Source organism: Arthrobacter sp. NPDC055585, assembly GCF_053619115.1.
Map to the genome: position 1 here is coordinate 522,766 of NZ_JBSHIT010000001.1, position 57,671 is coordinate 580,436.

Below are 57,671 nucleotides of genomic sequence, written 5' to 3' on the forward strand. Positions count from 1 at the left end.
ACTCTGGGGATGAGTGCAGGCGTGAAAGGCGCAAGAATTTCCGCCAACACCTCCGGGCGTGTGACGCAGACTGTTGGCCTACCAGGTACCGGCATTTATCGCACAAAGGCCCACTCGTCGAGGAGTCGATCTCGACGCGGAAGTCCGGCGAGCACCGCTACGAGTAAGGCGGCGCCCAAGATGCCTACCCCAGGGGTCTTCGCACCCAAATGGGAAAAGAAACTCTACAAAGCCGCCGTGGGGCAACCTGACTATGTGTCACTGGCCCAAATCGGTGCTGATTACCCGCCAGCCCGCCCACTGGCCGCACTGCTTGAAGCCACCTTGGTGTCTGTGCCCGCTGGCGATATGAAGCGTAGCCGCGACTTGTTGACGTGGCTCTTCAACACCGGCTATGACCCCGTCCAAGATGACTTCGTCAAAAAGTATCTGCCTGCAGCCTCGTTCACTCTGCCCATTGCGGACGGAATCAATGTCCAGTTGCCTCCAGACCGAAATTACATCGGCCTCCTGCTCGGCGAGATCTATCAAGTGACTGGCGACCTCTCGTCCGCTATCGAAGTCGTTGAACAGCTGGAGCCGAGCACTGTTACCGCTGTATCGCTGGCGGAGCTGTACGCCGCGCAGGGCCGGTGGCAGGACGTCGTCGAACTCACCGAAGCACTTACGAACGCTGACGAGGCATCAACTTTCCTGTTGACCCAGCGAGGCGTCGCCTTCCGTGAGCAAGGCTATTTCGAGGCCGCCCGTGAGTCGTTTAAAGAAGCTCTACGGATTCGGTCTCGGCCGGCGGACCTGCGACATCGCACCCTGCTCGAAAGAGGTTTGACCTACATACGCGAAGACAAGCGTTCCATGGCAAGAAAAGATTTCGAAAGAGTGCTCGCTGAGAACAGCACATATCCTGGTCTGCGCGATCTCCTCTCCAGTACCCAAGACTGATAGCTGACTCGCTGGATGCGGTTCAACAACGGCCGAGGGACTGGCCTTCGTCTGCTCTGTCTTTTAAATCCATCTCCTCAGGATATTTCCCTTATTCCCGCTCTGGATTTGCTGCCAGTTCGCGGTTTTGCCACCGGTTGGAAACGGCAGCAGACGTGCAAACGAGTCGATTTTCGGTCACAGGGCGACTCAGCGAAAGGCATCACTGGATCCCGTCCCGGATGATCGGGCAGGTCATGCAGTGCCCGCCGCCGCGGCCGCGGCCCAGCTCGGCTCCGACGATGGGGATCACCTCGACGCCTGCGTTCCGCAGCGCCGCGTTGGTCTGGGTGTTGCGGTCATAGGTGAACACCACCCCCGGCTCCACGGCAACGGCATTGTTTGCGCTGTCCCACTGCTGACGTTCGGTGGCGTGGTAGTCCCCGGCGGTCTCCACCAGACGCAGCTGCTTATAGCCCATGGCTTCGGCCACCACGTCCACGAAGCGGCGGTCCCGCTCGTCCCGGATTTCGAGGCCGGGGTCCTTGTCCGAAGGGTGGATGGTGAAAGGGTGGATGCCGTCCACGATGGCCGGATGGATAGTAGCCAGGTCCCGGTCAGCGAAGGTGAACACGGTATCCAGATGCATCGCGGCGCGCAGTTTCGGCATTCCGGCGACCACGATCCGTTCCGCCGCTCCCTCCGCGAAGAGTGCCTGCGCCAGCTGGGTGATGGCCTGCCGGGAGGTCCGCTCCCCCATGCCAAGCAGCACGCTGCCGTTGCCTACGGGCATGACGTCGCCGCCCTCCAGTGTGGCCTGGCTCCGGTCCTGTTCGGCGTCGCCCCACCATATCTTTGATCCGGTGTAGTCCGGGTGGAACCGGTAGATGGCCTGCATCAGCAGGGTTTCGTCGTGCCGGGCCGGCCAGTACAGCGGGTTCAGGGTCAGTCCGGAGCCAATCCAGCAGGTGGTGTCCCGGGTGTAGAGGGTGTTGGGCAGCGGCGGCAGCAGGTACTCGGGCCGGCCCTGGGATTCCCGGATGAGACCGACGTAACCGCTGCGGTAATCCGAGGGAAGGTCCGACGTCGTCAGGCCGCCGATGAGGTACCGCGCCAGTTCCGGTCCGGAGAGTGAGTCCAGGAACGCGCGGGTGCCGGCGACCAGGCCCAGGCCAACGCGGTTGGCGATGATTTTGCGGTCCAGCAGCCAGGCCCGCGCGTCTGGCAGGTCCATGGTCTGGCCGAGCAGGTCGTGGAGTTCGACGACGTCGACGCCGCGGCTGGTCAGCTTGGCCACGAAGTCCGCGTGGTCGCGCTGAGCGTTCTCCACCCACAGAACGTCGTCGAACAGCAGGTCTTCACGGTTGGTGGGGGTCAGGCGTTCGTGGGCCAGGCCCGGTGCGCAGACCAGGACCTTGCGCAGCTTGCCCACCTCGGAGTGGACGCCGTAGGACGCGGCCGTGCCTGCGGCGGCTGGGGAAAGCATGGGGTTCTCCTTGAGTTGTGAAGCCGGACCTACTGTCCCTGTTCCGCCTGCGCCCGGCGGCGGAGCGCTTCGTTGACGGCAGGGTCATCCAGGTTGCGCAGCCAGGTCAGCAGTTCGGGTCCGGCGGCCGGATTGGCGGCGACGGCGGGACGTGCAATGGGCTGCTCGGCGGCAAGTTTCTGCAGGCGCTGCGGAGCGGTTCCGGGATCCTCTGCTTCTGCCAAGACGGCAACCTCAGCGGGATCCACATCCCTTGGCCGGCTGGCCGAGGCTCCCCCCTTGACGATGCCTGACGCCGGGACGTTCATCAGCGGAGCTGTCCGGCGGGTGGACGGGGTGGTGTCCTCAGCGTGATGTTCCTGCATGTCTTCGTGCACGGGATGCTCCTTTGTAAGTAGCCTTATGAACATCCTTGCAGACGGAGCCGCGGTCTCCGAATCGGTTGGGGCGTTTCCAGCGACTGCGGGACCGGGGCTTGCCAGACATTGAAATGCCGGGCCGCCCCGTGATGGGACGGCCCGGCAGCACTGCGTGAGTTCTAGAGCTCCGTGGTGACCTTCCAGGACGAGTGGATGGCGCCGTGGATGTAGTTCACCGCACCGGCGTCACCAACGACGTCGCATGGGATGCCCGCGTTCCGCAGCTCATCCGCGAGGGGCGCTGCCGACGTCGTGCCGTCTGCGTAGACAACCATCGAGGCAGGTGCGGAGAAGGGCTCCTCCCCCACCGTCCATTCCACGGACTTCTCGGTGATCCGGGTGATGGTTGCGTTGCGGTGGATCTGCACGCCGTGCTTCTTGGCGTCGCTGACGGCGGTCCAGCGGCGCGGCATGGCCAGCGGCAGGCCGAGCTGCTGCTTTTCGTGCAGCAGGGTGACGCGGCGTCCGCGTTCGGCGAGGAATTCGGCCAGTTCCAGGCCCACCAGGGAGCCGCCGATCACGACGACGTCCTTGCCCATCGGCAGCCAGAACTTGGTGAACTGGCGGACGAACTCGGGGCTCTTGGTCACGCCGGAGAGCCGGCCCATCTTGCCCAGGGTGCTCAGCACGGCGCCGGCTTCCTCGGCTGTGGCGGTGCCGAGCATCATGGCGCGCAGGGTGTCGCCGGTCTGCACGATCGGCAGGTCGCCGCCCGGGAAGTCGGGCTTGGGGCGGACGGCGCCGGTGGCGACGATGACGTGGTCCGGGTTCAGCGCGCGGATGGTTTCCACGGTGGCCGGGGTGTTCAGTTTGACGGCGATGCGCTGCCGCTTGATCTCGGCCTTGAACCAGCGCAGCAGGCGTTCGTTGTCCGGCGTCGTCATGGTGGAGAACCACATGGTGCCGCCCAGGCGGTCGGACTTGTCGATCACGGTGACGCGGTGGCCGCGTTCGGTGAGCACGCGGGCGCTTTCCAGGCCGGCCGGGCCGGCGCCGACGACGAGCACGTGCTTGGCCTGCGAGGCGGGCTTGAGCGGAAGCACGGCTTCGTTGCCGAGGGCCGGGTTGACGGCGCAGAAGGGGGTGTCGTCGAAGAAGTTCTCCGCGACGCAGAGGTAGCAGTTGATGCAGGGGCGCACCTCGCTGAACCTGCCCTCGCGGAGCTTGTTGGGCAGTTCGGGGTCGGCGAGCAGCTGGCGGCCCATGGCGGCGTAGTCGATCTTGCCTTCGGCGATGGCCTTTTCGGAGATCTCGGGGAGCATACGGCCGACGGCGATCACGGGAACGTTCACGTTCTTCTTCACCGCGGCGGCGTTGTCCAGGTAGGCGCCTACCTTGTTGGGCAGCGGGCCGTCGGTGAAGTTGTCGAACGGATTCCGGCCCCAGCCGGTGACGTGGATGGCGTCCGCGCCGGCTTCCTCGAAAAGCTTGGATGCCTCGATCGCTTCGGCGCGGGTGAGGCCGCCTTCCTGGCCGTATTCTTCGCCGGCAACGCGGACCAGGATGGCCAGCTTGTTGCCGACGCGCGCCTTGACGGCGGCGATGACTTCGCAGGCCAGACGGGCGCGGTTGGCGAGGGATCCGCCGTAGGCGTCGGTGCGCTTGTTGTCCCGCTGGTTCAGGAAGACACCCAGGATGTAGCCGTGGGCGGCGTGGATCTCGATTGCGTCGGCTCCGGCCTTGGCGATGCGCTCGGCGGCATCGGCCCAGGTCTGGATGAGCCAGTCGATATCCTCCTGCGTCATCTCCTTAAACGTGGTCTGCTTGCCGGCGGTGGCGGCGCCCATCTTGCCGAGTTCTTCCCGGGTGCAGTCCGCCAGCGCGGACATGTCGTAGGTGTAGTCCTGCGGGTTCGGGGCGAGCACGGCGCGGTCGTTGGCGACGTCGACGCGGGCTACCTTGCCGTGGTGCGTGGACTGGATGCAGAGCTTGCTGCCTGCTGCGTGGATCGCATCGGCGAGGGCTTTTAGGCCGGGGATGTACTTGTCATCCGAGAGGCCGGGCTCTTTCATAGAGGCGGCGCCGTACGGGAACGCGATGGCGCAGGCTCCGGTGATGATCAGGCCTGCGCCGCCTTTGGCGCGGGCCACGTAGTGGTCAATCTCAGTCTGTTCGATTTCGCCGTGCTCGGAGACGTTCATGTCCATGGCCGGCAGGACGATGCGGTTGGGGGTTTCCATCGGACCAATACGGCCCGTGGCCATCAGGTGCGGGAAGGTTCTGGTGCTCATGTTTCGAATTTTAGTCGTCTTGTTTACACCGTATACACGGATTTGCGGGTGCGGGGATGTGTTCTGTGCGACAGGTGTCTGGGTATACGCAGGAGCGGGTGGTCAGCGGCGCAGGATGTCGACGGCCCGGAGACCGCGCCGCAGCGCGTCGGCGTCCAGCGCGGCAAGGGAAACGTTCGGCTTACGGGACGTGAATGCGGTGGCCCGCAGGTTTCTGCCCAGATCCTCAAACCCGGGGATGGCTTCAAGCTCGTCCAGAAAACGGCTACGGGAAGCAGGTGGTTGTGCACCCGCGTCGGGCATTTGGGACATTCGGATGAAGTTGAATTCGATGGCAGCGCCCAGGACAGAGTAATGGAACAGGGATACAGTCCCGAGCTGGTTGTCAGCTGAATCCCGGACAGCGGCCCCGCCGGTTGGGAGCCCTGAACGTGAGCCGACGAATTCGAGATCCATCGCCTCGAGTTCGTCGGCAAAGACGGAGAAGTTCGGAACCGTTTCAGGTTCGTTGGTTTCCAGCCAGATGCGGTAAGTCTCAAGATCCCATACGGTCCGCCGGTCCCTAGCGTCCGCAGCTTTGGCTTCGGCCAGTTCCTGTCCGTAGGTCTGGGGTACCAGGATTTCGATTTCGCCTTGCACCAGCCGTACATACTCGACCGCGATGATGGTGGTCTCCGGGCCGGACATGGCGTTCAGGTATTCGATCATCCGCTTGAGCCGGCCGTTGATAGCGTCCACCGCCAGCACTATGCGGAACCGCCCATCCTGCAGATTCCGGGCGAGGGCGTCCCTGGCCTCTTCGTCTCCGGCCGCGAACAGGTCGTCACCGGTAGCCGTGCGCCACTTTAGCTCGAATTCATCGAGGTCCAGCTTCCAGAGCCGCGCCGCATAGTCGAACATCTGGCCGACGATTTCCCTGCGAACCTGAGGGTTCGCGGCAAGTTTGCATTCGACCAGTGTCAGGTCGCCGCTGGTATCCACAACAACGACGTCGGCCGGTCCGGCGCCGGATTGGAACTCACGGCAGGCAGCGGCTCCGCCCCGAACCCCTGGAATGAGCTCCGGATGGGCTGCCAGAATTTCCTGCAGTTCGGCTTCCAATGCGTAGCCAGCTGCGGCCGGTTCGCGCCAAGAACCGTCCATCTGGCGAATGAGGATCTGTTCCATGGCTGCGCACCTGACCTGGTTCCTGCCGGTTTGAGATTCTGCGTGAGGTACCGGTTTTCGCTGCCGGTTTGAGGCGGGGGCAAGAGTGTAGATCGCTCGAGTTCCGTCAGTTTGGCTCGGGTTGGAAGGCAGTTCAAGGGTTAGCGGAAATGGATGGGGCCTGGGCTCCGCCCGCTAACCGGAACGCGCTGCCACAATCAGCTCTCGCAGGATGTCCGCGTGTCCGCAGTGCTGAGCAAGTTCGCGAAGCACGTGCTGCTGGACCCAGCGCAGCGGCAGCGGTCCCCGACGGTTGCCCGGTAGCAGAGTGTCGCCGTCGAGACCTGCGACCGCTTGCCTAGAGAGTTCGACTGCCCGGGCATAGTCAGCCAGGACCGACTCGACAGTGTCCTTTTCGTCCAGTTTGAAGGACTCATCCGGGGTGGCCGGGATACCGAGATCCGACCGGCGCGTTCCGGTCACCGCTTCACCGAACCACACGTGTTCGACGGAAGCAGCATGCTTGACCAGCCCCAGCAGCGTGGTCTTCGACGGGACCAGCCGCTTCCGCGCTTCTTCTCCGGTGAGCCCGTCAAGACTCGCTGCCAGCATGCTGCGGTGCTGGTCGATAAACATGCCGATCTGCACATCTAACGGTGCGTGGTGGATGCTGGTGCTGTCGGCGTCGTACACGTGGTCCTCCGATGGCTATGGGCGCTGCCGGCTGGGTTCCGGCCCGCCCGCAGCCTACCAACGCCTGCTCCAATTCCGGTGTTTGCCACCAGCCAATCTGTGCGGCCAAGTGAGCTTTACTAGCTCGGTGATTCCTGAGTCTTTCCTACGTCTCTCTGATCATTCGCAGCCCACGCCGTCCCCGTCGGAGTCCAGTTCTTCATGCCAGCCGGGTTCCCCGCGATGAATGGGATCGGCACCAGCGGCCCGCACTGCGTCACAGTTCTCGAAGCTGTCGGCCGGAGCTGGTTTCCGTGCCTGTTCTTCCGCCAGTCGCTGGGCTTCTGCAGCGGCTTCCTCTGCCTCTCGCTGCGCAGCTTCCGCAGCAGCTTGCTCCTCTGCCAGGCGTTGCGCTTCCTGCGCTGCAGCCTCTTCGGCTTGGCGCTGGGCTTCCTCGGCCTGGCGCTGAGCCTCCTCGGCTTGGCGCTGGGCTTCCTCGGCTGCGGCCTCTTCGGCTTGACGTTGAGCTTCCTCGGCCGCGGCCTTGTCTGCCTGGCGCTGGGCTCTTTCCTCCGCCTGCTTCCGTGCCTCGGTCACCTTTTCGGATGCCACCTTGGGCAGCCAAACAAGAGTTCCATCGTCTTTCAGAGTGCAAACGTACTCGGCGTCGCCCTGCGTCTTTCGCTCCATTTCCACATCGCACGCCTCGTTGGTCAACGATTCCTCGGTTGGAGTCTGTGAGGCAGAAGAGCTCTGTGTATGGGACTCATAGGGAGCATCCTGCTCCGAGGGCACAGCGCTGCAGGCAGCTAGGAAACCGCAGACGAGGGCAAGGACCGTGCCAGTGGACCACGGGCTCCTCTTGCCTGCAGTTGACGGTGCGGGGTTGGAGGAATCTGTTCGTTGCACCTTTGATCACCTCGTTGAAAGCGGGCGGGGCGTCCTGCAGGGAGCAGGCTGACCCCTTCATCGGCTGCCAGGTTCTTTAGATCACGACCTGTGGCTCGATAATCGGCAATCCGCGGATAAATCACGTCCGTCGCAAACGGAAGATCCACTGAGTAACGTTTCTCCACCGCTTACCCTGCCAGAGTAGGACAGATCGGTGGGTCAAAGAAGACATCTACAAAGCGGCTCACAGAGGGCCAAGCTGGCGGTTCCGGGGCAGTTCACCTGTGTTCCGCGCCGCCTGAGTTGTTGGTTGACTTTGCCACGCCGAGCGTCGATACGGATGGTGTAGACCCATAAGCGGCCACGGCAAGCTCAGCCAGCTGCTGCACCCGCTCCAACACCTCATGGGGATGCAGCGAAAGATCCAGCGGGTACTCCTCCACCGTGACGCCGGTGTTGACGATGCGCCTGGAACGCCGTTGGCCTGCTCCTGCGTAAACCAGCCAGGCTTTTGGCGCGTTCAGGACGGTGCAGTAGGCCAGCATTTGGTAGTGGTCGGCATTGGCGTACTTTCCACCAGCTGACGCGGTCTTGTACTTGGCGTCAAAAACAACCGGGGACCGGTTTGGTGCCTGAAAGACCACGTCCATGAACATGCGTATCCGGTTCGGCCCCGCATCTTCGTCGGGGTGGTCCAGGTCTGCCCGGTACTGCCGGGAGAGACGGCCGCCGGCGATTCCCAGCTTGGACACCGCTTCTGCGAGCGCGACCTCAAGAAAGTCCTCGAAGACTTTTGCCATATTCACGGCGAAGGCTGCTGTCCGCACTCTGCCGTCCGCCGTTTCGGCCGCCGAGTGCATGAGGATGATTTCTGCCAGTCTCAGGGCCGGGGCATGGCGCTCGTTCAGGCGGCTCGTACGCCATGCCGGCAGCGGTGCACCGAGCCGTAGGTCGCGGACGCCGTCGAGCCTCCGGTCCAAATGTGCCAACCGGCGCCGTACACCTGGGTCCACCCGGTTGAGGCCAAGGAGCAGCCTCAGCGCCGCCCGCAGGATTTGGTTCTCGGCGATATCCACGGTGTGGTCGTCATAGCTCACCTCCAGCGGAAGCAGCATGCCGGGCCGCCGCGAGAGCTGGTCCGTGATCCGGATGCGTCCGCGGACGGTTCGCAGGGCCTCATCTACCCTCACGTAGCCGTGCAGAACTCCGTTAGCCAGAGCCCTCTCGCCCAACCGAGCCAGCGACTCGGCCAAAGCCGACCACAGGTCGAGCGCCGAGGAGGCCGCGACGTCGTCCGGGCGGAAGCCAGGATTCCGGGCGTACCCCAACAGGAACAGCAGCTGGCTGACCCCCACCTTGTCTTTCGGACGGACCTCCAGAAGCACATCCTGGATTTCGACGGCGCCAACAAGCCCAGCGGGAATGAGCTGCCAGAAGCCGGAACCCCGGGGTTCCACCCGAACCAGCCCCGAGGCAGCCAATCCGGCAGCGACGTCGTCCGGGAGTCCCTCCGTGGCACCCTGGTCAAGTTCGCCGATGCAGATGTGCCTCACAGCGCGGCCGCTGTCCCGTCGACCTTCCGCTCAATCGCTGCCAGACCGAACCGCTCGTGGATCTCCGGGCGGCTCAACCGCCCGTAGTAGTGCTCTTCGAGCAGGGGAAGCAGCTCGTATTTCCACAACTGCTTCAGGCCCGTATCTGTCCCCGTATGCTCCTTCATAAAGTAGGACGGACCAATCATCAGGTCCCGGTCTTCCATGGCGATCTCGGCGTTTAGCGCCTTCAGGAGCTGGGCCGGGCGGCTATCCAGTCCACGGGCTTCCAGGAACCGTTCCAGCAGGCCGCTGGTCATCCCTTCCTGGGGATGCAGTTCCACAAAGGCGAACCGCCGCCGGATGGCTGCGTCCACCATGGCGATGGAGCGGTCGGCAGTGTTCATCGTGCCGATGATGAACAGGTTGGGCGGCAAATCGAATTTCTCGTCCGAGTTGTACTGGAGGTTGATTCTCTGGTCGCGGTATTCGAGGAGGAAGTAGAGCTCGCCGAAGACTTTTGCGAGATTTCCGCGGTTCATTTCATCGATGATCAGGAAGTACGGCCTGTCCCGATGTGCTGCCGCCTCAGCCGCAATGCGCCGGAGCGGGCCCGGTGTCAGTGCGAACGAAACCTGACCGTCCGTTCCCTTGACCGGGCGGTAGCCCTCGAAGAAGTCCTCGTAGGCGTAGGACGGATGGAACTGCACAGTGGTCACGTGGTCAGCGTGCTCGTCCCCCGCCAGATAACGGGCCATCTTGCCGGCAAGGAATGTCTTGCCTGTTCCGGGAGGGCCATAGAAAACAATCTGGTTCCGTGACTGCAGCAGGTCAATGAGTTCCTGCAGGTCATCCCGCTGCATGAGCAGACTTTGGGCCAGTTCATCACTGGCTGCGCGCAGCACAGGCACCCCGTGAGGAGTCATTTCCACCGGACTCTCCTCGTGTGCCGCTTCGGTAACGGATTCGACGTCGTCGTCCTCCAGGAAAGTACGGATGGCGGGCAGCACCCCAGTCAGGTCCACAACCGTTCCCTGCTCTTCGAGCAGACTCAGGACAGGGGCAGGCAACGCGCCCATAGAGATGGTGTTTTTCTGCCAGGCGACCTCTCGGACCAAAGTGGCGGGGACCTCGTCTACCCGACGCTCAGGTGTGCCGGTGATGACGCCGAGGTGGACGTCCTGTCCCTGCAGTGTCAGCACCAGGTCTTCGGGCTTCATCAGGTTTAGGAACATCTGGTAGGAACGAGCACGCAGGCGCCGTTCCGAGTAGTCCAGGTGCTCATACCCGCGGTCAACAGCCGTCTGGAGGTCTTCCAGGGTGACGCCGCCCTCGACAGCGTCCAGGTACTCTGCGTCCAGAGATACCATTTCGTCGGAAACCCATCGGCTGGCCAGCTCGGCCTTTCCCTGGGATTGCCTCACCAGCCAGGCTCGCGGTGCCGGATCAGCATCCGGGTTCCACTGGCTAAGGTACGGCTCGGTGTACCAATCCGGCCGCTGACCGGTGCGGCGTTCCTGCACTGCCCGGATCATGTGGAGGTCGCTGGCGACGGCAAATTCGCTGTCTCCGGAAGCTCCTTCAATGTCGCCGGCGAAGGCGTTGCGGATGCGTTTCCGGTGTCCCCAGTTCACCACCGGAACAAAGAATCCCGGCCAGGACATGTATTCCAGGGAATACCGGATGGAGGGCAGGTTCCCGGGCACCGCTTCAGCCACATCATGGAACCCTTCCGGCGAATCAGCGGCGGCCTTCGCATTATCGGGGTTGCTGTGGATGCTGATGACGAGGTCGCACAGCCAGCACAGGTGACGCCACAGCTGGACATTGAAACCGGTGCCTCCGTTGAAGGCACCGCCTGCGCGAAGCCCGGTCTCGATAAGGCTGGGAATCGCCGGGGGCTCGTCCATCCAAGACAGGACCGTCTGTATGCGGGCCATTTTGGTTTCCGGACGAAGATTACTTAGTGGGAGGCACTGCATCGTCAGCAATTCTGCCGTCAGCAGGATGACTCCCCTTGAGGCGCCATCGAGTTGCTTTTCAAGTTTCCCCATGAAGGTTCCGGCGCCGGCGTCGGGATCTTCAAAGACTCGCCTGTACAGGTCGCGGGCGTTCTCTTCATTCCAAGAGACGACAGTTTCGTCGAAGGGTGACGCCGTCCCTGCCAGGCCTGGATTTAGGATCGCTGCAGCGGCATCCTCCAGTTCAGGATTGGGGCCAGAGCGGTAGTTAATGTCCTCGACGGTTTCAAGATTGCGCCAGGCGAGGAACTCCCGTTTTTGGGCCGGGGTCCAGTCCGCCGGCGGCGAGGATTTCATGACGAGCCAGACCAGCCCCTGAGCGTCCAGGCGATCAGTAAGGATCAGCCCGTACTGACCGGCGAGCGGCACCACACCGTCTAGCGTTGCAAGAAATGCCTCATATGTTCCAGAGGGTTCGGCTGAGTTCGGCGGAGTAAGATCCACGCCCATCAACTCTGCGAACCTCAAGGCGACGTACAGCCTGAGCTGAGGGAATTCAGTAGGATTACCCGCCATCAATAGTGACGTACCGAGTTCCAACAGGTCCTCTGCCGCAAGTTCCCCCTTGAGCCCGAGCGTTTGATTTACAAACGTATCTAGCAAGCTCTCGGAGGGACTGTTGTGCCAGAGTTCTTCGACTGCCGCTACCAATTCGTTAGGCCGCTGCCGGGTGAGATTTCGGAGGCTATCAAGCTGCCTTTCTCCAAGAGCGTTGCCCTTGGCAAGATCGGCGATCAGTGATTCCATTGATCTTGCGTCTCGATCGATGACCTTCTGTCGGGTCTTAGAAAGTCGTTCTGCCAACTCAAGCGTGCGTGACCGTTCTTGCTTGATCCGGTTGATGACATCGGGGATCTCACTCGCCCATTCTAAGAATTCGGCGATCTTCGACGAGTTGTGCACCAGAAACTCCTATCCGGGAAGGCGTTTCTAGATTGGTTACTGCCCCCACCGCGTATACAGGTATACCGGACGCCGGGCCATGCCTCGTAATTCCGGATTGTCTCGGCACACTTCAGACGCCCGCGAATGCTCCGGCCCGAGTTCCGCAACACTCGTAACCCAATCAGCTGCATCACCAGCGTCATCGGTCCGCAGGATTTCCACGCGCTGGCGGCCGCCGGCCATCAGCCCGTACATGTGAGCCCGGCCAATCAGATGAAGTCAGCACCGGCAGCCAGCGCCGCCACGATGTCCCGCCGGACATGATCCCGGGCAGGGCACGAGCGCGACATACTGGCGACAACGGACCTTCACATGACGGCCTTCCTGCGGCCCGCCGACCGACGAGAGCTTTCCGGTACCCACGCGAAACTGCTGACACAGGGCCGCAACCCAACAAAAAACCATGCGAAGGGGCCATCCAGCATAGAACGCGAAGGAACTCTCCTCGCTTATGAAAGGAGTACCGAGTTTGTGTGGCTGAATGGGACCTAAGGTACCTAGATTCCCTGGGCTCGTTCAACAGCAGCGGTTCCAGGGTCAGAGGCGCCCAGACGAACTACACACCCAAATCCGGCAAACCCCTGACAATCTTCATGGTTTCTAGACTCAGTGTCACGATTCGACCCAGCAGATCGATGATGTAGCGCGGCTGCTGATGTTCCCGTGACCAGTCGTTCGGGTCATTGACGATGCCTGAGGCCTTATCCGTCTTGATCTGGTATCGCTCCAGGATCCAGTCAATGGCAGAGCGAGAACCAAGCATGTAGTCGTGCGCTTCAATGGGAATGCCCTCAACGGTGACGTAGCCGTTGTAGATGACCCTGGTCTTATCCCAGGAACCGGCCTTGCCGCCATACCTCATCTTTGTGACGGAGTACTTGGCATACTCATCGTCGGCACTGACCAGCGATGTCGCGCGCTCGGTGAGCGGATAGGGCGCCAGGTCTTCGTATCCAATGTGAAGGTCCGCGAGGCGCCGACCGGCCTCCACGAACGCGTCGAAGCGTGCCCTGTTCGGCACCTTGGGGATGCGCGGGAGCATCTTCTTCAGATCCGCGGCAAACTGCTCCCGATACTCCACCGAGTGGAGCACCCCGTAGACGTAGTAGAAAACGTCGTCCTTTGTGACCGCCGGACCATAGGCCTCACGGTAGTCGGCGAAGGCTTCATCAGTGATGTTGTCGATGCGCTGAGGTCCAGCTTCCTTCGGCTGTGAGGTGAGACCAGCAAACAAGTCATCGCTCTGCAGGGGGGTGACATACGTGTAGCGAGGGAAAAACTGCCCTGTATCCAACAAATGCAGATCGGGAATGCTTGCAACCATGAGCACTTCGAAAGTCGGGTAATGCGTTGCAGGCGAAGTGATACAAAAGCCAAAGTTCTCCGAGTCCACAGTCGGAAATATGTTTCTCAACTGGTACTGTCTCTCATTCAGCTCCGGTTGAAAGTGGACGTGTTGGGCATTGAAGGGCCGATATGACGATTTCCGCACGGACCCCTCTGTCATACCAATTCTTGCCGCACGGTTAAGAAGTGTTCGGAGTCCTCCTGACCACGAGATTCTTTTCGGGTCGTCACTGACACTTTCTCCTCGCCCATGTTTTTTCACCTGCTCGTTGTAAAAGTCAACCAACGACTCCACATTGGAGCACAGTTTCGCCACAGAAGAGTTGCAGACCCAAGCATCGCGGTTTGTTTTGAGGCCACCGGAATGGAGGCGGAAGATTCCCGGTCTGGCAGAGTCCTTTGATCCGATCGGTGTGAAGGTCTCAAAGAGGTCGTTGCGTTGGTTGATCCAGTCCCCGTCAGCGTTGGGAGTGAGCCGCTGCCAAGGGGTGTTGTCGAGGGTGGATTCGTCAATGATCGCGAGCTTTTGCTTGCGGTCGAGGTAGTCCCCGATATCCCGATAGTTCAGCCGGCACGCAGTTACCGGGCCGGGACGCTTCACGAGAAGCAACACAGCAACCGTCGCCCGGCTCCCTGAGTCGAAGATCTTTCCGCCCTCTTTGCGGCTCTGTTCGCCCGCGGTGCGCTGGTTGCCGCGCAGGTTGTAGACGTAGATTTCGTGGAACTCATCCGTCAGGGTTTTACGGAGTCCGTCCGCGGTGTTGCCGTCGATGTATCCGCCGTTGGAGACGTAGCAGACCACTCCCCCGTTCTCTGAATTGAGCACCCGGTTCGAGGCCCAGCGGATGGCGCGGATGTAGGAGTCATAGAGCGAGTTTTTGTTCGTCGCGGTGGAGCGTTCCACATATGTACGGCGGATGGATTCATCCAGGGTTGGGTATTTGAGGTTGGCGTTGTTGTCGTTCCCGCTGGTCTGACCCACAGAGTAGGGCGGGTTGCCGATGATCACGCGAATATCCAGGGCGTTCTGCTTGATCACCCGGTCGCTGTTAGTGGTGAATACGTGCTCATCGAGGGTGTCACCATCCTCGGTCATCTGGAAGGTATCGGTGAGGACGATTCCGTCGAAGGGTTCATAGCCGACAGCCTCAGGGTCGGCTCCGGTTGCCGTCGCCTGGTCGCGCAGGAGCCCGTGGACGGTTGCTTCAATGTTGATCGCGGCGATGTAGTAGGCCATGAGCAGCAGTTCGTTGGCATGCAGTTCCTGCGTGTACTTGCGGAGCAGGTCTTCGGGTTCGATGAGCCCGGATTGGAGCAGGCGGACGATGAAGGTTCCCGTGCCGGTGAAGGGGTCCAGCACGTGTACGCCTTCATCGGAGATCGAGACCCCGAATTCCTTGACCAGGACGTCGTTGACGGCGCGCAGGATGAAGTCCACGACTTCGACCGGGGTGTAGACGATCCCCAGAGACTCGGCTGTGCGGGGGAACGCGAGTTTGAAGAACCGTTCGTAAAGTTCGGTGATGATCCTTTGTTTGCCTTCGGCTGTTTCCACGCCTTCGGCACGGATCCGCACTGACCGGTAGAACTCTTCAAGGTTTTGCACCTCGGAGTCCAGGTTGTAACCCTCCAGGACTGTCACCATGTCATCCATGACCCGAGAGACCGGGTTGTGGGATGCGAAGGAATAATCCTCGAACAAAGCCTCGAACACGGGTTTGGTAATCAAATGCTGGGAAAGCATATCGATCGCGTCGTTCTCGGAGATTGACGCGTTCAGGTTTCCGCGCAGCCCTTCAAGGAATACCGCGAACTCGTCCCGGACCCGGGCATCCGGTCCGTCCAGGATGGCCCGGATACGAATAATGTGCCGGTCAGCGATGCCCTTGACGTCTTCGGCCCACTGCTCCCAATAGCGGCGGTCCCCCACCTTGCGGACCATGCGAGCGAAAATCGCGTTTCGCCACTCATCCGCGTTCGCCATATGGAACAGTGCTTCAGGGACCTGTGCCCCGGGCTTCTCACTATTCCCGGGTTTGCTGTCGTCGTTGATGAAGGGATCGGCGACGGTAATGACGTCGATCTTGTCGGTGCCATTACCGCTCAGGTCCAGTTTGTTGATCATCGCTTCGAACCGGTCATCATGAGCCCGGAGCGCCTGCAGCACGTCCCAGACAACCTTGTACTTCTTGTTATCGTTCAACGCGGTTTCCGGGTCCGACGTCGAGGGCACAGCGATGGGCAAGATGATGTACCCATACTCCTTGCCTTCGGATTTACGCATCACACGGCCCACAGCCTGCACCACGTCGACCTGGGAGTTCCGCGGGTTCAAGAACAACACCGCATCCAGAGACGGAACATCAACGCCCTCGGTAAGGCATTTGGCATTGGACAGGATCCGGCACACGTTCCCCTTGGCGTCCTGCTGCAGCCAGTCCAATTTCGCGGAGCGTTCCAGGACATTGAACGTGCCGTCCACGTGCCCAGCCTCCAGCTTCAAGGCATCTTCATCTTCGACCTGCAGTTGCCGGCTGATCAGTTCAAACTGCTCGGCGAGCTTCTTGGATTCCTTGATGTTCCGCGCGAACGCCACGGCCCGGTTCATCGGTGCACTGTCGCCAATGGATAGACGTTCACCGTTGACCCCGCGCTTAGAGAGCCCGTTCCAACAGCCCACAATGCGGGCAGCATCATCCAGGGACAGGTCCCCGTTCTCCTCGAACAAGCCCTGGAACGACCGGGACACCGCATCCTCATTCACGGCTAAGACCAGGACCTTGTAATCGGAAAGGTGCCCCATTTCCACGGCCTTGCCGAACCCGAGGTGATGAAACTCGGGCCCGAATACATCCTGATCGTCCATGGAGTACACAGCAACGTCGTTCTCAGCCGCCTTGGTCTTGGATTCCTGCACGTAGATCCGCGGAGTCGCTGTCATATACAGGCGCTTGGCGGCGCGCAGGTAACTCTCATCATGGACCCGGACGAACGCGGAATCATCGTGGCCGGGTTCGGTAATGCCGGTCGTGCGGTGGGCCTCATCGCACAGGATCAGGTCAAAGTCAGGCATACCCAGATCCTGCGCCTGGGCGATGACGTCAATGGACTGGTAAGTGGAGAACACAACAGTGACAGTGTCCTGACCAGTGCTGATGCTCGCCCGGTAGTAAAGCTTCTGCGGATCCGTTGTTGCCGGGAACGCCAGGTCGTGGACGGACACGTCCTCCTTCTCGCGCCGGCCGACCTTTGCATCCGAGCACACGGCCAGTGGACGCAGCTTCACTGCAGTTTGGGCGGTCCATTCGTTCAGAGTCTGCTGCAGCAGCGCGATCGAGGGAACCAGGAACAGGGCGCTGCCGCCAGCGGGGACCATTTCCTCGACTATCTTGAGCGAGGTGTAGGTCTTGCCTGTGCCGCAGGCCATGATCAGTTTGCCCCGGTCAGAGTCCTGGAAACCGGTGATCACATCGTTGATGGCCTCGCGCTGATATTTGCGCGGCTCCTTCAAGTTGGAACGCACCATCTGCTCGGGCTGGGAAAGATCAAACTGTTCCCAATCGATGGTGGACTCCGCCAAGTCCTGCAGACGCAGCCTAGTGGTGGGTTTGGATTGGCCCTCCAACGCTTCCTCAGCGTGCTTGGACCAGTTATCGGTGGTGGAAACCACCATCCCGTAGGAGAAATCCGTCTTACCCATGGCCGTAAAGAAGGAATCGATCTGTTTCTTCTCCAGCCGGCGCTGCGGGTCGTAGAACTTGCACTGGATCGCGGTCAGTTCCCCGGTGTAGCGGTCCCGCGCCACAAGATCGATCCCGGTATCGACTTGGTTGCCACGCTCCGGCCAGTCACTCCAGAGCCACACGTCGGAGAACTGATCGGCGTACTTAGGCTCCAGTTCCAGATACCGCTTCATCAGCCGCTCGAACTTTGTGCCTTTGTCCCGCTCATCAGTTGCGGAGAAGTACAGCTGATCCAGGACCTGACCAAACGAAGAAGAGACCATACATCCATCCTTACTCATTTTTAGACCAGCTCTGCCCAACGCTTCCTGCCGACGGAATCGTAGCTACAGCGGCAAAATATCGGAAAGCCAGGTAGACACGGCGTTCTTATCAGCGAGCAGCACGATTCTGTTACTGCTTGGAACATCTCCGTCACTGCGCCACTGCACTGGCCTCAACATAAACGTCCGCAGGCATCGCCCGGTGGAGCTTCCACACGATGCCGACCGGCTTTGACCCGGAATGCGACATGTAGTCCAGCTGCCCGAGGCAGGTGTACGGCATCGTCATCCCGTTCTCATCCCGCTGCCGCGGCCGGGTAAAGAGCAGAACCTTCGTTCCCAGAGACTTGTGGTTGATGTACCGACGGCCGGTCACACTCTCCGGAGACGTCGCGTTCTGCGACTCCCAGTGGAACACCTCCGGACTCATCGCATAGTCCTTGTACATGATGGACGCCGCGCGCTCCTTTTCGTCCTTCTCCAGCGTCACGAAGAACGCATCGGTCTTCGTCTCCGCGCACCATGCGACGCCCTCCCGGTGGCTGGTCTTGCCGCCCAGCGCGAAGTAGCCCAGCGCGGCGAGGACTTCCTCCCGCCGGTAAGTGGCGTGCGAATACAACGGCACCTGCTGCAGCCCCAAACCAAGCCCTTTGGGCGCATACCCGGAACGCTCAACGCCCAGGGCGGCCAGCTGCCCGATCTCCGCACAGACCAACGGATAGCTGCGCAGGAACTGGAGTCCGGCGTCGTACGATGTATGCCCTCCCCCATTCGGCCACAACGCAAAGAAGAGCATCCGGGCTAGGATCTGTTCCCTGTCGCTCAGCTCCGCATACCGGGGCCCATCCGCCGAGACCAGTTTCGTGTAGGTCTCCGCCCGTTCCGGATCATCGATGCAGAGCATCGCCGTCATCCGACGCAGCAGGTCCTCTTCCAGCTCTGAAGTCTCGTCCGGCTGGAAGGACAGTACGACGTCGTGCGCTTGGCCAATGTCCACCAGGCCGGCTTCACGGATGAGTGAGGTCCAGGAATCCCCGGTTTTGCGGTAAACGTCGGGCAGGTCCCGCCCGGACTCCCGCAGATAGTCTTCCAGCAGGTGCTCCCCGTAGGACCGGACCTCCGCCACCAGCTGCTTCCGGTTGACGCGGAGCTGTTCCCGGATGTTGTTCAGCACGGTCTGCTGCGCCACCCGGTCCAGGATGATCTGCGAGCCTGAAGGCAGATACGGGAACCCGTCCTCCACAGCCTTCTCCAGTGCCTTTCGGCGAAGGCCGGTGAGTGCCTTCAGCTTGTCGTCGAACCGGAACTCACGGCGCTGCTGGCCGATGTAGTCCAGCACGGTCAGGACCGACTTATCCTTCGCCCGGCGCAGGCCACGGCCGAGCTGCTGAATGAACACAGTCGCGCTCTGCGTGGGTCGCAGCAGCAGAATCGTGTCGATTTCCGGAAGGTCGAGACCCTCATTGAACAGGTCAACGGCGAAGAGGCAGTTCAGCTCCCGGTCCCGGAGCTTGCGCAGGGCGGCGGCGCGTTCCTCCTCGGGCGTATCCCCGGAGACGGCCAGCGATGCGATGCCGGCGCGGTTGAAGACCTTGGCCATGTAGTGGGCGTGCTGCACGGAGACACAGAACCCGAGTCCCCGCATGTCACTGGTGCTCGTCACCTTGTCGCGGAGTTCAGCGATGACTTTGGCGGCGCGGGCGTCGTTGCCGGTGTAGAGCGTGTCCAGCTGGGTGATGTCGTAGCTCCCGCGCTTCCACTCCACCTGGCTGAGGTCGACGTCGTCCGCCACCCCGAAGTAGTGGAACGGGACGAGAAGGTCGGCGTCGAGAGCGTCCCACAGCCGCAGCTCACCGGCGATCCGTCCGCCGAAGAACTGATCGGCCACGTTGATCCCGTCCCCGCGCTCCGGAGTCGCCGTCAGGCCCAGGAGTTCCTGTGGCTGAAGATGGTCCAGCAGGCGTCGGTAGGTGGGCGCCTCGGCATGGTGGAACTCATCGATGACGACGACGTCGAACTGCCGCGGATCGAGCTTGTCCAGTCCCAGCGCGGCCAGTGACTGCACACTCGCGAAGACCTGTTTCCACTGCGCCGGTTTGTGGTCGCCAACGTAGAGCTCGCCAAAGGAACCGCGCTGCATGACGTCACGGTAGGTGCGCAGTGACTGTTTGAGGATTTCCTGCCGGTGGGCGACGAACAGGAGTGACAGGTCGCGGCCTTCCTGTTCGCAGAGGCGCCTGTAATCCAGGGCGGCGATGACTGTCTTACCGGTTCCTGTGGCTGCCACCAGCAGGTTCCGGTGCTGGTCGTCGACTGTGCGGGCGGCGTCGAGGTTCTCCAGCATCTCCTGCTGATGAAGGTAGGGCTGGATCTCCAGCCCCGTGGTGCTCTCAGGTCGAGCAGTCTGGCGCCCACCGTTGCGGGCCAGGGCTGCGTCGAGGCGGTCGCCGTCGACTGCCGGATCGTAGGGCTGGAAGGCCGGCTGTTCCCAGTAACTGTCGAAGGTGATCTCGAACTTGCGGAGCAGGTCCGGTGTGCCGACGGAGGAGAGCTTGACGTTCCATTCCAGGCCGTCGAGCATCGCCGGAGCACTGAGATTGGAACTGCCGACGTAGGCCGTGTCGAATCCAGTATTCCGGCGGAACAGCCAGGCCTTGGCATGGAGGCGGGTGGCGTGGGTTTCGTAGTTGATCCGGACTTCGGCGCCGTACTTGAGAACAAGCTCGTCGATGGCACGCCGCTCGGTGGCTCCCATGTAGGTGCTGGTGATGACCCTGATGGGGATGCCTCGGTCTCGGGCATCTTCGAGGGCGGGTTCGAGCAGCCGGAGTCCGGTCCAGCGGATGAACGCGCACAGCAGGTCAACGCTGTTGGCTGAGCCCATCTCGGCTCTTAGTTCGGCGGCGAGGTTGGGATCGTCTTTGCCGTTGGTCAGCAGGGCCGGTTTGCGCAGCGGTGTGGACGGCCGGCGGAGCTGACGGCGTTTCAGTGAGTCCGGTGGGAAGAGGGACAGGAGCTGGGTGGGGCCGGGTTCGATGATGTCGGTCGAGAAGCTCTCGAGAATCCTGTTGGCGAGCATGACCCGGTCCTCTGGGTTAGCGCTGGCCAAGACATCACGGATTTTTTCTGCGATGTGCTGTGCGAGGACACCCGGCGACTCGTTGTCTGCAACCGTTTCAAAGACAGCCTCCAGGTGCGTGTGGTTGGCGAGTTTCATCCGGCTGTGTTTCGTATTCAGCGCCTCGTACAGGCCTGGAACAAATTCGCTATTCTCCCCCGTGATGCTCACCCCAAAAGATTACTCGATGGCCCTTGGTCTAGGTGCAGCAAACCAGCACCACATTTACTGAGCTTTGACCGCCGGATCTCACCAATGGCTCGCTGGTCCGAGGCTACAACGTCTCCAGCGACTCAATCGGGTATGAATAGATCATGAGCAGATCCTGGTCCGATTTGGAACGGCATAGTATTCGTGAAGCCATTGAGCTGTGGCACCGCATAGGGGCCGAGGAATTTATTTCCCGAACGCGCTATAAGGAATCAAATAGGTATGTCGTAGTTGACAGAGGGCAAGTCATTTCGAGCAAACCTTTGCTCGCGATGGCCTTCCAACTCCAGTTTGGTTGCGACCTAGATGGGCCTCCCCGCCTATCCGGCGGAGACCAAACGCGCGCCATTCTGAACAAGCGAGGATTCGAGCTCGTAGACACCTACGGAGAAACCCCCGAGCCCGCTGAGGTACCGATAATTACTATCGATGTCCAGCCAGACACCAACTTCTGGTGGGTGAACCAATCTAGCAATTTTGATCTTGTCTACGCGGACGGGACGTTATGGGCGGCAGCTAAAGGTAGAAACGGTCAGCAGGTCGCCCACTGGCAGAACCTGGAAAACGTTCGGCCCGGCGATCTAGTGATTCACTACTCTAGACCCGAAGTTCGGGGGGTTAGCCGCGTAGCAACCATGCCAACATCGTCGTATCCGCCAGATGGCTACGGCGATATAGCCACTGACACGCCGGGGAGGCTAGTACTAACCAGCCCCCTACATGCAAGAAGAGTTCCACGGGAAACTGCCCTCCAGTTTCTTGACAATGGCGTTGGCCCTCTGACCAACGAAGGAGGACTTCGAAATGGCTACTTGTTCCCGTTGAATCGGGACAACGCCCTCGAAATACTACACCTTATGGATGTCTGTACGGCGTTTGGGAATTGTCCTCCGGGCGACCTTGACATCTCTCTTGAGGCAGGGCAGCTAGGCCCAACGGACAACTATGCGATCACTCGAGTGCGTGCAGAGCAGAGATTTCTGCGCAGGCAACAGCTCCGCAGGTGGGGTGGACAATGCGCACTGTGCGGACAAAAGCTCCCGGATGAACTACTTGTTGCCGCTCATATTAAGCCCCGGTGGGCCTGTTCAGACGAGGAGCGGATGGACATCGTCAATATCTCCATGCTCACCTGCCTGTTCGGTTGTGATGCATTATTCGAACTCGGATATGTGGTTGTCAGCGATAAGGGAACTATTGAGTGGGGCACCAAGCCAAGCCACCTGATCAGAGACCGGCTCACCTCAGTCGTCGGACGGTCATGCCAAGCGCACACGCGTGAATCGCGAGAGTACTTCAGCTGGCATCGACAGCATCATCTTACGAACCGAGAAAGCTGAGACCACTCAGCCGCCGGCCGGACGGCTTGATCCAACGCGCCACGTCATGGCGTTTGCTGGAACACTGCCGGGCGAGTCAGCGCGTCGGATCCTATCCCGCAACAAGCCAATCCTCTGTGGGAGCGAACCTCAGCTGCCGCCTCTATCCCCTAAACCCCCACCCGCCGCCGCTCCTCAGCGTCCACCCGGTTCTCCTCCAGATAGACCTTCTTCGGCCAGCCCACCGAATCCGGAGCGCCGGGAATCACTTCGCCGCGCAAAGTTGCCTGGGCGGTCTCCCGCATGCACAGGATGCTCACCAGACCGATCACACCGGCAATGGCCATGTACCAGCCTGGTACCAGCTGATTCCCCGTCGTCTCGATCAGCTGGTTCGCGATGGTCTGCGACGGGCCGGCAAAGAACGCCGTGGAGAAGTTGTAGGCGAGCGCAAAGCCGGTGTAGCGGACCGCCGTCGGGAACAGCGCCGGCAGCGTGGACGACACCGATGACACCAGGATCACCAGCAGGAACCCCAGCACCGCAAGGCCCAGGAACTGGAGAACCAGGCGGTCCACTCCCAGCAGCATGATCGCCGGAACAGACAGCACAATGTAGCCAACCGCCGCGGTCAGCAGCAGCGGTTTGCGGCCTATCCGATCAGAGAGCGCACCCACCGGCGGAATCGCCAGCAGCATCAATGCCATCACGGCAACCAGCATCCAGTTGCCCTGAGCGGTGCTGTGCCCCAGCTGGCCGCTCATGTAGGTGGGCATGTATCCAAGGATCAGGTAGAACGCCACGTTCAGCAGCACCACAAACCCAGCCAGGACCAGCAGCTGCCGCCAGTTCTGCACCAGCACCTGCCGCAGCGGCGACTTCAGGGTCTCCCGATGCGCCGACGCCTCCGCAAACACCGGAGCCTCCACCAGCCGGGTCCGGATCCACAGCGCGGTCAGACCCAACGGAATCGTCAGCAGGAACGGCAGCCGCCACCAGCCCTCCAGCATCCCCTCGTCGCCCACGATCGTGATGGTGGTGGTACAGACAATCGCCGCAAGAATAAAGCCCACCGTGGTGCCGAACTCCAGGAACGACCCGAAGAAACCGCGGCGCTTATCCGGAGCCGACTCTGCCATGTACACCGCAGCACCGCCGTACTCTCCGCCGGCGGAGAACCCCTGCACCAGCCGGCAGATCAGCAGCAGCACCGGCGCCAGCAGGCCCGCCGTTTCAAACGTCGGCAGCAGACCAATGCAGCCGGTGGCCAGGGTCATCAGCGTCACGGTGAGCACCATGACCTTCTGCCGGCCCACCTTGTCCCCCAGCGGGCCCAGGATCAGACCGCCCAGCGGACGCACCAGGAAGGACAGCGCCAGGGTGGCGAGGGTGAGCGTAACGCCCAGACCGCCGTCGCCGTCTTCCGATCCGAAGAAGTTCACGGCCATGTAGATGGTCAGGTAGCCGTAGACCCCGTAGTCGAACCACTCGACGGCGTTGCCCAGGGCTGAGCCGAGGATGGACCGGTGCAGGGTCTTTTTCGCTTCCCTGCCTTCGGGTTCGGCGCCCGGAACCGGGGCGGGTGCATTTAGGGGCTGGGAGTTAGCTGACATCGGTCCATCCTTCATACGAGTGATTGGCTGCTTCGGTGGTGCCGTGTGCTGCTCTGCTGCCCGGTCCCCTGCCGGGCCATCAACCTAGGTCCTGGGCATCGCCAGGTACTTAGTTTCCAGGAACTCTTCAATCCCCACGCGCCCGCCTTCGCGGCCCAGGCCGGATGCCTTGACGCCGCCGAACGGTGCTGCCGGGTTGGAGACAATGCCGGTGTTCAGCCCGACCATGCCCACCTCCAGCGCCTCGCCCATCCGGAAACCGCGGTCCACGTCCTGCGTAAACAGGTAGCCGACCAGGCCCCACGGAGTATCGTTCGCCAGCCGGGTGACCTCCTCCTCGGTATCGAACGGGATGACGGGCGCTACCGGACCGAAAATCTCCTCATTCATAAGGTCCGACTCCGGGCTCACCCCGGACAGGACCGTCGGCGCGTAGAAGAACCCGGGCCGCTCCGGCCGCGAACCTCCGCAGACCACCTCCGCGCCCTTGGCGACGGCGTCGTCCACCAGTTCCTGCACCTTGGCCAGTGCCTTCTCCTCCACCAGGGGCCCGACGTCGGTGCCCGGCTCCGCGCCGTCGCCCACCGACAGTGAGCCCAGACGTTCGGCCAGCCGGCGTGCGAACTCATCCGCGACGGAGCGCTGCACAAACAGCCGGTTCGCGGCGGTGCAGGCCTCCCCCATGTTCCGCATCTTCGCGGCCACGGCGCCGTCCACGGCACGGTCCAGGTCCGCGTCCTCGAACACAATGAACGGTGCGTTGCCGCCCAGTTCCATCGAGGAACGCATCACATGCTCCGCGGCCTGCTCCAGCAGCCGCACGCCCACGGCGGTGGAGCCGGTGAAGCTCACCTTCCGGGCAATGCCGCTGGACATCCACGGCGACACCACGGAGGACGCCTTCGACGTGCACACCACGTTCAGGACTCCGGCGGGCAGCCCGGCTTCCACCAGGATGTCCACCAGCGCCAGCGAGGACAGCGGCGTCAGGTTGGCAGGCTTGAACACCATGGTGCAGCCCGCGGCGATAGCGGGACCGATCTTGCGGGTGCCCATAGCCAACGGGAAATTCCACGGTGTCACCAGCACACACGGCCCCACAGGTTCCTTCGACACCAGGATCCGGGTCTTCCCGTCGCCTGTGGAGGAGAAGTCCCCGCCAATGCGCACCGCTTCCTCGGAGAACCAGCGGAAGAACTCGGCAGCGTATGCCACCTCGCCCTTGGCCTCGGCCAGCGGTTTGCCCATCTCCGTGGTCATGATCAGTGCCAGTTCATCCTGCCGGGCCATGATCAGGTCATAGGCGCGACGCAGGATCTCGCTGCGTTCCCGCGGCGCCGTCGCGGCCCATTCCTTCTGCACCCGTCCGGCGGTTTCGATCGCGCGCTGCGCGTCCTCCGGACCGCCGTCGGCCACCGTGGCGATGACCTCTTCGGTCGCGGGATTCACCACGTTGAACCGCGCACCGGACGCGGCATCGCTCCACTGCCCGTCAATGAACAGGCCGGTGCTGACCTTGGCGACGGCGTCCCGGGCAGCGCGGGAGGTGGTGCTGGTTTGCGTTGTCATTCTTGGGAGTCCTTTGCTTGAGGGGTCGGGAAGCTGATTGGGGCACCCGGGGCGGGCCCGGTGCCGGGGTCAAGGATCTGGGCCAGGTGGGTGCCGGGCCGGGCGGCGTCAACCTGCTGAACCTGCATCGCGCAGGAGAAACCGTCAGTGAGGACCACGGTTCCGGAATCCGTGCTGCGCAGCGCGGGCGCCAGGGCCTGCTCGGCCACCTGCATGCTGACCTCGTAGTGGTCTTTCTCGAACCCGAAGTTCCCGGCGACACCGCAGCATCCGGCAGCGTCCACCACCTCCGGAATTCCGAGAGCGGCGAGCGCGGTCTTCTGCGTTCCGGCACCAAAGACGGAGTACTCATGGCAGTGCGTCTGCAGCACCACCTTCTCCGGGAGCGGGCCAGCCGGCGACGGTGTCCACCCGGAGACAGCGAGCTCACCCACGTACCCGGCGAAACTGCGCACCCGGGCGGCGACCCGGCGGGCCTGCTCGGTAGGCACCAGTTCGGGCAGATCCTTCCGCAGCGCAGCGGCACAGCTGGGCTCGACGACGACGATTGGCCGCTCGGTTCCGTCATCCAGCGCCGCCGCGGCTTTGGCGAGCATCTTCCTCGCTGTGCCGAGCTGCCCGGTGGAAATCCAGGTCAGGCCGCAGCACGCATTGGCCGAGCATTCCGTCCGCTCCCCCGCCCCTTCCAGAACGCGGGCAGCTGCACCGGCCACCTCGGGACGGAAACCCCGGGTAAAGGTGTCCACAAAAAGCACGACGCCGGCCTCCCGCCCGGGTGCGCCTGTCACGGCCGCGCCGCTCGCCGCCGCGCCGCGCCCCTCATTCCCGGTTCCGCCCGGTCCTCCCGGTGCGCCCGGTGTGCCCGCCGCCGAAGAAGCCGCAGCGACTTCCTTCCGCCACGCACCGGCAGGCGCGAACCGCGGCAGTGCCCGTTCCGTGGTCAGCCCGCCCAGCCGGGCAGCGATCTTCCCCAGCGGCGTGGCCAGCACGGCGTTGACCAGCGGGGCAATCCGTCCGGTGAGCTTCAGCCAGCGCGGCAGCCAGCCCAGCGAAAAGTGCGACATCGGCCGCAGCCGGCCCCGGTAGTAGTGGTCGAAGAACTCCGACTTGTACGTGGCCATATCCACACCGGTGGGGCAGTCAGTGGAGCAGGCCTTGCAGGAGAGGCAAAGATCCAGGACTTCGCGGACCTCCTCGGACTTCCACCCTTCCTCCACAGTGCGTGCACCGCGGACCATTTCCTGCAGCACCCGCGCCCGTCCCCGGGTGGAGTCCTTCTCATCCCGGGTGGCCCGGTAGCTTGGACACATCACCCCGCCGGTGTCGGTGCGGCAGCGGCCCACCCCGATGCAGCTCTGCACCGCGTGGACAAAGGGATCGACCGCGGCTCCGGCCGACGTGCCGGGGTCGTCGGTTTCAGCAGCCGATCCACCGCCGGAGTGCAGCGGCCGCAGATCAAAACTGGTCCGCCATTCCCGCTCGGGCACACCCTGCAGTGCCAGATGCGCGTCGATCGGATCCGGGTCCGTCAGCGACCCGGGGTTCAGGATGCCGTCCGGATCCCAGAGCCGCCGGTACGCAGCAAAGGCAGCCAGCATCCGCGGCGAATACATCAGCGGCAGCAGCTCGGACCGTGCCCGGCCGTCACCATGCTCCCCGGACAGTGATCCGCCGTGCCGCACCACCAGTTCTCCGGCTTCCCGGGAGAACTCCCGGAACACGGAGCGGCCGGCGTCGGTCCGCAGGTCATAGGTGATCCGGATATGCATGCAGCCGGCGCCGAAGTGCCCGTACATCACACCCTGCAGGCCAAAGCGGTCCAGCAGCTCCCGGAAGTCCGCCAGGTAGTCGGCCAGTTTTTCCGGCGCGACGGCGGAATCCTCCCATCCCGGCCACGATTCCCCTCCGGTGGACAGCCGCGAGGACAGCCCGGCCCCGTCCTCCCGCACCCGCCACAGCGATGCCCGTTCAACGCCGTCGGGCACCGGACGCCCTTCCACCAGCCGGCCGTTTTCCTGCAGCCGGGCCAGCAGCCGGTCTGCGTCGGCCTGCACGGAGGCGGAGTCGTCGCCGTCGAGATCCACGTACAGCCAGGCCCTGCCCGCGGGCAGGCCGGTCACGGAGTTCGCGCCGCGGCGGAAGCGCATGGTGTCCACAATCGCTTCGTCGATGCCCTCGACGGCGGCCGGCGAAAACTCGAGGATGGTTCCGATGTCCCGGGCGGCTTCCACCACGTCCTCGTAACCGAGGCAGACCAGCAGCGCGCTGGCAGGTTTGGGCACCAGTTTCATCCGCGCCCCGACGATCACGGCGCAGGTGCCCTCCGACCCCACGAGCGCGCGGGCCACGTTGAAGCCGTGCTCAGGCAGCAGGTTGGCCAGATGGTAGCCGGAGACCTGGCGCTGGATCCGTCCAAGTTCGGTCCGGAACCCGGCAAGGTTGGTATGCGCCAGGTCCTTCAACCCCGCGGCCAGGGCTGCGGCGCGCTGTTCGGAGTAGGTATCCCCGGGATGGGTGGCCTGGATCCCGGTGGCAGTGGCGGTGAGCTGCGCGCCGTCGGCGGTGACGACGTCGAGCTCCGCCACATGATCCGACGTGCGGCCGTAGCGCACCGAGTGGTTGCCGCACGCGTCGTTGCCCAGCGCCCCGCCCACGGTGGCACGGTTTTTGGAGGAGGGATCGGGGGCAAAACTGAACCGGTTGCCGGTGGCGCGCTCGACTTCGCGGGTCAGGACCGCAAGCACGACGCCGGGTTCCACGGCCACGGTCCGCGCGTCCTCGTCCACGGTGCCGATCCGGTTCAGATGCTTGGAGAAGTCCAGCACGACGCCGGGGCCAACCGCGTTGCCGGCCATGGACGTGCCGCCGCCGCGGCTGATCAGCGGCGTCCCGGTCTCCCGGCACACCTTCAGGACAGCGACGACGTCGTCTGCCGTCCGGGGGAACACCACAGCCAGCGGCGGCACTCGGTAGTTCGAGGCGTCGAAGGAATACTCCGCCCGCCGGCGGGACGACCCGTCGGCCTGGACTCCCGCCGCGGCCAGCCTATCCAGCAGCGCACCGGCATCCGGTGCGCCGGCGGCTACAGACGGGGTGGCAAGGCCGGTTTTTGTCATCGGCTCTCCGCGGTTGCCGAGGTGGTTGCAGGCGAGGTTCCAGCCGCGGCCGGGACAGCACCCGCAACGGCGGCCAGCGCGGCTTCGAAGCGTTCCAGTCCGGTGGCGACTTCCTCGGCCGAGACCACCAGTGCCGGGATCAGCCGGACCACGTTGCCTGCCGGTCCGCAGGTCAGCGTGAGCAGTCCCTGCTCGGTGGTGGCCTGCTGCACCGCCGCGGCCGTGGCGGCGTCGGGCGATCCGTCCCCGGCGGTGAACTCGATGCCCTGCATCAGCCCCAGCCCGCGGACGTTGCCGATCACCGGGAACCGTTCCTGGATCTCAAGCAGCCCGGCCTGGAGCTGTTCGCCGCGGATCAGGGAGTTCTCCACCAGGTTTTCTTCCTGCACCACTTCCAGGGTCGCGACGCCGGCGGCGGCAGACACGGCGTTGCCGCCGTAGGTTCCGCCCTGGGAACCGGGCCAGGCCTTGGACATGGTGTCCGTGGACGCAGCGATCGCTGAGATCGGGAAACCCGAGGCGATGCCCTTGGCGGTGATGAGGATGTCCGGGGTGGCCGCGGAGTACTGATGGCCCCAGAACTTGCCCATGCGCCCGACGCCGGCCTGCACTTCGTCAATGATCAGCTGGATGCCGTACTTGTCCGCACGTTCCCGCAAGCCCTCCAGGAAGGCCGGCGGGGTGGGCAGGTAGCCGCCATCGCCAAGTGCCGGTTCGATCAGGAACGCGGCGGTGTCCTTCGGATCGGTGCGGGTCTGCAGCAGGTAGTCCAGTTCCTGCAGGGCGAACGCGACGGCGGTGTCTTCGTCCCAGCCATAGCGGTAGGCGTAGGGGAAGGCGGCCATGTGGACGCCGGCCATGAGCGGTGCGAAGCCGGCGGAGAACTTGGTGCCCGCCGTCGTCAGGGATGCTGCGGCGACCGTGCGGCCGTGGAACCCGCCCTGGAACACCACGATGTTGGGCCGTCCCGTGGCCATGCGGGCCAGCCGGACGGCGGCCTCGACAGCTTCCGAGCCGGAGTTCGCATAGAACACTGAGTCCAGTCCGGTTGGAAGGACTTCGCCGAGCTTTTCCGTCAGTTCCAGCAGCGGTTTGTGCATCACGGTGGTGTACTGCGCGTGGATGATCTTCCCGACCTGTTCCCGCGCGGCTTCCACTACTTTGGGATGGCAGTGACCGGTGCTGGTGACGCCGATGCCGGTGGTGAAGTCCAGGTAGTCCCGGCCGTCGGTGCCGTGGATCCAGCAGCCGAGGGCGTGGTCCACGATCACGGGAGTGGCTTGCTTGAGGGCGGGGCTGAGGGAAGTCATGCGGCCATGATGCAGCTCACACATGTCTATTGTCAACAATCCTGCAATGGAGATACGGTTGTGGCGTGAGTAACACTGTGAGCAAACCGCGTCTGGTCATCCTAGCGGCTCCCGGCCAGCCCCTGCCCAGTAATCTGGCGGAGATCCAGGCCCTGGCAGACGTGAGGATCACCGACGCCGCCGGCCTCGCCAATGCGATGCCGGGGGCCCGGGCACTGTTCCTCTGGGACTTTTTCTCCTCCGCGCTGGCCGATGCCTGGCCCTCCGCCGATTCGCTGGAATGGGTCCATGTGGCAGCCGCCGGCGTGGACGCCATGCTCTTTGAGGACCTCCGCCAATCCAATGTGGTCCTGACGAACGCCCATGGCGTCTTCGACCGGCCCATTGCCGAGTTTGTCCTCGCATCGGTCCTGGCGCAGGACAAGCAGCTGCACCTGTCCAAGCGGCTGCAGCACGAAGCGGCGTGGCAGCACCGGGAACTCACCGGTACACACGGTTCCCGCGCCCTGGTGGTGGGCACCGGCGGAATCGGGCGTGCGACAGCAAGGCTGCTGCGCGGCGTCGGGCTCTCCGTCCGCGGTGCCGGGCGGACCGCCCGGGAGGACGATCCGGACTTTGGCACGGTGGTTCCCAGCGCAGAACTGGCAGAACACGCCGGCTGGGCAGACCATCTGGTCCTCGCCGCACCGCTCACCGACCAGACCCGGGATCTGGTGGACGGCACCGTCCTGGCCGCCATGAAACCCTCTGCCCACCTGGTCAATGTGGGCCGCGGTGCGCTGGTGGATGAAGACGCTCTGCTGCAGGCGCTCCGGACCGGCCAGATCGCTGCGGCATCGCTGGATGTCTTCCGCGAAGAACCGCTGCCCGCCTCGCACCCGTTCTGGGGCATGGAGAACGTGCACATTTCCGCGCATATGTCCGGCGATATTCGGGGCTGGCGGGACACCCTGGCGCTGCAGTTCCACGGCAACCTCCAGCGGTGGTCCGCCGGCGGGGACCTGGAGAACGTGGTGGACAAGCAGCGCGGCTATGTGAGTTCATCCGTCTAACCGCCGTTCCAGCCGTTCCCCAACTACGTGGAGGTACCCGCTTGCTGTTCAGCCAAGAGGAATACGACGCCCGGCTTGCCGGGGTCCGTACGCGCATGGCCCGGCAGGGGCTCTCAGCCCTGCTGGTGACTGACCCGGCGAACCTCTACTACCTCACCGGATACAACGCGTGGTCTTTCTACACACCACAGGTCCTCTTTGTACCCGCCGACGGGCCAATGCTCTTCTTCGCCCGGGAAATGGACGCCGGCGGCGCATCGCGCACCAGCTGGCTTCCGCCGGAGAACATCGTGGGCTATCCAGAGCGGTACGTGCACCGGCCGCACCTGCATCCCTTTGACTGGATAGCCTTTGCCCTCCGCGAGCGCGCGCTGATTGCCCCGGCAGCAGCGGGCTGCGTGGGCCTGGAGATGGACTCCCATTTCTTCTCCCCCAAGGGTTACCGCGCCCTGGTCAATGCCCTGCCGGAGTGGACGCTGGTGGACTGCTTCGAGCTGGTGAACTGGGTCCGGTCGGTCAAGTCGCCTGCTGAGCTCGACCTGATGCGTCAGGCAGCGCGGATCTGCAACGGAGCCATGGAAGCGGCTGTGGCGTGCATCGCCGTCGGAGTCCGCCAGTGCGACGCCGCCGCGGCCATCAGCCAGGCACAGATCACCGGTGTGGACGGCACCGGCGGGGACTACCCGGCGATTGTGCCGATGCTCCCCACCGGTGAAGCGGCAGACACCCCGCACCTGACCTGGAGCGAGGACCGTTTCCAGGCCGGGCAGGCGGTGGTGGTGGAACTGGCCGGAGCGTACCGCCGCTACCACGCGCCGCTGGCGCGCACGGTGGTGCTCGGCACGCCCTCGCCCCGGCTCGAAAAACTGGCCGACGCCGTCGCTGACGGGCTGGACGCGGTGCTCACCGAAATCCAGCCCGGAGTACCGGTCAGCGAACTGGCCCGCACCTGGAACCGGACCCTGTGCAAGTACGGACTGGAGAAGCCGTCCCGCATCGGCTATTCGATCGGGATCGGCTATCCGCCGGACTGGGGCGAACGCACCATCTCCCTCCGCTCCGAGGACGAGACCATCCTCGCGGAGAACATGACCTTCCACCTCATTGGCGGCATGTGGATGGAAGGCTACGGATACGAACTTTCCGAATCAATCTGCGTCGGCCCCGACGGCGTGGAAACACTCACCAGCTTCCCGCGGGAACTGCTCCAGAAAGGCAGCTAACCGATGACCGTGAACTCCTACGCCGCCCGCTCCCAGGCGGCCCGTTCCGCCGCTGGCGACCGGGCCGCACTTCCCCTGGCAGACCGTGCCGCCGGACTGGTGGGCTCCGTGATTGATTCAAGTACCTCGCTGCTGGCGTCCCAGACACATGACATTGTCCGTTTTGCCATGGGCTCCCCCGCCGACGAAGCAGTGCCGCTGGAGGAGTTCCGGGATATTGCGGCGCAGGTGCTGGACCACAGCTCCCTCACCTACGGCGCCACCGAGGGTGAACCGGTGCTGCTGGAGGCGCTGGTGGACTATCTGGCCGGAACCGCGGACCCCGTGGACGCCGACCGCATCACCATCACCGCAGGAGGCATGCAGGGCCTGGACCTGGCCTGCAAGATCTTCATCAATCCCGGTGACCTGGTGATCGTGGAGAGCCCCACCTACACCAACGGCAGCGCCACGGCGCTGAGCTACGGCGCGGACCTGCTGGAAGCTCCAGTGGATCAGGACGGTTTGATCGTGGAGGCCCTGCCGGACCTTGTTGCCGCCGCCGGGCGGACGCCGAAGGCCATCTACACCATCCCCAACTTCCAGAATCCCTCCGGCGTCACGCTCTCCCTGGAGCGGAGGCACCGGCTGCTGGAACTGGCCCACGAGTGGAACGCCGTCATTATCGACGACGACCCCTACGGACTGCTTCGTTTCCAGGGCGAGGACCTGCCGTCGCTGCAGGCACTGAGCCCGGGCGATCCGCTGCTGTTCTCGGTCCGCACGTTCTCCAAGATCCTGGCCCCCGGTCTGCGCGTTGGCTGGGTGGACACGGATCCCTCACTCCGGCAGCTGGTCATCAACGCCAAGCAGGCCATGGACACCTGCACCAATGTTCCTGCCCAGCACCTCGTCGCCGAGTTCATCCGCCGCGGCGGCCTGGACGACCATCTGGCCGGACTGCGCACCGCGTACAAACACCGCAAGGATGCCATGCAGGAGAACCTGCACCGGTACCTGGGCAGCCGCATCACCACCACCGATCCCGAGGGCGGCTTTTTCCTCTGGCTCACCCTGCAGGGGCCCGACGCGCGGATTTCCACGCAGAAGCTGTTCGAGACGGCACTGGCAGAAGGGGTTGCCTTTATCCCCGGGCCGGCGCTTTCGCCGAGCGGAAAGTTCGACGACGCCCTGCGGCTGTGCTTCGCGTCCACCACTCCCGAGCGGGCTGAGGAAGGCATTCTCCGGCTGAAGCGGGCCCTGGACCGGGAGCTGGCAGGGCTGGATTCCGGGGCGGGTGCGTGAACGTTCAGCCCTCCCTTATGGAAGAGACCGTCCTGGGACTGATCTCGGAGTCCGACGTGCTGGCCCTGGCAGCGGATCTAATCTCGGCCGGCGGGGAAAACCCCGGCGGGACCGAAGCCGCCACCGTCCAGGTCCTGGCGGACTTTGCCCGGACTGCCGGACTGGAAGTGTCGGTCACCGAGGTGGCTCCCGGCCGGCCGAACCTCACCGCGGTGCTGCCCGGCGGCACCCAGCCGGGGCTGCTCTTCCTGGGGCATTCCGACGTTGTGCCCGCCGGGAAAGGGTGGGACCGGCCGGCCTTTGAGCCGTATGTGAGTGGCGGCCGCCTGGTGGGACGGGGGTCCACGGACATGAAAGGCGGCTTGGCTGCCATCCTGGTTGCGTTGAAGGCGCTGGGTGCGGCCGGCGCTTCCCTGCCGGGGCCCGCTGCCCTGGCGTGCACCGTGGACGAGGAAGACCTCGGCCTCGGCATCCGGGCCTTCACCGCGGAGACCGGCCCGTTCCCCTATTCTGCGTGCGTGGTGGCTGAGCCAACCGATCTTGAAACAGTCATCGCCTGCCGTGGGGACAGTTATCTTGAACTGCACGTCTCCGGGAAGTCAGCACACTCCGGCCGGCCGGCGGATGGTCGCAATGCCATCGACGCAGCCGCACGGATCCTGGACCTGGTCCGCGCGGACCATGCCCGGCTGCAGGCCCAGACAGATCCGCTGCTGGGCGCAGGCTCCTGGAACACGGGCATGATCCGCGGCGGAACCGGCACGTCCATGGTGGCTGCGGAATGCACGGTATCCCTGGACCGGCGGCTGATGCCCGGCGAAGACCCGGAAACGATCCTGGATGCACTCCTCACCGCGATCCGGGACGCCGGGATCGACGGCGACGGGATTTCCGTCGAGGGCACGGTGACCATGGAAATGCCCGGGTTCCGCACGGCTGCTGATCACGCTCTGGTGGCCAATGCCGTTTCGGCGCTGGCGGAAGTTGGCGTGGACAGTGCCGTCACGGGCTGGACCGCGGCGTGCGACGGCGGGTTCATTGCGCGGGACTTCGGCGTTCCGGTCATTGTGATGGGACCGGGTGGCCTCAATGACCAGGCGCATCAGGTGAACGAGTCAGTGAGTGTGGCCGAAATGGTTGCTGCGGCACGGGCCTATGCGCTTCTGTGCCTGCGGCACGCGGGCTAGTTTCCCTAAGCGGTCGCCGCCGGCTCGGAATGCCCGCCGCCGGTCAGCCGCTCCAGCGCGTCGTCCATGTGCCGGATGAGCAGTGTCCCCACCAGGTTCTGGTCCCCCTTGGCCAGCGCATCCGCAATGGCCTGGTGCTCCCCCACCCGGGTATGCGGATCCGGATAGCGCTGTTCAAGGGCGGTGAGGCACATCCTGGTCTCGGTCAGCAGGGTGTTGTGGATGCGGGTCAGCCGCGGGCTTTCCGCTGCGGAGACCAGGGTGGAGTGGTATTCCATGTCTGCCTCGGACATCGCGTCGAGGTCGGTCTTGTCCGCTGCCTTTTTCATGGCTTTGACCACGCGTGAAAGCTGTGCGGCGATGTCCTTGCCGCCGTCCTTCTGCAGGATCAGTTCGGCTGCGGCACGTTCGACGGCGGTGCGCGCCACGTACATGTCCTGCACTTCCTCCTCCGTCATGGTGATGACGAAGATCCCGCGGTTTCGGATGCTGATCAGCAGGCCCTCCTGGGTGAGGCGCTGCATGGCTTCCCGCAGCGGCCCGCGGCTCACGCCTAGCTCCCGTGCCAGCTCGGTTTCCACCAGCTGGCTGCCGGCCGGAATCTGCCCCCGGCCAATAGCAGTCCTCAGCTTTCCGGCAATGATCGACGGCGTTGACTCGCGGACTACGGGCTCAAAGATTGCCAACGGAAACCACACTTCGCTAGGGGCCTTCCGCGGACGCGCAGTCCAGCGAAGGCAGCACTGTAACTTGTCTACAATCCTACAGTGAGCGACTCGTCCGAGTCAGCAAACTGACGGTCACATGTCGCAGCAGCCCAAGACACCCGCGAGAAGACTAAACGGGTGCGGCCGGTGCTAGGACCGGGCCTTCCGCCGGAACCCCGCCGCCTGCACCGTCAGCAGCGTGAACGCCCCCATAAGTCCGATCAGGAAGGGGAAAGGCCCCATGCTGTAAAGGTTCATGACCATCGCGCCCGGCGTCTCATCCGTCGAGATTCCGGTTATGGGATCGAACTGAGGCACCGGAAAAGACTCGGTCAGCCACACGAGACCGTGTGCCAAGAGCAGCCCGACCAGGACCCACGCTGCAGCGAGCGAGTAATTGAACCTACTCCCCGGCAACGGTCGGCTCCGCCGTGCCTGCTCCTCCTTATCAAGGACCGCGCGGTTCTGCGTCCGGTCACCAGCACCGCCGCCCGGCGAGCCGCTGTAGGGTACAGCGCTGCCGGGCACCGCACCGGCGTCGGGCTCTGAACCCTGGTCGACCATCTGTACCAAAATCTGTTCCTTGCCGTCTGGCCGGCGGTAAAAGTCGTGGTCCGCCCCGTCGGGCATCTGTGTATTCCCCAGGGCCGTGAGCCTACTTGTCACCACTTACTGAATGTCTTGGCCCCGCCGAGCATGCCCGAATAACCGCGCAACGGAACCGTGCGCCCTGCACCACCAGCAAGGTGAACGCCCCCATAAGTCCGAACAGGAACAGGAGAGGACCCATGCTGTACAGGTGCCCGAGCATCACGCGCGAGGGCGGGTCCAGAGAGTTTCCTGAAGCATCGAAATTCATTTGCGACGGGGGCAGAACCCCGGTGAACCAGGCCAGCCCCGCTGCCAAAAGCAGCCCGACCAGGACCCACGCTGCGGCCAGCGCGAGGTTGAAGCGCTGCCAGAGCGGCAGAGAGTCCGGCGGCGAACCCGCAGGCCCCGTGGGTCTCGGCTCCGGTGCTTCCCGCCCATCGCCGGCTGCCCGGGCAGAGCCAGGCACCGCACCGGTGCCGGCTCCGTCATCAACAATCTGCACGGATGGCTGCCGCTGCCACTCTGGTTCAATGCCGTCCGCGGGCCGCCGGTAATAGTCGTGGTCCGCGCCGCCTGGCGTCTGTGTGTTCCCCATGCCGGGTAGCCTACCGAACCCCGCTTACAGGGCATCCTTCCCTCGCCGGGCGAACCCGATAGGAGACGGCTTACCGGCCCGGCCGCCGGAACCGCGCACTCTGCACCACCAGCAGCGTGAAAGCCCCCAGGAGCCCGAACAGGAACAGGAACGACCCCAGGCCGTAGAGGTTCATGGCGATCTGGCTTGAGGTCTCGACACTCTGGTTGCCCGAGGGATCGTAATAGCTCTGAGGCGTCGGAAAACTGCTCGTGAGCCACCAGAGTCCGATTGCCAGGCACACCCCGACCAAGGCCCATGCCGCAGCCAGTGCGAGATTGAACCGCTTCCAGAACGGCACAGGAGTCGACGGCGCCTCCTCCGCTGAGCGCTTGGCTTGCCCCCGAACCGCGGTTTCCCCGGAACTCGCGTGCCCCGTACCGGCACCGGCTCCGGTAGGACCACCCGCGCCGTCGTCGACGATCTGCACGGAAGGCATCTGCATCGAACGCTGCGGTTCCACGCCGTCCGCAGGCCGCCGGTAGTAGTGGTGGTCCGCCCCTTCGGGCGTGTGTGTATTCCCCATGGCGGGAAGCCTACTCGAGCCCGCCTACCGGGCTCTCCTGCCCCGCCGGGCGAAACCGACCGCAACAGCAAGCAGCAGCACCAGGCCCTTGATCACCTGCTGCCAGGCAGCGTCCACGGACAGGATGGACAGCCCCTGGTTCAGCACACCCATCACCAGGCCGCCGATCACCGCACCCACAACCGTGCCCACACCGCCCTGCACCGATGCGCCGCCAATAAACACGGCAGCGATCGCGTCCAACTCAAATCCGCCGCCGGCTGAGGCCACGGCGCCGCCGGCACGCGCCGTGCTCACCACTGCCGCCAGCCCGGCCAGGAACCCCATGTTCACGAACACCATAAAGTTCACCCACCGGGTCTTCACCCCGGACATCATGGCTGCGTTCAGGTTCCCGCCCATGGTGCCCCTCAACCCAGTCAAGGCCGGCAGCACCGGCCGGGATTCCTGTCACTGGAGGCCCGGCCGATGTCCGTTAATCTGCAGCTGGCGCTGCTGCACGTGTCACTGTGCAGCGGTCCACATCTCTTCGAAATTCTCCCGGTACTGCAGATAGATGTCCCGGTTCGAGGTCTCCACGATCGCTTCGTCGTTGCGGCGCAGGGACGTGGCGTTGTAGTTGTGGCTGCCGGTCATGACCACATTTCGGCCGGAGTTCTTGCCGGTTGCATCCTCCACGATCAGATACTTTGAATGGATCCGGCCCGGCAGTACCCCGGAGTTGAGTTCGCGCAGTTCCACGCCGGGCTGCGCGGCCAGCAGATCGAGGACCGCACTGTCCATTGGACCGTGCACGATCCGCACGGAACAGCCGTCCTGGGCCATCGCCACGAGCCGGTCGGCGATGCCAATTCTGGATTCATCCCATTCGGACATGCCGATCCGCACCTCGGTGGCCCCATTCGCCTTGCAGCCGAGTTCGGAGAGACGCTCCTGGACGGGGTCCACCGTGGCACTGGGGAAGAAGTGGGCCGTCACCTTTCCGCCCTGCATTCCAGAAGTCACCGTCCGGTAGTAGTCCGGCTGCTGGACTTCCTCCGCAAGGTCCTCGAAGTACGAGGCGTAACCGTCATAGAGCCCCCGGTTGCCCGTGAAGGTGACCGCGTTGTTCCAGTAGGTCTGGGAGTTGACGTCCGTGAAGTTGGCTGAGGACTGCACCACAACGTTCTTCTCCCCTCCCGTCTCGGAGAACAGGTAGAACTTGTTGTGCTGTCCCTTGGTGCCGATGCAGGAGGAAGTGTTTCCCTCCGGCGACTGGTTGCTGCAGACATGGACCCATGAGCCGGAGCTTTCATCCGTGCCGAGTTCGCTGATGAGTGTGGCCGCGGCAGGCTTATCGATCTGCCATCCATCAATCACAACCTGGATGTCCACCCCGCGGCCGCGGGCGGCAAGCAGGGTTTCCGTGAAATCCATGCCGGCGGCGCCCGAGATGACGAAGTTCGCTATCTGTATTTTGGACCCGGGTGCTGCCTGGTTGACGAGGTTGCAGATTTGTTCCACCACCCCGGTGGGCCGGCCAGCAGCGGGATTGTTGAAGGCCGCACCCGTTGTCACCGGTGCGGCCGGAGCCGTGAGACAGGGGGCCGCCGCAGAAGCGGCGGCTGGCCCCTGGGCATTCGCCGCGGAACCGGCAGTGGCTGCCAGGATCACGGCCATAAGGGATGCAGCCAGGGCTTTGTGCGTCGATTTGGGCATGCTCTTTTCCTTTGTCAGTGCGGGAACTTAGCGGTGCGGTGGTTTTCAGTGCAGTGATTTACGGTGCGGTGCAACTCCCCGGGCCACGGGAATGGGCCCGGGGAATAATCGGTAGCCGTGGCGGTTAGGAAACTTTGGAGTGCGCAAATTCGGGATTGGCGCAGTGCTGGAGCGGTTCGCCCCGGAGGTATCTGCCGACCTCAGCCGCGCCGATCTCGGCGGCTTTGTGAGCGGTTGGCTTACTCGCGCCGGCCAGATGAGGTGTCAGCACCGCGCTGGGGATGCTGCGCAGGCGTGACCCGGCGGGCAGCGGTTCGGACGGGTAGACGTCAAGGCCAGTGCCGTACAGGTGTCCGGCTTCGAGCGCGTCGCAGAGCGCGTCGTAATCCAGCAACGCTCCGCGGGCCGCATTGATGAGGATCGACCCCGGACGCATCAGGGCAAGTTCCCGCGCGCCGATCAGCCCCGTGGTTTCCGGGGTGAGGCGGGCATGCAGCGTGACGATGTCCGCGGAACCCAGGAGTTCGTCGAGCGTTGACGCCTGCTCGATTTCCGGTGGCAGGGTTCCCGGCTCAATGAACGGGTCGAAGACGAGGATCCGTGCACCGAATCCGTGCAGGATCGCAGCGACACGCGATCCGATCGCCCCGTAACCAATCAGGCCCACGGTCGCACCGCTGATTTCCGGTCCAACCTCGTTGTAGCGGTAGTAGTCGCTTCGCCAGGCACCGGCGAGGAGCTCGGCGTTCCGCTGGGGAATTTGCCGCACTGCGGCCAGCGTCAGCGCCACGGTGTGCTCGGCAGTGGCGGTGGCGTTCCGTCCCGGAGCGAACGTGACGGCTACGCCGTGCGCGGCAGCGGCAGCCAGGTTGGCATTGACCGGTCCCCCGCGGGTCACCGCGAACAGCCGCAGCTCGGGACAGGCACGCAGGACGCGCTCCGTCAGCGGCGCCATCTGGGTCAGGCAGATCTCGGCGCCTTGGAGCGCGTCAATCAGTTCGTCCTCGTCTCCGGAGGCCTCATCAACTTCCGCTATGCGGTGAAACGGTTCCACCGGCCAGGGAAGGGTCAGTTCGGTTGGGTCCGGCAGGTCCGGCGTATGCCGTGAGAGGGCTTCGCGCAGAAGGGAATTCAGGACAAAGTAGTCGCCTGCAATGAGTATGCGAGACACGGGGTACCCCAGTTCGGTTGGTGGAAGGGTTTCAGGAAGGCAGCGGAGCGTTGAAGTGGAGCAGGGAAGCCTGGCCGGCCGTGAGCTCAAGTTCCGTGAGCGCGCAGTTGGCCAGTTTGGGGAACACCCGGCGGTAGTGGCGAAGAGGTATGCCCAGGAAGCTGCACAGCAGAAGGCGGATGAGCGTCGAGTGCGCCACCACCAGGACGCGGCCCTCGCGATGGGCAGTGCAAATCTCCTCCAGCGCCTCGAGGCCGCGCGCTGCCGCATCCGGCGGAGGTTCGCCGCCGGGGAGGTGGTGGAGTGCCGGGTCGGTGAGAAAGGATTCATAAACCCCCGGATAGGCCTGCCGGACCTCGGCGGCTGTCAGACCCTCGGCGTGGCCAAAGTGGAGCTCCCGCAACCGGGTATCCTGCCGGAGCTCCCGCCCGGACGCGGCAGCCGCGGGCTGCGCCGTCCCTATGGCCCGGGCCAGGTCAGAGGTGACGACGGCGTCGAGGTTCTGGCTGCCTGCCCAGGCCGCGAGTGCACAAGCCTGGGCCGTGCCGCGCGGGGTCAGGGCGACGTCACTAGATCCGGCGTAGCGGTTTTCTTTGTGCCATACGGTTTCGCCGTGCCGGGCCAGGATGATTCGTGTCATGCGGCAGCTGCTTCCTGGGCATTGTCCCGGGCGTGGTTCGCCAGTGTGGTTCCAAGCCAGTTCCGGGACCGGAGCGCACTGACAAGCTGAAGGTAGGGTTCCATGTATTTCGCGGTAGCTCCCGGTTCAGGATCGAGCACTTCATCAACCGTGACCATGGCGGCGGCCGTCTCGGCGAGGGAGCCGGACCCGGCGGACGCAGCGAGGATAGCCATGCCCAGCGCGGGCTCGGCGTTCTTGACCAGCGTCACGGGCCGGGCCAGGACGTCAGCGCGCAGCTGGGACCAGCTCCGGCTGCGCGCAGCCCCGCCGGTGAGGACGAGCGGCCCGCCCGTCGGTGCGCCCAGGCTCTGCAGGTGATCGAACGCCAGCCGTTCCACGAAGGAGATCCCCTGGATCAGGGCGGCGTAGAGTTCAGCGTCACTGCCCGTGCAGCCCACGGTGAAGGCGGACGCGTCCGGGGCAACGAACGGAAACCGTTCCCCTTTTGCGGATGCCAGCGGATAAATCACGGCTTTCGCGGGCAGGTGCCGGTGCGCCTCGGCGGAAAGCGCGTCCAGGTCCCGTCCGGGCAGCCGCCTAGTGATGTACCCGGCACCCGTGCCTGACGCACCGCCGGGCAGCCATCCGCCGTCGGGCCCCCGGTGGGAATAGACAACTCCCGATGGGTCCTGCAGCAGCTGCTCCGTAGCGCCTTTGAGCACCAGGGTGGTGCCGATAACGGAGTTCCAGGCTCCGGGCGCCAGAGCACCGGAACCCAGCTGGGCCGCGCATCCGTCCGTCATACCGGCGATGACCGGAGTTCCGGCGGGTATGCCGGTGGCCTCCGCCGCGCCGGCACACACATGCCCGAGGACAGTGCCGGAAAGTGCCAGCGTCGGCAGGACTTCCTCCCGAAGCCCCAGCGCAGTCATGAGATCCAGCGGCCAGCAGCCGGCCTGCAGGTCACATCCCGTTTTCAGGGAGCTGCTCAGGTCACTGGCAACCGGCGCTCCGGTCAGCAGCTCGTTGATGAAGTCGCTCTGGTGCAGGATGCGGAAAGACGTGTTCTTTGGCGCGTTTTCCACCAGCCACACGGCCTTGGGAAGTCCCCACGAGCTCTGGACTTTTTGGTAGCCGAGCCGCCGAAAGAGATCCTGTCCCGCGTCGTTGACGCGCTCCGTTTCGACGGCGGCACGGGTGTCGTCATACATGAGGCCCGGGGTGAGGTTCTGCCCGGGCCGCCCGCCCAGCAGCACGGTTCCGGAGGTCGCGTCGACGGCCACGCCGCGAATGGTGCCGCGCAGCGCAGCCGTTGCCTGTGCGCAGGCGTCGGTGACGGCATTCCACCACTGCCGGGGGTCCTGCTCATGCCGGGCGCCGTTCCGCATGCTGCCCAGGGAACTGCGGCCGGAGCCCAGCACGGTGCCGGCGGCGCTGACGGCAAGAACGCGCACGCTTTGGGTTCCCAGATCGATGCCGATCCAGCAGTCTTCACCTGTCCGTGCCTCAGGCTGCATGGACTGCCCCTCCGCTGTGCGCCCCGCGCAGCTGCTCCAGCTGGGGCCACGCCCCGCGCGCAGTGGAGCGCAGGGCGAGGAAGGCCTTGAAATGCTCCGAGTAGGCGGCGCTGGATGGGCCGGGACTGAACACGTCCCGTTCCCGACTGTAGAGCTTCGCGCCGGCTTCAAGGTCTGGAACCGCGCCCAGCGCGGCCATCGCGGCGATAAACGCCCCTTTGGCCCCGACTTCGGAGTCCGCCGAGCGGATAATTGGCACGCCCGTGACGTCCGCGAGGATCTGCGCCCACGCAGCACTGTTCGCTCCGCCGCCGCAGATACGGAGTTCCGACGGCGCAGTGCCCGAGGCTTCGAGGCAGTCGCGGATCACGAAGCTGAGCCCCTCCACCACGGCCCTGGCCACGTGCGCCGGAGTGGAATCTAAGGAAAGCCCCAGAAGCATTCCTCGCGCCTGCTGGTCGAGGAAGGGCGCGCGTTCCCCCGCCGGTGACAGGTAGGGCAGGCAGACGAGTCCGCCGGCGCCGGCGGGGGCCCGGGCGGCCAGCGCGCAGACCGCGGCGGGGCCGTCCAGTCCCAGGAGACCGGCCGCCCAGGCAAGCACCTCCGTCCCGGCGAGGGTGGGGAAGGCCCGGAGATATTGTCCGGGCGGACCGATGGGTATCGTCGCGCCGGCGCCGTCGCCGTCGCCATCCGGGGCATGAACCGGCGTCACGGACTGGGTGCAGAGCGTAGTGCCCAGGATGGTGCACGCACTGCCGGCCGTGACCGTTCCCGCGCCGATGGCCGTGGCCACGATGTCATACGGCGCCATTACCACCGGTATGCCGGCGGCCAGCCCCAGGGCCTGCGCAGCTTGCGGACTGAGCTGCCCCACCCTGGAGCCGTCGCTGATCAGCGGCGGCAGGAACGCGCTCATCCAGGCGATTCCCAGCTGGTCCAGCTGTGGCTGGCTGTAAGCGCGGAGGCGGATGTCCAGGAACGGTGCCGCGGCATCTGACTCATCCATTGCGGCGGTGCCGGTGAGGCAGGCGTACACCCAGCCGTTGCAGCTCAGCGACGTTCGTGACCGTTCCAGCCGTGCCGGGTCATGCTCACGGAGCCAGGCCATGATCGCGTGGGGAAGTCCGGCGAAGGTCCGGGTCCCGCTGATCGCGAAGGAAGCCGGTTCATACCCGGCTGCGGCCCACCGGTCTACGATTCCTGCGGCGCGGGCGTCGTTCCAGAGGATGGCGTTTCCCGTCGGCTGCAGGTCTTCGTCCACCAGCCAGCAGCCGTCCCCCTGGCCCGTGATGGTAAGCGCCTCCACCTGCTGTCCTGCCCGCTGCGCCGCCGCCCGGACCGTCTCCGCGACGGCTGTCCAGACTTCGTGCATGTCCTGTTCCGCCCAGCCGGGTTCGGGATGCAGCACCGTGGTCTGCCTCCGGGCCACCGCCAGTTCGGTTCCGTCCCGGTGGTAGGCAACGGTTTTGATCATGGAGGTGCCGGCATCAACGCTGATAATCGCCATGGGAATCCTTCCGGTGGCTGGAGCGGTCAGTCGAGGGGAAAGTGGCAGGCAACGGCGTCTTCCCCCGATCGGTTTTCCAGGACCGGGGCTTCGGTGGCACAGCGTTCCTGCGCCTTCCAGCATCTGGTGCGGAAGCGGCATCCGGACGGTGGGGAGAGCGGGGAGGGAACATCTCCCTTGAGGATGATTTCGGTGTCTTCAGCGTCCATCCAGTCATCCATGCTGGGAGCTGCGGAGAGCAGTGCCCGAGTGTAGGGATGCCTCGGATGGCTGAAGATGCGGCCGGCATCACCGGTCTCCACGACGGTTCCCAGATACATGACGGCCACCCGGTCTGCGATATGCCGGACAACTCCCAGGTCATGGGAGATGAAGATGTAGGAAATGCCTGATTCTTTCTGCAGGTCTTCGAGCAGGTTCAGGATCTGCGCCTGGATGGACACGTCCAGGGCTGAAACGGCCTCGTCGCAGACAATGACCTGCGGCTTCAGCGCCAGTGCACGGGCGATGCACAGGCGCTGGCGCTGTCCTCCGGAAAACTGGTGCGGGTACCGGCCCGCGTGTTCGGGGCTCAGCCCAACCCGTTCCAGACAGCGGGCTATTTCTTCGGGCCATTCGCTTTTCTCCACGATTCCGGGGTGGATTTCCCAGCCTTCGGAGATGAGTTCACCAGCGCGCATGCGGGGATTCAGGGATGAGAACGGGTCCTGAAACACCATTTGGATGTGCCGCCGGGCCGGACGCAGCTCGCCTGCTTTGAAGGTGCCAACGTCCCGTCCGTCAAAGTGGATGCTTCCGGCCAGCGGCTTGAGCAGGCCGACGAGCGTCCTGGCCAGTGTGGACTTGCCGCAGCCCGACTCCCCCACGATGCCCAGGGTCTCGCCCCGGCCCAGCGTCAGATCGACGCCCGAGACGGCGTGCACGGACCGCCGTTTACCCAGCCAGGATGCGGACTTAACGCTATAGCCGGCTACGAGCCCCGTGACGTCCAGCAGGGCGGTGTTCTCAGACATGGCTTGCTCCCGTGGAGTCGTGGGCCTGGACCCGTTCTGCGTGGTGGCAGGCACAGCTGCGGCCTGTCCCAAGGTCCCGCAGGGCGGGAACGACGGCGAAGCATTCGTCGGTCGCGAAGGGGCACCGGGGGTTGAAGTCGCAGCCCTGCGGCCGGTTCCGGGGATCCGGCGGATGCCCCGGAATGGGCACGGCGCGTCGCTGTCCGGATCTCTCCGGCGTCGCGGCCATGAGTCCCTTGGTGTAGGGGTGGGACGGCCGGGTGAAGATCTGTTCCACCGTTCCGCACTCGACGATCCTCCCGGAGTACATGACAGCGACGGCGTCAGCCGAGCGGGCAACCACGCCCAGGTCATGACTGACGATGATCATGGACATGCCGCGGGCCTGGCAGCGCTGGCGCAGCAGCCGGAGAACCTGCGCCTGGACCGTGACGTCCAGGGCCGTCGTTGGTTCGTCCGCGATGATCAGGCTGGGCTGCAGCGCAAGGGCGATGGCGATGACCACCCGCTGGCGCATTCCGCCGGAAAACTGGTGCGGATAGTTGTTGTACCGGTTGGTTTCATCAGGGATGCCTACCTCGCGCATCAGGGCCAGCGCCGCTTCTCTGGCTTCCGGGCGCCGCATCCGGCTGGACCGGATGAACATCTCCGCGATTTGCTTGCCAACGGTGATCACGGGGTTCAGTGCAGACATCGGATCCTGGAAGATCATGGAAATCTGCTGGCCCCGGATGGCGCGCCAGTCCTTCTCGGACAGGCCCACCAGTTCAGTTCCCCGGAATTTGATGCTTCCAGCGGAAATTTCCGCTCCCGGCGGCAGCAGTCCAAGCGTTGCCAGGGAAGTCAGGGTCTTTCCGCTGCCCGATTCTCCGACGATGGCCAGGGTCTTGCCCTCTTCCACTGTGAACGTCGCGTCGCAGACCGTCTGTACCGGCGTGCCGTCGGTCCGAAAGTCGATGGACAGGCCGGATACGTCAAGCAGCGGCCCTGAGGCATTAGAGGTGTTGAGGCTCATGTCTTATCCGTTCTTGCGCAGGTCGGAATGGTCGCGGAAGGCATCCCCCAGGATTCCGACGCACACCACTACGAGCGCGAGGGCTAGTCCCGGAAGCGTGGCGATCCACCAGGCGCTGGCAAGGTGGTCCCTGCCGTTGGCGATGGTGGCGCCCCAGGAAGCGTCAGAGAGGGGAACGCCCAGCCCCAAGAAGCTGAGGGACGCTTCGGCGACCATCGTCAGGCCCACCTGGACGGTGGCGGCGACAATCAGCGGCTGCCAGCAGGAGGGGATGATGTATTTCACCAGGATGCGGGTGTTCGAGGCCCCAAGCACCCGGGCGGAGTCGACGAAATCCAGGTGCCGGGTGGAGAGCGCCGAGGCCCGAACCACCCGGGCGAAGATCACCCAGCGCGTTATGGCCAGCGCCAGGATGACGTTCACCAGGCTGGGACCCAGCACGCCGGCCAGGAGAATGGCCAGCAGGATTGACGGGAAGGCCAGTTGGATGTCGCCCAGCCGGGAGATGAGGGCGTCCCACCTGCCCCCGAAAAACCCGGAGGTTACGCCGAGGATGAGTCCCACTGCGCCTGCTATGGCAATGGTGGCGAAGGCAACGGTCAGGGAAACCCTGCTGCCGGCGACTACCTGGGCCAGCATGTCCCGTCCCAGCTGGTCGGTGCCGAGCAGCGCCACCCCTCCCCCGCTCAGCTCCGCCCCGGGCGGAAGGAGCCGGTCGGGAAGACTGGTGGCAACGCCGTTGTAGGGGAGGAGGAAACTTCCAAAGATTCCTGCGCAGACGAAAAGGGCCAGAATGATTGCGGCGCCCAGCACCATTGGGCTGCGGAAGGTCCTGGGACGGCGCCTGCTCCGGGGAACGGCTTCCGGTACGGGGAGTTTTGTGCTCATGAGGAAGTCTCCGGCGAAAGGCGGGGGTCTACGGCGAAGTACAACAGATCCACGGCCAGGTTGATGATGACGTAGGCCACCGTGATGGCGATTACTGTGGCTTCCGCAATGGCGTAATCACGGTTGGTAATGGAATCAACCATGAGTGAACCGATGCCGGGCCAGGAGAAGACGTTTTCAATGATCACGGCGTCGGCGATGAAGTTGCCAAGGATGAAGCCCAGGGCGGTCACGATCGGCACCAGGGTGTTTCTCATGACGTGGACGTAGAAGATCACCCCGGGGGCCAGTCCCTTGGCCTTTGCCGTTCGGACATAGTCCTTGCCGATTTCCTCCAGTGCCCCGTTGCGCACCAGGCGGGCAAGCCAGCCGATGAAGGGCAGGGCGAGCGTGAAGGCCGGCAGGATCGACGTTTTGAAGGTCCCGTCCGGGACTGCCGGCACAAGGTTGAGCCATCTGGAGAAGACAAGGATGAGCATGATGCCAACCCAGAACGCGGGCAGGGCCTGGCCGGTCAGGGACATGACGGAGACGATTCTGTCCGCGATTGTTCCGGGACGCCGGGAACAGTAGATTCCCAGCGGAACGCCCAGTGCCACGGTGAGCACGAAGGCGTAAAAGGCCAGCAGCAGGGTGGCCGGAAGCCGGGACAGGGTGATGGCCAACGCGTCGCCTCCGAGCCGCCAGGATTCGCCGAAGTCACCCTGCACCACCTCCCACAGGTGCTGGAAGTACTGGATCCACAGCGGCTCGTTCAACCCCATGTCGATGCGAACCTGGTCGACTTCCGCCGGCGTCGCGTTGGCCCCAACCATAAGGAGCGCAGGATCTCCGGGGATGGCGCGCAGGACTATGAAGACGATCGTGATGGCACCGAAGATCAGGATCAGGGTTTGCCAGATGCGTTTCGCGAGGAAGATCTTCATTCTGATGTCCCAGCCGGGACGAAAGCATCCTGACGGACGCGTGTGGATTCCCGGAGCATCATCTGCGCGGGCTTGACTATGTGAGCGGGTTCGTCCGATGACGCGGTACCGTCAATCCGCTGAATGAGCAGGTTCACTGCTGACGCGCCGATGGATTCGGCCGGCAGCGCCATGGTGGACAGCGGCGGCTGCATGTATGCGGAGAAGGGGTGATTGCCGTATCCGAAGACTTCGATGTCTTCCGGTACGCGCAGTCCTGCCTCGGCCAGTGCCTTATACAGTCCCAGCGCAAAATGGTCGTTGCCCACCAGGACCGCTGATCCGGGCGTGAAGTGCTGCAGCAGAGCCCGCGCGGCCTGGTAGGCCGCGGCGGGGTCCCAGGGCAGCGTGCTTGAGTCCTGGCGATTTGTTGGGACTCTTTCCACCAGCTGGTGTTCCTCCCCGTGGCCCGCCTCCGTCATGGCGCGGGCGTAGCCGTTGGTCCTGGAACGAACCGTGGATATCTCCAGGTCTTCCTCAAGCAAGCAGACGCGGCGCTGGCTATCCGTATGCAGGAGGGCCCTGGTTGCCTCGTAGGCCCCCTGCTCATGATCAACGCCAACGAAATCCCAATTGAAGCCCTCCAGGAAACGATTGATGAGAACCATGGGAATCCCGTATTTCCGGAGGAGTTCCCAGGGCTCGGCGGTCTGCTGGGAGGGGACGACGATTGCACCGTCCACCCCCCAGCGGTAAAGCGTCTGTACCGCCGAACGCTCATTGTCCGGGTTTTCTTCAGTGGCGAACAAAAGCAGCGAATAGCCATGGCTCCGGCACCGTTCCTCCACTGCGCTTATGAGGCGGGCGTAAAACGGGTTGGACGGGTTGGTGATAACCAAACCAATAGTCATGGCTTTTCCCAGGACCAGCGACCTGGCCATGGAGTTTGGAACGTAACCCATTTCTGCTGCTGTTTTTTCGATCAGCTGCCGGGTGCTTTCCTTGACGGCATCCTTGCCGGCGAGCGCCCTGGAAACGGTATTCACGGAAAGGCCTAGGGCGTCGGCCACCTTCTTTAGCGTTGCTCTGTTGCTGCTCAACGGGTACCTTCTTCAGTCTCCGACGGTTCGTGGACCGGTCCAACCCCGGGTGTCACTTGGCGTTCAGGGATATGCGGGACAGATCCGGCTGGTTACTGGCCACGGGAACAAACCCTTCGAGGCTTTTGCGCCGTCCGTAGGCCGTCACGATGCTTGCCGGGAAAATACCCGCTGCTTCATCCCAAATTGTCTTGCAGGCTTCGGCATACAGCTTTTCCCGCTCCGTCTGCTCGGCTATGGAGTGTGCCTTGTCCAGGACGGCGTCCAGTTCCTGGTTGGAGTAACCCAGACGGTTCGCGGCTGACGTGTACAGCCTGCCGAGGGTGAAATCCGCGTCTCCGGTTGTGACCGTGTTGGTCTGGAGGTCCATATCCCAGTCCAGGGTATTCAGCCGCTGCAGCCAATCCGCCTTCTCAATGCTCTGGGCCTCTACTTTGACCCCGATCTTGGCCCAGTCGGAAATCATGGCCTGGGCCAGTTCCGTGGCGGACGGGCCCGTTCCGGCGAACCACATGAGCGAGGTGGAGAAACCGTCCGCCATTCCCGCTTCCTTCAGCAGTTTCCGGGCCAGATCAGGGTCGTGACGGTATGGTTCCTGCTTGGCGTAGCCGAAAACTGTCGACGGGATAGGCGCCGTCATTACCTCGGCGCCCTCCCCGTAAAGGGTGGAGACGATGGTCTCGACGTCGAGTGCGTGCCACATGGCCCGGCGCACGTTGGCGTCCGTAAACGGAGGCCGGCTGCAGTTGAACCAGTTGAAGTAGTAGACGTAGCTGGGGATTCTTTCCACCGTTGCGTCGCCAATGGCCTCAACCTCCTTGACCTGATCGGCGGGGACCGGCCAAAGAAGGTCCACTTCCCCGGTACTCAGGGATGTGATGGCACTGGAAGTTTCAGCGATGTAGGGCATTTCGATGTCAATGACCTTGCCCGCATCGCCCCAGTACTGATCGGACCGCTTCAGCTTGAGGGAAGAGGAGGGAACAAAAGATGCCACCGTGTAGGGCCCCGAGCCGACCGGGTTGGCAAAGAAGTCGGGGCTGTTGGCCGACGCCGCGGGGACGATGAAGAGCAGCGTCAGGTTCACCGGGAGTGTGCCCAGGGGCCCGTCCGTCTTGAAGGTCACGGTTGACGTTCCGGTCGCTTCGGCGGACAAGACCGGCGTCCAGAGGGGCGTCTGGGCCGAAGTTACTGACTGGATCCGTTTGAGTGACTGCGCCACGTCCTCGGCCGTCAGCGGCGTGCCGTCGTGGAAGCTGACGTCATCACGCAGAGTGAACACCCAGGTGGTGGGATCCGTTTGTTTCCACTCCGTGGCCAGGGACGGCACAATCTCCGTGCCGTTCCGGCGGACCAGTGTGTCAAAGATGAGGTACTTCGCGATGAGCGAGGCTTCATCCACAGCGGTGTTCGCTGCGTGCGGGTCGAGGTCGGTTATCGGCTGGCTGAAGACGGCTTTGAGTGCCCGCTCCGCGCCTTCCGTTGTTCCTCCCCCGACCCCGCAGGATGCCAGGAACGTTGCCGCTGCTCCCGCGCCCGTGAGGAACATGAAATTGCGTCTGTTTATCTCAAGCCCACCGGGCGTCCTCTGAAACATCTTTGTTCCCTTGTTCGTTTGCTGCTGTTCGGGTGGTCTTAGCCCTTGAGGGCCAGGTAGATCTGGACTTTGGCGCGCCCGTCGGGAGCTCCGCTGTCATTGCGGACGTCTCCCTTGAGCCGGAGCCATCCGCCGAATTCGGACGTGGTCCAGCTGACCGTCCCGGTTTCGGACACGGTCTTGGGTGAGTCGTCGATGTCGCACCAGTTGAGTCCGTCCGGTGACACCTGGACCTGCGCGTTCATGGCCGTGCCGGGATCGATGGAAAGCGTATTGATGAACCAGCGTGCTTCGCTGGCCCATGCCACTTCATAGGGTTCTGTAGCGAACTGTCCCTCGAGCGAAGAGTTTCTTTCCAGTACGGCGGTGAATGATTGTTTCATAAGATTTTTACCAATCTACGGAGATGAGGACTGAATCCAGATATACGAAGTTGCGGACATTGGCGTGGGTTCGCACGGAAACATAGAAATTGAGGAGGTTGCCCAATGAGCCGTATTCCTCGTCATACGCCGGAACCGGAACATCCCGCATATCGAATACTTCGTCGTTAACCTGCAGCTCAACGTTGGAACGGGTCTCCGTGTCGATCACCCAGCGGACGTAGTGCCAGTTGACCTTGGTGGGGACTTCGTTGAAGCACAGTTCCTGGCGCGGCGTGAAGGAGTGCCAGTCCTCGGGGTTGGGGGCGGTGAAGTCTGCCGTGCGCGGCAGTTTGATCTTGCCTTCGAAGTGTTCACGGGGAGTCGGTTCCGGCACGGACGGGTATACCCATTCCTGGACGAGCTTGTTGTCCAGGTCCGTGTTCAGATAGCGGGCTACGCAGTGGTAGCGGACGCCGTCGCAAATATCCGTTGCTATGGTGAGGGCGCCGAACTGCCGCTCGGAGGGATGGAAGTTCGCGTCCCAGTTCCCGCTGCCTGCCTCGTGCGCGGCACCGTTTTCCTCAGAATGGGCCTCTGCCTTGTAGGCGAGGTACGTCTCGAATTGCACCTTGCCTTTTCCAGCCATGGTGAGCCGGCGGATGGCCACGCCAGTGTGGCCGGCCTCGGGGCGGGTCGAAATCTTGAGGGCGTATGTCCCTGACATGGCGCCGTGCGTTCCCACGTCGAAGAAGTTGCAAGAGCTGAGCTGCGGCGGGCGGAAATCACGCATGTGGTCATCGACTGTGTCGAGGTTGCCAAACTCGTCGTGGTTGCCGATCAGTTCAATCCACCCGTGCGTGCCGGTGTTGAAATCGTCATGCACCAGAATGCGCGGCAGCGGGTTGAATTTGGACAGTGCTGGATCTGCGGCGACGGCGGATTTGCGCAGCGCGTCCACTAGATCGTTTGTAGCGTCAATACTCACTTGTGCTCCGTTCAGGAATTGATTACGCGGAGCAAAATTAACGTTCACGATAACGTTAATTTTTTGTGGCCAAACCATCATCGCTCCGGAATAATAACGTTCACGATAACGTTCATGTTTTGGACCGTCAAGGGTTTTTTGTGGCCCATATCACTGGAGGGAACCCGTTACGGATCCAGCCGGTCAGTTGGATTCGATCGTGCGGCAGCGGCCGCCACCCCACGATCTGGAGTACCGGCCGCTGCCGTATCTTAGAAAAGGAGCAGGAACCAGCGTCTGGCCTCCCGCCGGAACCATGTGGCCGGCACCGTCGTCGAAGGGACGCTCCCACGTCCGTGCCTGCCAATTCCCCATGGCGGGAAGCCTACTCGAGCACGCCTACCGGGCTCTCCTCCCCCGCCGTGCAAAACCGACCGCGACTGCCAGCAGCAGCACCAGGCCTTTGATGACCTGCTGCCAGGCGGCGTCCACCGACAGGATGGACAGGCCCTGGTTCAGCACACCCATCACCAGGCCGCCGATCACGGCACCCACCACAGTGCCCACACCGCCCTGCACCGATGCACCGCCAATAAACACGGCAGCGATCGCATCCAGCTCGAAGCCCTGCCCGGCCGAAGCCACGGCGCCGCCGGCACGCGCGGTGCTCACCACGGCGGCGAGCCCGGCCAGGAAGCCCATGTTCACAAACACCAGAAAATTCACCCAGCGGGTCTTCACTCCGGACATCATGGCGGCGTGCAGGTTCCCGCCCATGGCGTAGATGTGCCGGCCGAACACGGTCCGGTTCAGCAGGAACGAGTACGCCAGCACCAGGCCGGCCAGGATGATCAGGATGATCGGCGTTCCGCGGTTGTAGGCCAGCAGGTAGCAGAGGTACATGATCGCAGCGACGGCCACGGCGTTCTTGAACACGAACGACGCCGTGCGCTCCCGCGGCAGGTCAAGCTTCCGCAGGTCATTGCGGGCCTTGAGCTGCTGCACCACCAGCGCCACGGAGGCGAGCGCACCGATGCCCAGCGTGAGCAGGTCCGGCGTGCCGGTGGTCGGGAGGGTACCGCTGCCAATCGCGTTGAACGGCCGGGGCAGGCCGGAAATGGTTCCACCGGTCAGCAGGATCAGCGCGACGCCGCGGAACACCAGCATGCCCGCCAGCGTCACAATGAACGCGGGTATCCCTACGAACGCCACCCAGAAACCCTGCCACGCCCCAATTGCGGCTCCCACCACCAAGGACAGGATGACCGCGGCCCACCAGGGCATGCCCCAGCTGTTCATCGCCAGCGCCGCAATGGCCCCCACCGTCGCGACCACCGATCCCACGGACAGGTCGATATGCCCGGCGATAATCACCATGACCATGCCGATCGCCAGGATCAGCACATACGCGTTCTGCTGGATGAGGTTGCTGACGTTGCCCGGATACAGCAGCCGCCCGCCGGTGAGGACCTGGAACAGCAGCACGATCACCACCAGCGCGGCAAGGATGCCGTACTGCTGCAGGTCGATCCGCATCCGCTTCCGGCCGTTGCCTCCGGCGGGCGGCGGGGCAGGCGTCTTGGCCTGTTCAGGAGTTGTTGTGGTCACTTGCCCTGCGCTCCTTCGGTCCTGGCGGCGGTCATGTGCCGCATCAGTTCTTCCTGCGTAGCTTCTGCCCGGGGCACCTCAGCTGTGAGCCGGCCTTCAGCGATGGTGTAGATCCGGTCGCACAGCCCGATCAGCTCCGGGAGCTCACTTGAAATGACGACGACGGCCTTCCCCTGCGCCGCCATCTCGTTGATGATTCCGTAAATCTCGAACTTGGCTCCGACGTCGATGCCCCGGGTGGGTTCGTCCAGGATCAGCACGTCCGGTCCGGAATAGATCCATTTGCTCAGCACCACCTTCTGCTGGTTCCCGCCGGACAGGTTCGCCACCAAGGAGGCCACAGACGGTGTGCGGATGTTCATCTTCTGCCGGTAGTCATCCGCCACGGCGTATTCGCGGTGTTTGTCGATCACGCCCAGCCGGGCGAGCTTCCCCAGCGCCGCGGCGGACACATTCACCACCACGGACCCGATCAGGTTCAACCCGTACCGCTTGCGGTCCTCGCTGACGTACGCCAGTCCGTGCCGGATGGCCTCCCCCACGGACCGGGTCTGGATCTCGACGCCGTCCTTATAGACCCGCCCGGACACCCCGGTCCCCCAGGACCGCCCGAAGATGCTCATCGCCAGCTCGGTGCGCCCGGCACCCATCAGCCCGGCAAACCCGACGATCTCCCCGGCGCGCACGTTAAAGGACACATCGTTGACCACCACGCGGTCGACGTCGATCGGGTGGTGGACGGTCCAGTCCTCCACCCGGAACTTCTCCTCCCCAACCTGCGGGTCCCGGTCCGGGAACTGGCTGTCCAGCGGCCGGCCGACCATGGCACGGATGATCCGGGTTTCAATGTCACCGTTGTCCTCCACCGGGAAGAAGTCGATCGTTTTCCCGTCGCGGATGACGGTGACGGTGTCCGCGATGGCCCGGATTTCCTTGAGCTTGTGCGAGATGACAATGGAGGTGATACCGCCCTCGCGCAGCTGGTCGATCAGCCCCAAAAGGTGCGCCGAGTCGCCGTCGTTCAGTGCCGCCGTCGGCTCATCCAGGATCAGCAGCTTCACTTCCTTGGACAGCGCCTTGGCGATTTCCACCAGCTGCTGCTTGCCCACTCCGAGTTCCAGGATCTTCGTGGCCGGGTTCTCATCCAGCCCAACGCGTTTGAGCAAGGCGGCGGCCTGCAGGTTGGTCTGGTTCCAGTCGATCACCCCGCCGCGCTGCACCTCGTTGCCCAGGAAAATGTTCTCCGCGATGGACAGGAACGGACTGAGCGCCAGCTCCTGGTGGATGATCACCACCCCGTCCCGCTCGCTGTCATTGATGGAGCCGTAGCGGACCTCCTCCCCGTCCAGGGAGATGGTGCCGGAGTAGCTGCCGTGCGGGTACACACCGCTGAGCACGTTCATCAGCGTGGATTTCCCGGCGCCGTTCTCGCCGCAGATTCCATGCACTTCACCGCGCCGGACGGCGACGGACACGCCGTCGAGCGCGCGGACGCCGTTGAACTCCTTCACGATGCCGTCCATGGAAAGGATGACGTCCTGATCGATCATTTCTTGCCTGTTCTTTCCGGAGGGTGCGGGGCACGACGGCGGTGGCGGGCGCCGTCGTCGTCGTGCCCCGCGGGGCGGGCTGCCCTAGAGACCGAGGTCGCCGGCCTCCACGAAGCCGGAGTCCACCAGCTTGGACTGGACCTCGTCCTTGACCACTACCTGCGGTTCGAGGATGTAGGTGGGGACCACCTTCACGCCGTTGTCGTAGGTTTCGGTGTCATTGACGTCCACCTCTTCGCCGTTGACGATCTGCTCGATCATGGTGTCCACCTGGGCGCCCAGTTCACGGGTGTCCTTCCAGACAGTCATGGACTGCTGGTCGCCGAGGATGGCCTTGATGTTCGCGACGTCGCCGTCCTGCCCGGTGATCACCGGCCAGTCGGTGCCCGGCGTGTAGCCGGCGCTGGCCAGGGACTGCTCGATGCCCAGGGCCAGGCTGTCATTGGGCGAAAGCACTACGTCCACCTTGTCGCCGCCGGTGTAGAAGGACTGCAGGCGGTTGTCCATTTCAGCCTGCGCATCCGCCGATCCCCAGCCGAGGATGCCGATGGACGCCCAGTCATCATTCGAGGCTGGGGACTTGCCGGAGGGGACCACCAGCTGGCCGCTCTCCACGTAGGGAAGCAGCACGTCCCAGGCGCCGGAGAAGAAGAACTTGGCGTTGTTGTCATCCGGGCTGCCGGCGAACGGTTCGAGGTTGTACGGTCCCTCGCCGTCGGCCAGGCCAAGCTCCTCCTCGATGAACTGGCCCTGGAGCTGGCCCACCTGGTAGTTGTCGAACGTGGCGTAGTAGTCCACGGCGTCGGTGCCGTTGATCAGCCTGTCATAGGCGATGACCTGGACGTCCTGGCTCTTGGCGTCCTCCAGGACCGGACCCAGGGTCTCGCCGTCGATCGCCGCGACCACCAGGATCTTGGCGCCGCCGGCCACCTGGTTCTGGATCTGGGAGATCTGCTGGTCTGTCTTGTCATCGGCGTACTGCAGGTCAACGGTGCAGTCCCTGGCCTCGAGGTTTTCCTTCAGCCCTTCGCCGTCGTTGATCCAGCGTTCCAGGCTGCGGGTGGGCATGGAGATGCCCACGTTGCATTCGACGCCGTCCCCGCTTTCGCTGTCGCTGTTGGTGGTCCCGGCGGGAGCGCAGGCCGCCATGCCTGCTGCCAGGCCGAACGCCAGGAAGAGGGCCGAAACATTCTTTCTTTTGCTCATGGTCGAACCTTTGAAAAGGATCCTGCCGCCGGCAAGGCACTGCACGGCGAGACTGCGGGAAACATCCTTGTGACCCGGACGGCTGGATCGAGCGGATACAACGCTGTAGCGCCCTGCCGGTACCCCTACCGACAATTTGTAGGCGAGCACAACATATCTCCGTGATGTGGATCACGGCAAGTGGTTCACGGAACGTTATCCAACCGCAATGCGGCGTGCCGTCCGGGCTCCTGTCAATAGGTGCCCTCAGTACTGACAGGCAGAATCGGCACTGCCCGTCAATGCTCTGCCGAGCGGGTCAATACATCCAATTACGGTTCTCGCGCGGATACCTGTTTCCTACTCTGTCGCAGGTCCGAATTACTCGATGAACCGGAGGTTCGATCGTGAAAAAGACCCTGACTGGACTCACCCTTGCAGCCGCATTTGGCTTCACGGCCCTGGCTGCATCACCGGCTGCTGCGGCTCCGCCGTATGCGAACTGCGACGCGGCGGCGGCGGAGGGCGTTTACAACATTGCCGAAGGCCAGCCGGGCTACGAGCCGCGCCTTGACCGAGATGGAGACGGCGTCGCTTGTGAAGGGCCCACGCCTTCACCGACTCCGCCGTCTCCCTCACCCACCACGACGACAGTGCCCCCCGTAGACAACCAGATCGGGAAAACCCCTACGGGCGGCGCCAACACCGGCGTGACTCCGGAGAAAGGCACAGATACCACGGGCGTGCTCCTGGCCGCTGGTGGAGTAGTCGCCGTCGCAGGCATCGCTGCCGGTCTGCGGCGCAAGTCAGGAAACCACACGTAGCCGCATTGGGACTTCACGCATCCGCGGAGTTCCACCGCGGCGGCCGCCAGAGCCGAGTGGCTCTGGCGGCCGTCGCCGCGGTGATTCTTCTCGGCGGCGCCGGCGATACCGGTACGGCCGACGACGGCGCTGCCCGCTACTTCGCCCTCCCCCAGGCAGCTGCGAACGATGCCCTTCGCCCGCTGCCTGCACCACAGAAACCGGAACAGCCCGATACGAACGCTGCCGCACCCCGCATCGTGTCCCTTCCTGCGATTCAGACTCAGTCAGAACTGATGCGGCTCGGACTGCAGCAGGACGGCACCCTGGAAGTTCCCCCGGAATCTCCGGGCTCACCGGCGGGCTGGTACACAGGTTCCCCCTCCCCCGGCGACACCGGGCCGGCCATTCTGCTGGGCCATGTCAACGCCACCGACGGCGGCCCGGGCGTCTTCGCCCGGCTCCGGTCCCTCATCTCTGGAGACCAAGTCACAGTGGAACGGGAAGACGGAGCGAAGGCAGTGTTCACGGTCGTCAGGGGGGAACAGTATGCAAAGGACGCGTTCCCCACCGAAGAGGTCTATGGGAACACGCCCGGGCCCGAGCTGCGGCTGATCACCTGCGACGGATTCGACAGCGCCACCGGGCTCTGGGAGGACAACTATGTTGTGTACGCGGTCCTCACCGACTTGAAATAGGAAACGCCAAGGGCGCTCGGCCCGTACGAATGCGCCGCAGCGATACCGGTAGTCTTTTCGTTTCAAGACAGCAAACTGGGGGAACGGCAAATGGCATTTATGAACGGAAGCGGCATGCGCCCACATCACGCACCGACCGATGTTGGGCAGTTGGACGAGACCGCGGGGGACGAAGCCGCACCCAAGCGCAAACCTCTCACGCTGGGCGGCACACTGGCCGGCCTGATCGTGTTGCTGGGAATCTCAGGGCTGGTCATCGGCATGAATTCAGAGCCTGGCCAGTCTGCCTACAACCTCGGGGTGCTGCTGACCGGGCTCGCTGTGTCAGCTCTCTGGCTCGTGGTGCCGTTTGTGATCGTCCCGCCCTTCTACCGAGCCACGCAAAGCGC

Annotated in this window: 43 protein-coding genes and 2 pseudogenes (2 of these 45 only partly in view); 10 read left to right on the forward strand and 35 right to left on the reverse strand. The window is 63.8% G+C overall.

All coding sequences use genetic code 11. The annotated features are described in order from the left end of the window. Together ACWGQ2_RS02260 and ACWGQ2_RS02265 are read left to right on the forward strand one after the other, a co-directional pair. Positions 1–87, forward strand: a pseudogene (locus tag ACWGQ2_RS02260) (DUF4236 domain-containing protein); its annotated part reaches 66 nt to the left of the window's first position; the annotation flags it as partial. Positions 88–180: 93 nt separating this feature from the next. After that, complete coding sequence (locus ACWGQ2_RS02265) at positions 181–942, forward strand: tetratricopeptide repeat protein (protein WP_452014490.1); 762 nt, start codon at positions 181–183, stop codon at positions 940–942. Between the two features lie 202 nt (positions 943–1,144). Here the strand turns inward: ACWGQ2_RS02265 and ACWGQ2_RS02270 are convergent, their stop codons facing one another. The 10 genes from ACWGQ2_RS02270 to ACWGQ2_RS02315 all read right to left on the reverse strand — a co-directional run bounded on the left by ACWGQ2_RS02270 (position 1,145) and on the right by ACWGQ2_RS02315 (position 20,834). After that, positions 1,145–2,407 (reverse strand): arginine deiminase, encoded by a 1,263-nt coding sequence (locus ACWGQ2_RS02270; protein ID WP_452013906.1) that lies wholly within the window; start codon positions 2,405–2,407, stop codon positions 1,145–1,147. A gap of 29 nt (positions 2,408–2,436) precedes the next feature. Further along, positions 2,437–2,784, reverse strand: coding sequence for a variant leucine-rich repeat-containing protein (locus ACWGQ2_RS02275; protein ID WP_452013908.1), 348 nt, complete (start codon positions 2,782–2,784; stop codon positions 2,437–2,439). A gap of 161 nt (positions 2,785–2,945) precedes the next feature. Then, positions 2,946–5,057, reverse strand: a complete 2,112-nt coding sequence (locus tag ACWGQ2_RS02280) for an FAD-dependent oxidoreductase (protein ID WP_452013910.1) — start codon at positions 5,055–5,057, stop codon at positions 2,946–2,948. Positions 5,058–5,159: 102 nt separating this feature from the next. Beyond that, positions 5,160–6,224 (reverse strand): hypothetical protein, encoded by a 1,065-nt coding sequence (locus ACWGQ2_RS02285; RefSeq protein ID WP_452013912.1) that lies wholly within the window; start codon positions 6,222–6,224, stop codon positions 5,160–5,162. A gap of 174 nt (positions 6,225–6,398) precedes the next feature. Then, positions 6,399–6,839: a DinB family protein gene (locus tag ACWGQ2_RS02290; protein ID WP_452014492.1), complete on the reverse strand. Its 441-nt coding sequence runs from the start codon at positions 6,837–6,839 to the stop codon at positions 6,399–6,401. A gap of 216 nt (positions 6,840–7,055) precedes the next feature. After that, on the reverse strand, positions 7,056–7,565 hold the full coding sequence (locus ACWGQ2_RS02295) for an excalibur calcium-binding domain-containing protein (RefSeq protein ID WP_452014494.1): 510 nt from the start codon (positions 7,563–7,565) through the stop codon (positions 7,056–7,058). A 479-nt stretch (positions 7,566–8,044) separates the two neighbouring features. Beyond that, positions 8,045–9,319, reverse strand: a complete 1,275-nt coding sequence (locus ACWGQ2_RS02300) for an McrC family protein (protein WP_452013914.1) — start codon at positions 9,317–9,319, stop codon at positions 8,045–8,047. Further along, entirely contained in the window at positions 9,316–12,222 is a 2,907-nt protein-coding gene (locus ACWGQ2_RS02305) for an McrB family protein (protein WP_452013916.1), read from the reverse strand. Before ACWGQ2_RS02305 ends, ACWGQ2_RS02300 begins: the two co-directional genes overlap by 4 nt. Positions 12,223–12,820: 598 nt before the next feature. Then, positions 12,821–17,617 (reverse strand): DEAD/DEAH box helicase, encoded by a 4,797-nt coding sequence (locus tag ACWGQ2_RS02310; protein WP_452013918.1) that lies wholly within the window; start codon positions 17,615–17,617, stop codon positions 12,821–12,823. Between the two features lie 151 nt (positions 17,618–17,768). Continuing rightward, on the reverse strand, positions 17,769–20,834 hold the full coding sequence (locus ACWGQ2_RS02315) for a DUF3427 domain-containing protein (protein ID WP_452014496.1): 3,066 nt from the start codon (positions 20,832–20,834) through the stop codon (positions 17,769–17,771). Between the two features lie 215 nt (positions 20,835–21,049). Here ACWGQ2_RS02315 and ACWGQ2_RS02320 point away from each other — a divergent pair, with 215 nt between their 5' ends. Then, complete coding sequence (locus tag ACWGQ2_RS02320) at positions 21,050–22,285, forward strand: HNH endonuclease (protein WP_452013920.1); 1,236 nt, start codon at positions 21,050–21,052, stop codon at positions 22,283–22,285. Between the two features lie 149 nt (positions 22,286–22,434). Here ACWGQ2_RS02320 and ACWGQ2_RS02325 read toward each other — a convergent pair whose 3' ends face one another. The 4 genes from ACWGQ2_RS02325 to ACWGQ2_RS02340 all read right to left on the reverse strand — a co-directional run bounded on the left by ACWGQ2_RS02325 (position 22,435) and on the right by ACWGQ2_RS02340 (position 29,872). Further along, on the reverse strand, positions 22,435–23,877 hold the full coding sequence (locus ACWGQ2_RS02325) for an MFS transporter (RefSeq protein ID WP_452013922.1): 1,443 nt from the start codon (positions 23,875–23,877) through the stop codon (positions 22,435–22,437). Between the two features lie 84 nt (positions 23,878–23,961). Next, entirely contained in the window at positions 23,962–25,446 is a 1,485-nt protein-coding gene (locus ACWGQ2_RS02330; RefSeq protein ID WP_452013924.1) for an NAD-dependent succinate-semialdehyde dehydrogenase, read from the reverse strand. Next, a complete protein-coding gene (locus tag ACWGQ2_RS02335; protein WP_452013926.1) occupies positions 25,443–28,562 on the reverse strand; it encodes an FAD-binding and (Fe-S)-binding domain-containing protein in 3,120 nt (1,039 codons plus the stop codon). Before ACWGQ2_RS02335 ends, ACWGQ2_RS02330 begins: the two co-directional genes overlap by 4 nt. Next, entirely contained in the window at positions 28,559–29,872 is a 1,314-nt protein-coding gene (locus ACWGQ2_RS02340) for an aspartate aminotransferase family protein (RefSeq protein ID WP_452013928.1), read from the reverse strand. Before ACWGQ2_RS02340 ends, ACWGQ2_RS02335 begins: the two co-directional genes overlap by 4 nt. Positions 29,873–29,937: 65 nt before the next feature. Between ACWGQ2_RS02340 and ACWGQ2_RS02345 the strand changes: the two genes are divergently transcribed. The 4 genes from ACWGQ2_RS02345 to ACWGQ2_RS02360 are packed head-to-tail and all read left to right on the forward strand — an operon-like array spanning position 29,938 to position 34,618. Next, positions 29,938–30,924, forward strand: a complete 987-nt coding sequence (locus ACWGQ2_RS02345; protein WP_452013930.1) for a D-2-hydroxyacid dehydrogenase — start codon at positions 29,938–29,940, stop codon at positions 30,922–30,924. Between the two features lie 41 nt (positions 30,925–30,965). Further along, positions 30,966–32,147 (forward strand): M24 family metallopeptidase, encoded by a 1,182-nt coding sequence (locus ACWGQ2_RS02350; RefSeq protein WP_452013932.1) that lies wholly within the window; start codon positions 30,966–30,968, stop codon positions 32,145–32,147. Positions 32,148–32,150: 3 nt separating this feature from the next. Then, entirely contained in the window at positions 32,151–33,431 is a 1,281-nt protein-coding gene (locus tag ACWGQ2_RS02355) for an aminotransferase-like domain-containing protein (RefSeq protein WP_452013934.1), read from the forward strand. Then, positions 33,428–34,618, forward strand: coding sequence for a M20 family metallopeptidase (locus tag ACWGQ2_RS02360; protein WP_452013936.1), 1,191 nt, complete (start codon positions 33,428–33,430; stop codon positions 34,616–34,618). Before ACWGQ2_RS02355 ends, ACWGQ2_RS02360 begins: the two co-directional genes overlap by 4 nt. A 5-nt stretch (positions 34,619–34,623) precedes the next feature. On the opposite strand, the gene ACWGQ2_RS02365 is transcribed toward ACWGQ2_RS02360, so the two are convergent. The 21 genes and pseudogenes from ACWGQ2_RS02365 to chvE all read right to left on the reverse strand — a co-directional run bounded on the left by ACWGQ2_RS02365 (position 34,624) and on the right by chvE (position 55,802). Next, the gene (locus tag ACWGQ2_RS02365) at positions 34,624–35,304 is read right to left on the reverse strand and encodes a GntR family transcriptional regulator (protein WP_452013938.1); all 681 of its coding nucleotides are present in this window, start codon (positions 35,302–35,304) and stop codon (positions 34,624–34,626) included. Positions 35,305–35,475: 171 nt separating this feature from the next. Next, the gene (locus tag ACWGQ2_RS02370; RefSeq protein ID WP_452013940.1) at positions 35,476–35,955 is read right to left on the reverse strand and encodes a hypothetical protein; all 480 of its coding nucleotides are present in this window, start codon (positions 35,953–35,955) and stop codon (positions 35,476–35,478) included. A gap of 25 nt (positions 35,956–35,980) precedes the next feature. Continuing rightward, complete coding sequence (locus ACWGQ2_RS02375) at positions 35,981–36,511, reverse strand: hypothetical protein (protein WP_452013942.1); 531 nt, start codon at positions 36,509–36,511, stop codon at positions 35,981–35,983. Positions 36,512–36,581: 70 nt separating this feature from the next. Then, the gene (locus tag ACWGQ2_RS02380) at positions 36,582–37,076 is read right to left on the reverse strand and encodes a hypothetical protein (protein WP_452013943.1); all 495 of its coding nucleotides are present in this window, start codon (positions 37,074–37,076) and stop codon (positions 36,582–36,584) included. A gap of 24 nt (positions 37,077–37,100) precedes the next feature. Next, a pseudogene (locus tag ACWGQ2_RS02385) lies at positions 37,101–37,478 on the reverse strand (ABC transporter permease subunit); the annotation flags it as partial. Between the two features lie 102 nt (positions 37,479–37,580). After that, entirely contained in the window at positions 37,581–38,774 is a 1,194-nt protein-coding gene (locus ACWGQ2_RS02390) for a phospholipase D-like domain-containing protein (RefSeq protein WP_452013945.1), read from the reverse strand. Between the two features lie 124 nt (positions 38,775–38,898). Next, positions 38,899–39,945 carry a 2-hydroxyacid dehydrogenase gene (locus tag ACWGQ2_RS02395; protein WP_452013947.1) on the reverse strand — a complete coding sequence of 349 codons (1,047 nt, stop codon included), beginning with the start codon at positions 39,943–39,945 and terminating at the stop codon, positions 38,899–38,901. A 31-nt stretch (positions 39,946–39,976) separates the two neighbouring features. Continuing rightward, positions 39,977–40,585 carry a histidine phosphatase family protein gene (locus tag ACWGQ2_RS02400; RefSeq protein ID WP_452013949.1) on the reverse strand — a complete coding sequence of 203 codons (609 nt, stop codon included), beginning with the start codon at positions 40,583–40,585 and terminating at the stop codon, positions 39,977–39,979. Then, the gene (locus ACWGQ2_RS02405; RefSeq protein ID WP_452013951.1) at positions 40,582–42,084 is read right to left on the reverse strand and encodes an FGGY-family carbohydrate kinase; all 1,503 of its coding nucleotides are present in this window, start codon (positions 42,082–42,084) and stop codon (positions 40,582–40,584) included. Before ACWGQ2_RS02405 ends, ACWGQ2_RS02400 begins: the two co-directional genes overlap by 4 nt. Beyond that, positions 42,074–43,591 (reverse strand): FGGY family carbohydrate kinase, encoded by a 1,518-nt coding sequence (locus tag ACWGQ2_RS02410; RefSeq protein ID WP_452013953.1) that lies wholly within the window; start codon positions 43,589–43,591, stop codon positions 42,074–42,076. The genes ACWGQ2_RS02405 and ACWGQ2_RS02410 overlap by 11 nt, the downstream gene beginning before the upstream one ends. A gap of 26 nt (positions 43,592–43,617) precedes the next feature. Then, positions 43,618–44,604 carry an ABC transporter ATP-binding protein gene (locus ACWGQ2_RS02415; RefSeq protein ID WP_452013955.1) on the reverse strand — a complete coding sequence of 329 codons (987 nt, stop codon included), beginning with the start codon at positions 44,602–44,604 and terminating at the stop codon, positions 43,618–43,620. Beyond that, positions 44,597–45,619 carry an ABC transporter ATP-binding protein gene (locus tag ACWGQ2_RS02420; protein WP_452013957.1) on the reverse strand — a complete coding sequence of 341 codons (1,023 nt, stop codon included), beginning with the start codon at positions 45,617–45,619 and terminating at the stop codon, positions 44,597–44,599. Before ACWGQ2_RS02420 ends, ACWGQ2_RS02415 begins: the two co-directional genes overlap by 8 nt. 3 nt (positions 45,620–45,622) lie before the next feature. Then, the gene (locus ACWGQ2_RS02425; RefSeq protein ID WP_452013959.1) at positions 45,623–46,507 is read right to left on the reverse strand and encodes an ABC transporter permease; all 885 of its coding nucleotides are present in this window, start codon (positions 46,505–46,507) and stop codon (positions 45,623–45,625) included. Then, the gene (locus ACWGQ2_RS02430) at positions 46,504–47,433 is read right to left on the reverse strand and encodes an ABC transporter permease (RefSeq protein ID WP_452013961.1); all 930 of its coding nucleotides are present in this window, start codon (positions 47,431–47,433) and stop codon (positions 46,504–46,506) included. The genes ACWGQ2_RS02425 and ACWGQ2_RS02430 overlap by 4 nt, the downstream gene beginning before the upstream one ends. Further along, entirely contained in the window at positions 47,430–48,512 is a 1,083-nt protein-coding gene (locus tag ACWGQ2_RS02435) for a LacI family DNA-binding transcriptional regulator (RefSeq protein WP_452013963.1), read from the reverse strand. Before ACWGQ2_RS02435 ends, ACWGQ2_RS02430 begins: the two co-directional genes overlap by 4 nt. A 52-nt stretch (positions 48,513–48,564) precedes the next feature. Then, positions 48,565–50,061, reverse strand: a complete 1,497-nt coding sequence (locus tag ACWGQ2_RS02440) for an ABC transporter substrate-binding protein (RefSeq protein WP_452013965.1) — start codon at positions 50,059–50,061, stop codon at positions 48,565–48,567. Between the two features lie 86 nt (positions 50,062–50,147). Then, complete coding sequence (locus tag ACWGQ2_RS02445; protein ID WP_452013967.1) at positions 50,148–50,492, reverse strand: hypothetical protein; 345 nt, start codon at positions 50,490–50,492, stop codon at positions 50,148–50,150. 7 nt (positions 50,493–50,499) lie between these two features. Then, positions 50,500–51,459, reverse strand: a complete 960-nt coding sequence (locus tag ACWGQ2_RS02450) for a DUF6772 family protein (RefSeq protein WP_452013969.1) — start codon at positions 51,457–51,459, stop codon at positions 50,500–50,502. Between the two features lie 378 nt (positions 51,460–51,837). Then, positions 51,838–53,046, reverse strand: a complete 1,209-nt coding sequence (mmsB, locus tag ACWGQ2_RS02455) for a multiple monosaccharide ABC transporter permease (RefSeq protein WP_452013971.1) — start codon at positions 53,044–53,046, stop codon at positions 51,838–51,840. Next, positions 53,043–54,596: a multiple monosaccharide ABC transporter ATP-binding protein gene (mmsA, locus tag ACWGQ2_RS02460; protein ID WP_452013973.1), complete on the reverse strand. Its 1,554-nt coding sequence runs from the start codon at positions 54,594–54,596 to the stop codon at positions 53,043–53,045. Before mmsA ends, mmsB begins: the two co-directional genes overlap by 4 nt. 84 nt (positions 54,597–54,680) lie before the next feature. After that, complete coding sequence (chvE, locus tag ACWGQ2_RS02465) at positions 54,681–55,802, reverse strand: multiple monosaccharide ABC transporter substrate-binding protein (RefSeq protein WP_452013975.1); 1,122 nt, start codon at positions 55,800–55,802, stop codon at positions 54,681–54,683. A gap of 386 nt (positions 55,803–56,188) precedes the next feature. Between chvE and ACWGQ2_RS02470 the strand changes: the two genes are divergently transcribed. The 3 genes from ACWGQ2_RS02470 to ACWGQ2_RS02480 form a co-directional block, all read left to right on the forward strand. Further along, entirely contained in the window at positions 56,189–56,605 is a 417-nt protein-coding gene (locus ACWGQ2_RS02470; protein WP_452013977.1) for an excalibur calcium-binding domain-containing protein, read from the forward strand. Between the two features lie 5 nt (positions 56,606–56,610). Next, positions 56,611–57,282 carry a class F sortase gene (locus tag ACWGQ2_RS02475; protein ID WP_452013979.1) on the forward strand — a complete coding sequence of 224 codons (672 nt, stop codon included), beginning with the start codon at positions 56,611–56,613 and terminating at the stop codon, positions 57,280–57,282. Between the two features lie 114 nt (positions 57,283–57,396). Then, a protein-coding gene (locus ACWGQ2_RS02480) for a hypothetical protein (RefSeq protein WP_452013981.1) crosses the window boundary here: on the forward strand, positions 57,397–57,671 show its 5' end (the start). The gene runs 283 nt beyond the window's last position; 275 of the gene's 558 nt are visible here — the first part of the coding sequence; the start codon lies at positions 57,397–57,399; its stop codon lies off the right edge, out of view.

Coding starts and splice junctions, on each gene's coding strand:
- ACWGQ2_RS02335 (WP_452013926.1), bottom strand. CDS start 28,562: ATGACAAAAACCGGCCTTGCCACCCCGTCTGTAGCCGCCGGCGCACCG.
- ACWGQ2_RS02405 (WP_452013951.1), bottom strand. CDS start 42,084: ATGCAGCCTGAGGCACGGACAGGTGAAGACTGCTGGATCGGCATCGAT.
- ACWGQ2_RS02295 (WP_452014494.1), bottom strand. CDS start 7,565: ATGGAGCGAAAGACGCAGGGCGACGCCGAGTACGTTTGCACTCTGAAA.
- ACWGQ2_RS02310 (WP_452013918.1), bottom strand. CDS start 17,617: ATGGTCTCTTCTTCGTTTGGTCAGGTCCTGGATCAGCTGTACTTCTCC.
- ACWGQ2_RS02290 (WP_452014492.1), bottom strand. CDS start 6,839: ATGTTTATCGACCAGCACCGCAGCATGCTGGCAGCGAGTCTTGACGGG.
- ACWGQ2_RS02280 (WP_452013910.1), bottom strand. CDS start 5,057: ATGAGCACCAGAACCTTCCCGCACCTGATGGCCACGGGCCGTATTGGT.
- ACWGQ2_RS02265 (WP_452014490.1), top strand. CDS start 181: ATGCCTACCCCAGGGGTCTTCGCACCCAAATGGGAAAAGAAACTCTAC.
- ACWGQ2_RS02410 (WP_452013953.1), bottom strand. CDS start 43,591: ATGGCGATTATCAGCGTTGATGCCGGCACCTCCATGATCAAAACCGTT.
- ACWGQ2_RS02390 (WP_452013945.1), bottom strand. CDS start 38,774: ATGCCCAAATCGACGCACAAAGCCCTGGCTGCATCCCTTATGGCCGTG.
- ACWGQ2_RS02415 (WP_452013955.1), bottom strand. CDS start 44,604: ATGTCTGAGAACACCGCCCTGCTGGACGTCACGGGGCTCGTAGCCGGC.
- ACWGQ2_RS02400 (WP_452013949.1), bottom strand. CDS start 40,585: ATGACACGAATCATCCTGGCCCGGCACGGCGAAACCGTATGGCACAAA.
- chvE (WP_452013975.1), bottom strand. CDS start 55,802: ATGAGCAAAAGAAAGAATGTTTCGGCCCTCTTCCTGGCGTTCGGCCTG.
- ACWGQ2_RS02315 (WP_452014496.1), bottom strand. CDS start 20,834: ATGAAACTCGCCAACCACACGCACCTGGAGGCTGTCTTTGAAACGGTT.
- ACWGQ2_RS02445 (WP_452013967.1), bottom strand. CDS start 50,492: ATGAAACAATCATTCACCGCCGTACTGGAAAGAAACTCTTCGCTCGAG.
- ACWGQ2_RS02320 (WP_452013920.1), top strand. CDS start 21,050: ATGAGCAGATCCTGGTCCGATTTGGAACGGCATAGTATTCGTGAAGCC.
- ACWGQ2_RS02355 (WP_452013934.1), top strand. CDS start 32,151: ATGACCGTGAACTCCTACGCCGCCCGCTCCCAGGCGGCCCGTTCCGCC.
- ACWGQ2_RS02425 (WP_452013959.1), bottom strand. CDS start 46,507: ATGAGCACAAAACTCCCCGTACCGGAAGCCGTTCCCCGGAGCAGGCGC.
- ACWGQ2_RS02440 (WP_452013965.1), bottom strand. CDS start 50,061: ATGTTCCTCACGGGCGCGGGAGCAGCGGCAACGTTCCTGGCATCCTGC.
- ACWGQ2_RS02325 (WP_452013922.1), bottom strand. CDS start 23,877: ATGTCAGCTAACTCCCAGCCCCTAAATGCACCCGCCCCGGTTCCGGGC.
- ACWGQ2_RS02430 (WP_452013961.1), bottom strand. CDS start 47,433: ATGAAGATCTTCCTCGCGAAACGCATCTGGCAAACCCTGATCCTGATC.
- ACWGQ2_RS02270 (WP_452013906.1), bottom strand. CDS start 2,407: ATGCTTTCCCCAGCCGCCGCAGGCACGGCCGCGTCCTACGGCGTCCAC.
- mmsA (WP_452013973.1), bottom strand. CDS start 54,596: ATGATCGATCAGGACGTCATCCTTTCCATGGACGGCATCGTGAAGGAG.
- ACWGQ2_RS02340 (WP_452013928.1), bottom strand. CDS start 29,872: ATGACTTCCCTCAGCCCCGCCCTCAAGCAAGCCACTCCCGTGATCGTG.
- ACWGQ2_RS02380 (WP_452013943.1), bottom strand. CDS start 37,076: ATGGGGAATACACACACGCCCGAAGGGGCGGACCACCACTACTACCGG.
- ACWGQ2_RS02375 (WP_452013942.1), bottom strand. CDS start 36,511: ATGGGGAACACACAGACGCCAGGCGGCGCGGACCACGACTATTACCGG.
- ACWGQ2_RS02370 (WP_452013940.1), bottom strand. CDS start 35,955: ATGCCCGACGGGGCGGACCACGACTTTTACCGCCGGCCAGACGGCAAG.
- ACWGQ2_RS02420 (WP_452013957.1), bottom strand. CDS start 45,619: ATGAGCCTCAACACCTCTAATGCCTCAGGGCCGCTGCTTGACGTATCC.
- ACWGQ2_RS02285 (WP_452013912.1), bottom strand. CDS start 6,224: ATGGAACAGATCCTCATTCGCCAGATGGACGGTTCTTGGCGCGAACCG.
- ACWGQ2_RS02330 (WP_452013924.1), bottom strand. CDS start 25,446: ATGACAACGCAAACCAGCACCACCTCCCGCGCTGCCCGGGACGCCGTC.